The following is a 56,703-nucleotide window of genomic DNA, read 5'->3' as shown; positions in this document are numbered from 1 at the left end:
GCCACCTCGGCGATGTCCGTCGATGTGCCCATGGGCATGCTGCCGAAGCCCACGTACACCGGAGGTGTCCCGGAGCCCAGGAACGCCAGCAAGTCGGGCGTGAGTGGATGAACGTCGGGCAGGATCCACGCGCCGGTCTGGACGACGTCGAGGTCCGGCGTCTCCCGCCACGGGTCCAGGACCGGATCCGTCGCCAGCCACGGCTGGTCGCCGATGACGTAGTCGCGGACGTTGTCGACCGGTGGCAGGCCGATCGACGCACGGTTCGCGTTGAGTGCCGCACCGAACAGCGCGTTGATGCTCTCGGCGTCCAGGTCCCACAGCACCCGGCTGTCGGTCACCCCCAGCGGGAACGGCCTGCCCGGATACGCCAACGGCGCGTGGTGCGGCGACGGCAGGGTCAGCTGCTGGAAGGTCACGGACACGGAGGGGATACCGAGTTTCTCGGCCACCGACCGCGCGCCCGCTGCGGCCGGCATCACGCCGGTGGCCACCAACGCATCGCATCCCTCGGCCGCCGCCGTGAGCACGTCGAACTGGCCGGCGATCAACTCGGCCGCACGCTCGGGCAGGGATGACGGCGGCGGCGCCCCGGTCGTCAACGTGCGCGCCGACCGGCCGACGGGCACCAACGGCGCGCCGACATCGGCCAACCGCCGCTCGAACTCCTCGTCCGGCGGAGCACACACCCGCACCTCCGCGCCGAGCGCCCGCAACCGCACCGCGAGTCCCACCAGCGGTTCGACGTCCCCACGCGACCCGTAGGTAGACAACAGCACACGTACTTCGCGACTCACCTATTTCCCCCCGGTTTCTGGCTCGGCGGACGATTGTGCAGTACGACCAGGGCCTTGCGGCAAGCCCCCCAGTGCGCTATAAGTTGAGAGTGGCGAGGAGAGGGTTACCTCCTTGCCTTTGCTTTTTGCGGCCCGCTGCAGACGGGCCAGCGTCTCGCGAAGTGGCGGCGCGCCGCGTACGAGGGAACTGTCGACCGGTCCTTTGGCCCAACCCTCGGTGTGCTTGCCGTCCTACAGGATGAAGCACGTGGCCGCGTTGTCCCCGAAGGCTCGTTGAGCACCCGTCACTGCGCCCCGGATGCCCTCCTGGTGGAGGAGGGCCCGCCGCGCCTGCCGAAGGTCGCCCTGCCAGAGGTCGCCCTGGCGGTGGTACGCGGCGGGGGACTGCTTTCCACGGACCGCGGGCCGGCTGCCGGTGAGCACGAACGGGCGGAGTGCCTCTCAGCTCGATGCCGCTACTCGCAGGACGGATTGGCTTTGAGTTCGGCCGCGTACTTGTTGACGGTGGCTATCTCGTCGAGCTCGCCGAGGCCGGGCTGGTACGACGTCGAACCGGTCACTGTTCCGAGCACGGTCAGGTGGATGAAACCCACCGGCAGCTTGCGCCCTTTACCGGCATCGACCCATACAACCGAGTACGGCGGCACAATCGACATTCCCGTATCGGCGTACACGATGTTGGATGTGTAAAAGGGGAAGTTCGCACCCCGAAACCTCTTTCCCGTCGAGTCCGTGAAGGAATCGTCGCGCCCGGGGACCCCGTAGGGTTTGCCCTTCTCGATGTGGTCGATCAGCTACTCGGGAAAACGCTGGTCGAGCTTGTGGTTCCCCACCGTGCTGAATTGCAGGCCGAGCTTGTTCAGCACCTCCACCGTCGGCTCGTTGGCCGGCGAGTCCGCCTCGAAGTCCAACCTGAGAAGTTGTCACCGGATGCGAAGAAGATCGAGTTCTTCCGTCCGGCCCGTAGTCTCTTCAGGTGAGCGGCCATGTACCCGACCCCGCCGACCACGACCTGCGCTCCCGAATGGCCCGTCAGGACGTTGTAACCGGCGACCTCCGCAGGCTGAAGGTACCCGTGCAGGTCCGTGATGTTGAGCAGCTGCACCTCGACATGACGGTCGGGGTTGGGCTCGATCGCGTTCGTCGACGCGTACGCGCGTTCGCCGACACCGGCCCACGCGGGAGTCCCGACAACCGCCGAGACAATCGCCCCTCCGCCGATGCGAAGAATACTGCGCCGCGGGATTCCGCCACCGTGGGACATGCTCACCGACTTCCCGTCCGACACGATTGGTGCCAGCGCGAAGTTATCCGCGTAGCGGGAAATACGAATGAATGCCCAGTGGTCACTCGATGCACGACTCGTGATCCGTACCGGATCCTGGTCCCACCGTCGCGCAGACTGCACGCGATCTGGGCAAGGGAGGCGCCGACCCGATGGGGGCCTGCGGCCATAAGGCGTGGACTAGCCGTGGGGTGCGAACAGCAGGTTCCGCGAGCCCTTCGGCCGAGGCGCCGTCGACGGCACGAGCGACCCGTCGGCTTCGGCGATCCAGTGGGAGTCGTAGCCGAGCGGGCTGAACTCGGCGATGAGCGAATCCAGCGGCGCGTCCGGCAGGGCCTCGAGCATCACGGCGGGCCTGTCGCGCTTCAAGACCTGTCGGGCACCTTGGAGGACCGACATTTCGTGGCCCTCGACGTCAATCTTGATGAGGTCGAGCTTCGTGTCGGCGAAGACCTCGTCGAGGGTGACCAGTTTGATGCGCTTCATCTCGGCGTCGGCGGCGGCATGCTCCAGGGACGAGCCGGTCGAGAGGAGATTTGCCGAGAACCGGACGCTGATGTCGGCCCAGCCCGGCTCGCTCGACACACCCGCCTGGTAACGCTTCACGTTCTGGACGTTGTTCGACCGGACGTTCACCGCAAGTCGGGCGTGGACCATGTCCACCGGCTCGAACGCGTGCACCTTCGCTTTAGGGCTGGCGAGCGCCGCGATCATGGAGAAGTAGCCGACGTGCGCTCCGACGTCGGCGATCGTCGTGCTCTTCGCAGCGAGGCGTGACCACGTGGCGAGGCTGCCGGGCTCGTAACCGAACTTACCGTTCCACACGGTGTCGAGGGCGACCGCGTCGTCGTTCACGCAGAACATCACGAACGGCGGGCAGTACGGAGAGTCGATCTCGACGTAGCCCCGATACGGGTGCTTCTTACGGTGGACGCGGATGATCTCACCCGTGGAGACCGGCCGGACAGACGTCGTGTGGGCCAGCGTGCGGGCGTTCGCTTGTTCGAGTTCCGGGAGTCGCATTGCGCCATCGTAGGAGCCGAACATGGCCATGTCGCGTAGTTCATGGATCCAAGTTGATCGCCCGTGTGGATCGTGTGTGCGGCCGACGTGGGAGGCTGCGGGACGAAACCGGTGGTTTGGGCCCACCCACGTCGGACAGCACACCATGTCGACCTGACAGCGGTGGTCGAGGGACGGGCCGGGGGGCGTCGAATCCGGGCCGCCGACACCTGGGGGAGCCGGCGAACATGGCGGCGTGCCGAGGTGCCGTGCGCGGTCGCGGCGGCGGGTCTGCGACGGCCGGCTCGTGGCCTGCGGTCCGGCGACGATGACATGCGGAACGGGCCATGGCGAAAGAACGAGTGACTGGGTGCGTCCGCGGCTGCGGCCCACGGGACGTGCTCCAGGCGATCGGCATGGTGATGGCGCCGTACGACTACAACCGGGACTTCGTCCCTGGCGAGCCCGAGGTCGAGACGGGGTGCGTGGCGGAGGTGCAGCGATGGGCGTGATATGGGCGGCGACGTCACCGGAATCGGGACGGTTTTCCGCAGTGGAGAAACGTTCGGACGTGAGGGATCTGTCGGATCGCCTCACCGAACTGCGTTTCCGTGGGCAGGGGTACCTCGAAGTCTGGTTGCCAAGCGGTGAGTTTCCTCGATTGGCCCTGGGTTTCCGAGGCGATCAGGCGGTCATCCATCTGTTCGATGACACTGAGGTGACGTCTCTCCTCGTCGGCGATGGCACCGTCGCGGCGGATGTCGCGGTCGACATCCCGATCATGGATGACCTGGCAGTGTTCACTGGTGACTTTGTCCTGACTGTCGACCGTGCGTGGGTTCTCGTGCGCAACTTCATCCGGACGGGGGCGCCTCGCGATCTGGGTGAGTGGTGCGAGTTGTAGGTTCGGCGCCGGCCCGCCGCCACTGTGCGGGGCTCGTTCCGTGCACCTTGCCGAAGGTGCGGGCGAAGTACCCGGCGTCCCGGAAGCCCACTTGCCTGCCGATCTCGCCGATCGGCAGTTCGGTCGCGGCAAGCAGACGCCGGGCTTGTACCATCCGTCGCTCGGTGATCCACGCCTGCACCGTACGCCCGGTTTTTCGGCGTACCGTCGAGGTGAGGTGGCCTGGGGAGATGTTGACCGCGGCGGCCACGTCGCGCAGTGACAGCGGTTGCGGATAGCGCTGTTCGATGACCTCGAACACCTCGGCGAGCAGTTGTTCGTGGTTCTCGCGTAGGTCGCCCACGATGTCGGCAGCGAGCCGGGACACCGCGATCAGCAGCAGGGTCAGGTGGGCCGCCACGGCCTCTCGGTAGCCGTCCTGGCGGTGCGTCAGTTCGTCGTGAAGGGCCTGGATCCGGGCGGTCCATTCGGTCCGCTCCGCCTCGGGCACCCGCATCCGCAGGGCGCCGATCGCTCCGCCACGGACGAAGGGAAACAGCAGCGGGTGCGTGCGCCAGGCCAGGTGGGCGCCGGGGACGTCCGGGCCGAGTACGTCGGCGGTGAAGAACACGCCCCAGCCCTGGGCGTGGGCCAGGTCGCCGGCGTGGAAGTGGCCCATCACGTCACCGGGCGCGACGACGAACAGGTCGCCGGCCTCGATCGGCCAGGACCGCCGGCCGGTGCGCAGCAGCCCGCCGGTGGTCTGGAAGTACGCCAGGCCGGGGAAGTCGTGCGCGTGCTCCTCGAATGTGCCGGTGCTCTCCCAGCTGTGGTCCAGCCGCCAGGTCGCCACGGGCAGCTCGCCGGGTGCCGGCCGCATCGAGTAGGTCGCCGGCCGGTCCCGGCTGGGCGCCGTTCGGATGGTCCGCACCGTCGAATCGTCCCATGGGAGCCACAAATCGGTACAGGTCCGCAGCTCAAGTCGCAGTCAGAATGAGGACATGACCGAAAAACTGTCTCAGCCGCATACCGAGCGGGAGTACATCCCAGGCTTGGGAAAGCACTTCCTGACGCCGCTCTATGACGTGGCGCACTGCGTGTTCGGGCTGCACTCCGTCCATCAGGAGATGATCAGGCTGGCCGCCTTACGGGACGGGCATCGAGTGCTGGACGTGGGCTGCGGTACCGGGAACCTGCTGCGGGCGACCGGTCAGCGGCACCGGAACGTGGACCTCGTCGGGCTGGACCCTGACCCGAAGGCGCTGGCCCAGGCCGGGCGCAAGGCCCGGCGGGCCCGCCTCACCGTACGCCTGGACCGCGGGTTCGCACAGGAACTGCCCTATGACGACGCCTCGTTCGACCGAGTCTTCTCCAGCCTGATGCTGCACCACCTGGACAGCACGTCGAAGGACGCGCTGCTGGCCGAAGTGCGCCGGGTGCTGCGGCCCGACGGGCTGCTGGTCCTGGCCGACGCGGTGCTCGACGAGCACGGACACGTCCATGCGCACGGCCGCGGGCCCGAGAAGGTCGGGATGCGCGGCCGGATGCGCGAACAGCTACGCGAAAACGTCGGCGACGCGGTATCGCAGAAGATCGCCGCGGCTGGCTTCACCATGGAATCAACCCGCACCACGGCACTGCGGATCGGTGGAAGCATCCGCATCGAGGTCGCCTGTCCTAACGTGCGCGACGCCTGAACCTCGAACCAAACACTCCCGCAGAGACAAGGCGCTCTTCAAGGCGGGCTGAGGTGACCTTCTGCTTGGCCGGCTCACGCCGGGAGCGGACGCCGAGTCTCCGGAACGCCTTCCGCAGGTGGGGGTCCACGGTGTGCACGCTGAGGTAGAGGTGGCCGCGATCTCGATCGCTCAGGTGACCTGAAGGCTGGGAGCTGTCCGCTCAGTGCGGTTGGCCAGCAGGAACGCGGCACCCACGGCCCACAGAACGAGCGTCGCCAGCGGGGCGAACACATGGGAACCGTCGAAGTAGCTGAGGTCGGCCACGGCGCGGACGGCGGCGCCGGGAGGCAGGAGCGCGGAGACCGCTCGGGCTCCGCTGGGCATCAGGTCGGTGCCGATCGTTGCGCCACTGGTCGAGTTTCCGATGGTCAGGAGCAGCAACGTGGCGAGGGGGACACCCAAAGGTCCGAGATATGTGGCCAGCGTTTTCGTGGTGAACGCTGCGGCGGCCGCCAGCAGGGCCAGTACGAATGCGAGAGGAAGGAACGGTGCGGGGACGGCGCCGAGGACGGGGCCGGCGATGGTGGCGGCGACAAGGCCTGACGCTGCGGAGAAGCCGGTGATGAGGGTGAAGCGGTGCCGCAGATGCATCAGATTGCCCAACCCCATGACGTTCTGGGCGAGGACGAAGCCGGAGAGGGTCACTCCGAAGGCGACGTAGAACCCTGCCAGGCCGCGTGCGTCGTACTGGTCGAGCGGTACGACGTCGGAGACGGTGACGTGCTGGTCTGCGCCGTGTGCGTACGCGGTGACGAGCTTGGTGACCGCAGTCGTCGTCGACAGGCCGTTCGCGCTCGCGACGTCGAGCTTGAGAGCCTTGCCGTGATGTTCCGCGCCGAGCACGGCCACCACATCCCGATGCAGGAGCGCGTCGCGTGCCTCACCAGTGGAGTCGGCTTGCTGGGCGTCGATCGAATTACCCAGCGCCTGCTGGACCTTGTTCGCCAGCAGTGGCCCCGTGACCGCCACGGGTATGCGGTGCGGCTGGGGATCTCGCGTGAGACCGATGTAGCAGCTGACGAAAGCAGAGACGATGACCAGGCCTATGAGGAACGGCTGCAACCAGGCGCGGACGGGTTTGCGGCGCCTGTGATGCGGCGGGGCATGAAGCTGGGGATGCACTCCGGATTTCTCCATGACAGGGGGTGGATCGACGGCCGCATGGCCGTTCGTGGTGACTCCGCGGGATGGTTCAGCGCCGAGCCATGCCCTCGAGCCGTGCGGCGGTGGCGACGGCCCCGGGGGCCATCCGTGGGTCGAAGGTGACGGGGTTGATGTGGTCGGGACAGCCTTCGGCAGGGCCCCGACCCACGTGCGCGGGGGAGACCTGCCCAGCTGCGGCGGGCAGGTCCTGGACGGTCAGCGGCCCTGGAAGTCGATGGCGGGTCGGGGCAGCCCAGCCTTGAAGGCCTTGACCGCCGAGGCGAGACCCGTTGTGACGTCCTCCGTCTCGAAGAGCGGCATGGCGATGTCGAACATGGCCTCGTCCGCGGCTGAGATCCCGCCGACGGCCCAGGCCCGCAGCAGGGCCTTGTGCGCGGCGTAGGCGCGGGTGGGACCCTTGGCCGCCTTGCGGGCGAAGGCCGTCGCCTCGGTCAGCAGGGCGTCGTCGGGAACGACCCGGTTGATCACGCCGGCGTCGGCCATGACCGCGGCCGGTACCTGCTCCGAGGTGAGCGCCCACTCCGCGGCGCGCGCCCGGCCCGCTCGTTCGGCGACCCGGTAGATCCCGCCGAGCAGGGTGACGATGCCGAGGGTCTGCTCGGGGTGGCCGAAGCGGGCCGTCTCGGCGGCGAAGACCACGTCGGCGCGGAGCGCGAGCTCGAGACCGCCGCCGAAGCACAGGCCGTGTACCGCGGCGATGACCGGCAGCGGCAGCCGCTCGAGCTGGTTGAAGACCTGCATGTAGCGCTCGAAGAGGGTCCGCAGTTCCCGTACGTCCGCACCCGGCCAGTCGACGATGTCACCACCGAAGCTGAAGTCCGGGCCTTCGGCGCGCACCAGGACCGCTCGGGCACCGCTGCGGCCGATCGACTCCAGAGCTTCGGAGAGTTCGGTGGCCAACTGCGGACCGATGCGGTTCTGCGGCGGGTTGTTCAGGACCAGCGTGGCGAGGCCGTCGTCGATGGAGTGGGTGAGATGGGGCATGCTTCGTCCTTGAGATCGTGCCGGCGATGCGGCCCGTGGGGTTGTCCGGTCGTCAGGCGAGGTGCTCGCGGAACCATGCGAGGGCGGCGGCGCTCGCCTGGTCGAACTGCGTGGTGTACGGGTCGAAGTGACCGCCCGGGATGAGCTGCAGCCGCTTGGGTTCGAGCGCACGCTCGTAGGCGGCGAGCGCAAGGTCGGTCACAGTCACGGTGTCGTTCAGGGCGACCACCATGAGCAGCGGTGTGGGGGAGACCCGAGTGATCCAGGGCCCGGGCTCGTACATGCGGGCCGCGCGGGTGGAGCGGACCGTGACCTCGTTCTCCCATACGCCGTCGGGCTTGGGCTGCAGGTAGAAGTCGATGGCTTCCTGCGACCGGTAGGAGGCGGGTACGGCAGGGTCACTGCTCACAATGACCTGGGTACGTGGAGCCTCGCCCCGCAACTGCGCCCGCTCGTCCTCGGAGAAGGCCTCCTCCAGCGTCGCGACGGCGTCCGGTGCGATGCGGCGCAGCCCCTGCTCGTAGCCACTGATGGTCGGCACCTGGGAGACCACAGCACGCAGTCGGCGGTCGGTCGCGCCCAGCACGATCGCGTGGCCGCCGGCGTAGCTCGTACCCCACAGTCCGATCCGGCCGGCGTCGACCTCGGACCGGCTCTCCAGGTAGGAGATGGCCCGCCGCCAGTCGGCGATCTGCCTCCAGGGGTCGACGTCCTGCCGCGGCTGGCCGTCGCTGGCCCCGAAGGTGCGGTGGTCGTGCAGCAGAACGACGAACCCGTCCTCGGCGAAAGCCTGCGCGAAGGGCTCAAGGCCGTGCTCCTTGACCCCGGCGTAGCCGTGGGCCATCGTGATCGCCGGATGGGGGCCTGGCCCGTCCGGCAGGAAGAGCCAACCGCGCAACGTGACTCCGCCGTCGGCTTCGAACTCGACAGTCTGACGCTCAACCATGAATAACCTTCCTGAGGAAAACGGGACTCAGCCCTGGTGGAAATGCTCGGGGTCGACCACGCCGCGCAGACGTTCCCGCAACTCCGCCGGTCGTCTTGAGTTCGGCGGTCAGCGGATCCCAGACGTACTGGTCGTCCAGGAAGCCGTGGGCGAACACCAGGGCGAGGTCGCCTTCGCCCTGCCGGCGGAACCGCACATCGGTTGCCCCGATCCGTTCAGTCCTCATCGCGGTGTCACTTTCCGGGGGCAGGCGTCGTCGCGCCCGAGGGGGACCATTCCTTGGTGTCCAGCGGGGACCAGTCGGCCGTCTTCGCGTCCAGGCGCGCCATCCGTCGGCCCTGTCTTGCCAGGAGCAACTCCTGGTCCAGGGGCGTGGTGAAGACGTTGTCGACCAGGGTGTACTCGCCGGCGAGGCGGCCCACGGCCGGTAGTGCGGCGGTGTCGATCCGCCCGCGATCGAGGTAGAGGTCGTCCCTGACGTGGAAGCGCACCACCCGGCCCCACACCACGTGATCGACGCCGTCGTCCCCGACCGGAATGATGCGGTCGACGACGCACTCGAACGAGATCGGCGCCTCCTTGATCCGCGGCGGGCGCACCACTTCGGAAGGCTCCTTGGTCAGCCCCAGCGCCGTGAACTCATCCACGTCCCGGTCGAACTCGAACGCCGAATGGTGCAGGGCATCCGCCTGCGGCAGCGTCGCGAGGTTGGTGACGAATTCGCCCGTGTCACGGATGTTGACGAAAGTGTCCTTCAGGGTCACCCCATCCGCCTTGGGCTGCAGGCTGATCGACACCATGGGCGGCTTCCGCCCGACCGCGGTGAAGAACGAGATGGGCGCGAGGTTGGCGACGCCCTCGTCGGACACCGTGCTGACCCAGGCCACGGCCCGCGGAATGATGCTTCCGATCAGCAGTTTGTATGCGTGAGTGGCGTCGAGCTCCGCAGCGTCGATGATCATTCGAGGCCCTCCATCGATTGAGGCGCGGCGCATGGACAGCGCTGTGTGCCGTACGGCCATGACCGGTGAAGCGGCTCGTCATGGCGGCGCTGGCCGGAGGCCGGGGGCGGTGCTCGGTATCGAGCCCCTATGACATAAGCGTAAGCGCGTTACTTATGTCGTGCAAGGAGGAGTGATCCAGTAGACTTCGTTTTCAAGAGGGACCAAGGAAACAAATGGGAAATGACCGCACCGTGATTGCCTCTAACAGAAGGGGTGTGGGCGGAGTGTCGTCGCCAGGTCGTGAGAGGAGCAGTGGCTTATGAGGATCCTGGTGGTGGGTGCCGGTGCGACCGGCGGTTACTTCGGAGCCCGGCTCGCCCAGGCGGGCCGGGACGTGACCTTCTTGGTACGGGCGGAGCGCGCGGAGCGCTTGGCACGGCGGGGACTGCGGATCATCGGTCTGGGGGAGCAGACAGTCCTCGCTCCCCGCACGGTGCAGGCCGGCGATATCGATGGCCCTTACGACGTGGTCCTGCTCTCCGTCAAAGCCACCGGATTGGAGCCGGCCATTGATGACATGGCAACCGCGGTCGGTCCGAACACGCTGATCGTCCCGTTCCTCAACGGGATGCGCCACATCGACGCCCTGGCCGCACGGTTCGGTGGCGAGACAGTGCTCGGCGGTGTGGCGAAGGTGGTCACCACAGTCGATGACAACGGCGACATCGTCCGGCTGGCCGATCTGCAGAGTCTGCGCTACGGCGCTCGGGACGAGACCCCCCCGGCGCGACTGGAGGACCTGCACCGATCCCTCAGCGACGCCGGGTTCCCGACCGGGCTCTCCGATGACATCGATGGAGAGATGTGGGCCAAGTGGGTCTTCATCGTGGCGGTGAGCGCGGTGACCTGCCTGATGCGGGGATCGGTGGGCGAGGTCGTGGCCGTCCCCGGCGGGACTGCCTTCGCCGAAGGCGTGGTCCAGGAGAGCGCGTCCATCGCCGCTGCCGCCGGCCACCCTGTGCCTGATGCGGACCTTCAGCAGACGCTGGCGACCGTCACGGCAGCCGGCTCTTCACTCACCTCGTCCCTCTACCGCGATGTGACAGGCGGCCGCAGTGCCGAGGTCGAGCACATCTTCGGGGACCTGGTCTCCCGCGCTGAGCGGCTCGGGCTGGACGTTCCGCTGCTGGATCTGACCACGATGCATCTCCGCGTGCACCAGCACCGGATCGAGAGCGCCGGCTCCGCCTGAACGCTCCATACGCGTGGGGGCTGCCCGCCGAAACTCTTCGGTGGGCAGCCCCCACGCTGTTGACATGCCAAAGGGCGCCTACGAAGTGCTCTGGGCGCGCTGCCTGGCGCGGTAGGCCCGCAGATTCGCCGCGTTCCCGCAGACCTTGACGTCGTGCCAGACTCCGCTGTTGTTGCGCGACCGGTCGAAGAACACCGTCCCGCACCGCTCGTTGCGGCACAGCTTCAGTCGCTGCCAGTTGCCGGCCTGCTGGGCCTGGAAGATCTCGATCAGAGCCAGTGCCGCGACCCGCCGCCAACCGGTGCCGCGCGGCTCCGGTCGCACTTCCCCGTTCCCGCCGAGCTGCATCGCGATGGCCGCGGTGTGCAGCGGCGGAAGCGCGTCGTCGCGGCCCTGCCCCGTAGCCCGGCGCAGATCGTCCCGGAAGGCACGAAGCTCCTCCTGGTCGTGCGGCTCGAGTTCGATTCCGGCCACGGCCGCGCCGGTGGCCTCGCTCCACTGCACCAGCGCCCGATCAAGCCAAGCCTGGGCCTCGCCGGGATCCGCCAGCAGGTCCGCGGCGCGGGGCTTGCCGGCGGAGATGGTGTTCATGAGGTCCTGGACGAAGCCGAGCCCGCCCGGTGCCGACTCAGTGCCGTAGCGAACCGTAGCTGGCCAGCCCATTCGGATCACTCCTCGCAGTCGATGCGTATGTGAGCGACATAAGCATACAACTTTTATCTATTTTTGGGAGAGGCTAGTGGGAGTGAGGTCAATATGGGCGGTGCCTTGGGTGCGGCACGATCAAGGCAACCGGGTATCGAAGATCGACGTTACCCTCAGTGACATAAGGAACGCGATGTAGCGTATTTCGATTCGCCCGCGTGCAGTGTCGCTCGCGCGCGCCTTTCGTGCCAGGCGGTGTCCAAAGGCGTGGTGACGGCTTTCCAGCCTGTCGACGCGACGGCGGACTCGGAGGTGGCATGCCGATCCAACCGGGCGGGACTCGCTGGGCACGGAGGCAAGCGTGACGCCGCCAGGCAGGTGTCGCTGACGGGTCCCTCCGGCCTCACCCCGGTTCGGCGAGGTGTTCACAGAACCACTCGGCGGCGGCTTCACTCGTCGGCTTGAAGGCCGCGACGCAGGAGTCGAAGTGGTCACCGTGGAACATCCTCAACCGCTTGGGCTCCAGAGCACGCTCATATGCTGCGAGTGCGAGATCGGTGGGGGTGACGGTGTCGGTTCGCCCCACGACCATCAGCAACGGCGTCGGTGAGACGCGGGTGACCCACGCGTCTGGTTCGTACATCTGCGCTTTGCGTGTGGACCGCAGCGTGATGTGCTTGGGTTCTTCGACGGAGGGCGGCAGCGAGAAATGGGCGTCGGACTCCGCCATGGCCCGGGAATGGTAGGCAGCTTGCACCTCGGGATCGAGGCTGTTGAGGAGCTGATACGCGGGCTGCTTGCCCGCCAGTTGCGCACGTTCGTCGTCGAACAGCTCCTCCTGTGCGTGATCGCGGTAGGCCTCCAGTGTCTCGCCTCGGCGGTGGGGCTCCGGCGGCACCGTTTGGTGGAGACTCACCGGGATCGACACCCACCCTGGGCACTCCAGGTGGTTGATGACGCCTTGCCAGGGCTCGGCGTTGTCCTGGAAACCGTGGATGAACACCAAGTCGCCGGTGATGATGTCCGAGCCCTGTGGCTGCTCGCCCTCGGGCCCGTCCTGCGGCGAGTAAGTCACCGTGCCACCTCCTTCCTCCCGTGCCACCCGTGCCTCCCGTGCGCCGGGGCGCCTGGGCGCCGACCCCCTGTTCTTGGGCCTCGGTGCTCGGCCTGATGGACGACAGCGCTCCATTACCTCCTGACTCTCTTCCGTCAGCGGCCGACCCTGGGTGGCGCCTGCGGCTGCAGCGGGTCCGCCTTCCGTGTATGCTGCCGGCCCGCCCAGGGAACGGAGCCCCTCCCCAACTCGGTCTGATGACCCGAGTGGGGCGTGTTGCGAGCTACTGCATCGAGGCCGGGAGGATGTCGGCTCGGGCTTGACCGGCCGACTTGCCCGTCCGTTTCTGGACATGCAGCGCTGACGCCGGCAGCCGTGTGGAAAATCCCTCTCCCGGCGTCTGCGGCAGCCCGCACGCCGGACCTTCTTCTGGTGGGCAGGTTTGCATAGCGCAGACGGCTGACCGCGACTGACCGCGCTACATATTTCCGGGGACAAGGAATACCTTTCCTTGTCTTCCCTTCTCCTCGGCCTGGGTGACGGCTTCATGGATCTGGTCGAGGGAGTACTTGCGCCCGGGAGACGTTTCCACAATCCCCTCGCGCATAAGGTCCGCGATGTCCAGACTCAACTGCTCTCGTTGCGCATCTGTGAGCCTCGGAAGCCAGTATCCCAACCAGTAGACTTCCAGGGTTCGTCGACCCGCCAGGATGTAGCGCGGGTCGTCGCCGATGCGGATCGGCTCACGGGTGAGGGAGCCGTAGACCAGCATGCGCCCATCCTCGCTGAGTGATTTGAAGATCTGGGTGCCGGTTTCTCCTACCACAGGATCGATGGCGTACTTGACGCCTTCGGGGTCGATCATTCTGCGTACTTGTTCGTCGATCGGCCCTTCGGTGGACACGATGACGACATCCGCACCGAGGCGTTCCAGTTCTGCTGCTGACTCGCGTCTGCGGACGATGTTCACGGTACGGATGCCATCACGCTTGGCCAGTCTGATGATCATGCGTCCCAATTCGGACCCGGCCCCTGACTGGAGCAGCCATTCCCCTTTGGGTACCGCCAGTACATGGCGGACCATAAGGATGGCGGAGGCCGGGTTGATGACGAAGGATGCCACCTGGTCATCGGGTATTTCATCTGGTACGAGGAACAACTCGCTGGCCGGGACGACGGCGTATTCGGCCCAGTTGCCTCCCGGTCCATTGACGACCGATACCCGCTGCCCTTCGGCGACGTCTTTGACGCCTTGCCCCACGGTTTCCACTATGCCGACACCCTCGAACCCGGTCGGCGCCGGGAAATGTGCCTCGACGCCCGCGTAGTATCCCCGCACATACAGGAGATCAGACGGATTTACCGGTGTCTCCAGGATGCGGACCCTCACCTGTCCCTCTCCGGGCACCGGAACAGGCACATCTTCGACGGAAAGGACCTCGGTCGGCTCTCCGTGCTGGGCGAATCGGATCGCTTTCATTCTCGGACTCCTGCACGTGGCGTCACCTATATAGGTGACGAATTGATCATCACATGTATAAGTGATGCCCTGCCACCGATCTTGTTCACCTTCGGCGTTCGGGTGCTGCGGAGTGGCCAGGAACTACACTCGCGGTGCCCGCCCGGGCGAATATTCATCGGCAAACGTTTCCATCTAGTGACGATAACTCTCGTGGCTGTGAGGCGCATGCGGGGTCGTGCAGGCGGTCACCGCAATTGCAGCGGTCGCGACAGTTTCCAGTGCGATAGGGATGTTCGGGAGAATTTCCTGAATTCCGCACGGCATTACTCTGCCGGCGGTCCGAACCGATGGAGATCGCAGTGCGACCACTCGATTACTTCCCGCGGTTGATGAACATTTCCGCAGTGCCTGGCGTAGTGGGCCGGCCACGAGGCCGGTTGCTGGTCAACCTTTGGCAGACCTGGCCGATCCCCAGAGCGCGCCCTGGTTGACCCGGGACGGGTGCAGTTCCAGCATGCCGCGGTAGAGGTCGAGGGTGGTCGTGGTGCGCTCCGCGACCGTCTCGAAGTCGCGGATGTACTGCCGGGTCTCGGCGATGGTCTGCGGGGCGTCGGGGCGATCGGGGCGCTTGTGTCCTGCGACAACCGTCTGCGGGTTCAGCGCGTCGATGGTGTCCAGTGCGTCGAGCCAGGCTCGACGGCCCTCGGCGGGCGATTCGGCGAGGTAGAGGTGGACATCGTTGTAGACGGCGTCACCGGCCACAACCAGCCGGATCGACGGCACGTGCAGGCAGGTGGTGTCGTCGGTATCGGTGTGCCCAAGCTCCACCACGACGAGGTCGTTGCCCTCCAACTCCAGCCGATCGCCGCCCAGCGGCTCGGCCGCGACCAACCTGTCGGGGATCTGGCCCGGGAAGCGCGTGTTCCAGTACGACGCAACGAACTCCGGTGTCATCTGCTTCTGCATCTGGTCCACCGTCGCCGGCGTGGCAAACGCCTGGGCATGCGGGAAACGCTCGAGAAGAGTGCCCAGCCCGAACCAGTGGTCACCATGCCCGTGGGTCACGAAGACCGTTGTGAGGGTCTTACCGCTCGCGGCGACCCAGTCAGCGAGCCCACTGGCCTGCTCGGTGGTCATCAGCGCGTCGACCAGCACCGCGTCGCGCTCGCCTGCGATGAGCGTAGCCGCGATCGGCGACCACATACGTTTGGGAAGGTCGGGCGGCAGGTCCGAGATCTCGGTGGGGATCGACGGGCCTACGTGGACACTCCAGCTCAGGGATGCTCCGGGCATGATCAGTTCCTGGTGGTGTAATTGCCCGTAGGACCGCTATGCGCGGGCAGAGGGGACGCCGGCAAACGTGCCTGGCCAGTACGGAATCAAGTGATTCACAAAGACCACATCTACTCCCTTGCGGAGGCTGCATCAAATGGATGCCGCGAAGGGTACGGGGTGGTCCGACGGTACATAGAGGGGTGATCTGGCGATGGCAGCCTGCGGTTGCCGGCCGACAACCTGTGGCCTGGCCGCGACTCCATGGCGTTCTGCAGGCGCCCCTTCGAGACCGCTGCCTGCCGATGGGGCGCGACGCCAGTTGGCAGACCAGAGACCATGTGGGTCGCAGGCCTGTGCAGTCAAATAGCCACTGCCGGGCGGTAGTTCGGGTGCCCATATGCCGTACGGACCAGGGGTTGTCGTTCGCCCAGTTGAAGCGCTGCTTGTGCGATTGCGGAGTCGGTGTGGCGGCCGGCGAACAGCTACCACTCACGTGACCTCAGGCGAAAACAAGGAGCCGTCGCGACTCCTGCAGGCGGGGACCGGCGGTGACCGCGGACCGCTGCGCGTAGTTCTGCACATTGGAGACGCGCGACGAACGCACTTCTACCGGCGCGAGATCCGAGCCCGGACCGAGCACTGTGGTCTGTGGACGTTCAGGCGGGTGTCCGTCAAAGCGGATCGAGTCCGGTCTCGGGCCGGTTGCATCAGGAAGACACCCTGATGGCGCCCGGGCCCAGGACCGGCTCCACTTCGGAGCCGGCGACCTCGTGCCCGCAGGAGCAGCGCAGCTCGACATGAACGGGGCCGCCGCAGCCGGAGTGCTGCAGCACTACGGGCGCGCCCGCTTCTTCGCCCAGATGGGTGTCGCCGTACTGGAGGAGGGCGGCCAACACCCACTGCAGGTCGTGTGCCTGAGTCGTCAGGTGGTACTCCTGGCGGGCGCGTTGCCCCGTCTCCTGATAACTCCGGCGTTCCAGGAGGCCGGCGTCGACCAGCTGTCGAAGGCGTTCGGTCAGGACACGCCGGGAGACCCCGAGGTGGTCGGCGATCTCGTCGAAGCGGTGAAGCCCGGCAAAGACCTCGCGCAGGATGAGCAGAGTCCATCGCTCGCCGACCAGGGCCAGGGTTGCCGCGACGCTGCAGTTGCCCAGATCAAGTTCTTGCCACTCCATGACGCCAGCATACTCCAGGGTTGCCATCTGGAACTCAGCCTTGACGCCACCTAGGTTCCGGATTAAGACTTAGCGTATCGAGCCGGACCCAAGGGTTCCGTCTGTGTCGTCAGCGGCCTGTTTGACTCGGTGGATCGGCTGTCCACCCCTGACGAGCCGGTCGATCCGTCGCTACGCCTCTCCACCGTGCGTGCACCACCGGCTGAGATCCGGTGCAGGCCGGAACACTTTCTTGTCCACCACCGCTTCAGCCCCACATATGGAGGAAGCATGTCGCACAACCAGGCGATCGTGGATGCCTGCCGACGAGCCTATTCCGGATTCGAGAAGAACGATTCATCCGATCTGGTGACCCTGATGTCACCCGACGTGATCTTCCACTTCCCCACATCTCTGCCCTACGGCGGTACGTTCCGCGGCCGCGAAGGCTTTGTCGCCTTCTACCAGGACCTTTTCGATCATTACTACGAGTATTTCAACTACGACGCGCACGCGGTGCTCGACGCCGGGACGCACGTGGTCGTCCCTGTCACGGCCAGGGCGAAGGCGAAGAACGGCCGCACCATGGAGAACGAACACTGCCTGCTGTTCACCGTCTCCGACGGGCTGATCACGGAGGCGCGGCTGTACGCGGACACCGCCAAGGGGCGCGACGTGATCGAGGGCCTCGAGGTTTTCCCCTCGGCAGCTTCCTGAGTGCTGAATCGGAACGAACAGTGAACGTGGTGCTCTGCGCCGACTATGGCGGGAATCGTTTTCCGGCTCAGCCAGTCGGATTCGTCGAGTACTTGCTCTCGACCAACGGAAAGACATGCGAATGACTCTGGGATACAGCACAGTGGGCAGCGGGGCGACCAAGGTCATCTGGGCGCATTCGTGGCTGGCCGGCCACGAAGGCTATGGCTGCATGATTCCCTTCCTCGACACCGAGCAGTTCACGTGGGTCTTCCCGGACTTCCGCGGGTACGGAAGGTCGAAGGAGTTGGCAGGTGACTTCTCTGTCTCCGAGATGGGGCGAGATCTCATCGATCTCACCGACACCCTGGGATGGGACGAGTTCCATCTCGTCGGGCACTCCATGGGCGGCCAGGCCGCGCAGTGGGTGTCCGGACAGCCGGAAGTCCGGGACCGCCTGAGCAGTCTGGTGTTGCTGTGCGCGGTTCCCAGCCGCGCCTTCCCTCTCGATGCAGACGGCTCGCGGTTCTTCGGGGCGGCCATCGACGACCTCGACGCACGGGCCGCGGTCATCTCCGCAGTGACCGGTGGGCGTCTGGGGACAGGCTTCGTGCGCCACGTGAACGAACTGTCCCGTAAGACCGCCGATCGTGCGGCCATGCGCGCCTACCTCCGGACCTGGACTCAGGACGACGTGTCCGAGCAGGTCAAGGGGTACGAGCGACCCGTGCTTGTACTCACCGGGCGGCACGACTCCGTTCTGACAGCCGCCGTGGCGGAAGAGCAGATCGTTCCGCAGTACACCGACGTGCGCAGTCTTGTCCTCGACGGCGCGGCCCACCTGCCCCCCATGGAAACCCCAGCCCGCACCTTGGCGCTGATCGCGGAACACATCCTCAGACGGCCGTGAAACCGAGCAGTTGATGAGCCGCATCGCCGCCAAGTGGGGCACACGGCCAGGTCGCGCACTGGGTCAGACCAGGTACCACTCCTGCGCCCCGGCACAAGTCCAACGCCACATCGTCTTCGGCGGAACACCGCCACGCACGTCCGAAGGGCCATCCACGTGATCATCAACTCCGACGAGCTGGATGCGCGGTCCGCGTACAAGCTCCTCATCGGGTCGGTCACGCCGCGCGCGATCGGCTGGGTGAGCACTCTGTCGTCGTCCGGCATCGCCAACCTGGCGCCGATCTCGTTCTTCACCGTAGTGAGCCGAAAGCCTCCGATGGTGTCACTGACCATCCAGCCGCGGTCGGACGGGGAGACCCTCAAGGACACCCTCGTCAACATTCGGGACACGGGGGAGTTCGTCACCAACCTGGTCACGCTTCCCCAGGCCCACCATATGCACCGCAGCGCCGCTGAGTTCGACAGCAGTTGCGACGAGTTCGACGAGGTCGGCCTGGTCAAAGAGACCTGCGAAGTCGTACAAGTGCCGCGGGTGAAGGAAGCACCGATTGCCTTCGAGTGCACGCTCGACCGCATCATTCCTGTCGGCGATGTACAGGATCACGTGGTCTGGGGCAAGGTCGTGCGGTTCCACATCAGAGACGACCTGTACACCGAAAACGGTCGGATCGACACCGGTGCCATCCCGACGGTCGGACGGCTCGCCGCTGAGTACACCCTGGCCGACAATGCATTCATCACCCCCCTCACCGAGGACGTACTCCGCGCACGAGCGGGCAGGCGAATGCACCGCATCGACGAACACCCAGACGGATGGTCGGCGGTGGACGGCGCCGACTGGTCCCCGTCCGGGGCCACCAAGGCATAACGAGGCCGCAACGTCTCCGCGCGCGGCCACCTGCCGGCGATCGCACGAGCCACTCCTCGGCAGGCGTGCCCGGTCGGCGGCACAACGCCCTTGTGATCACCAACAGTTCAAACCCGACACCGCACTCCTCGAGGGAGTACCCCATGCCCGTTTTCAACGCTCACATCCCCGCCAACCGCTACTCGCCGGAGCAGAAGCGCGCCCTTGCCGACGCGCTGAACCAGTCCTTGGTGCAGGGACTCGGTATCCCCGAGGGTGACCGTTTCATCATGATCAGCGAACACGGTGACGGCGAACTGTTCCTGGACCCGACTTTCATGGGCATGCAGCGCAGCAGCGACGCCATGATCATCACGGTACTTCTCGGGGCGCACCGTCCTCTGGAGGACAAGCGAGCAGTGGCCGCGGCCATCAACAGGTTGGTGGTCGAGGCGCTCGGCGTCTCGCCCGACGACATCTTCATCGCGCTGATTCCCGTCCCGAACGAGAACTTCTCCTTCGGCAGGGGCGAACTCCAACTTTCCGAAGGTTCGCCTCGCTGGTGAGTTCCGTCTTGCGAGGCGACGCGATGGGCGTGCTGAGGCCTCTCGAGCCGGATTCAGGCGGTGGGCGCACGGGTCCGCTCGTCCAATGCGGGATCGCGCGCACCACCAGGTCCGTAGGCCGATCCAGATGTAGCCGCAGATGTGCGCAGTGTCGGGACCGCACGGCTCCTGCCTGCTCGGCCTGTATTCCCGTTTCCGGCCACGGCACTCGTCTCAAGGTCCGTTGCCGATCTTGATCACGACTGGCGTTCCCGCACCTTCAGGTGGCGTGGAAGGCGTTGGGTTGGTGTGGGCAGCCGGCGTCAGTGTGGCGTGATCGCCGAGAAGTCTTGTACGAAGCGGGTCAAGAGGCGAGCCAGGGCGGCTCGGTCCTCGGCAGTCCACCCGGCCGTGGCTTCGGTGATGATGCCGCGGCGAAATCTCCGCATCCCTGCGAGCACGTCCCGTCCTTCGGAAGTGAGGGCCAGCAACGACCTGCGGCCGTCGTGCTGGTCGGCCTCACGTCGCAGTAGCCCGGCCTCGAGTGCCTGAGAGGCGAGTCGGCTCGACCTGGGCTGATCGACGCCAAGCAGGGCCGCCGCCTCGGTAACGGTCAGTGCCAAGCCCTGCCCCTCGCCCGCTTCGATCGCGTCGAGCAACTCGAAGACCGCGTCGGGCAGCCCGGCGTGAGGGCCGACGTGCTCGCCGCGGCGCTCCGCCAGCCGCGCCAGTGCACGGCGCTGCCGGCTGCGGCGCAAGGCGACCACGGCCGTCTCAATGTCTGCCACGTCCGTATTCGGCTTGCCCACAACAATCCCTCCATGCATAGTTTGAGACAAGTGCATGTAATTCTACATGCGTTCTTGGAGGGTTCGTGGAAGCGCCCAAGCCCATCGGCTACTGGCTCAAGCATCTGCACAACCTGCTGGAGAAGCAGTTCGACGCGACCCTCGCCGACGTCGGTCTCGGACGCCGGCACTGGCAGATCCTCAACACCCTCGCTCGCGGGCACGCCACGCGCGACGTACTCATGGAGGCCCTGGCCCCCTTCTGGACACAGGACGAGCCCGACCTGGACAAGGTCCTGGAGGATGTCGCGGCGCGTGGCTGGACCCGTCCCGGTCTGCCGGTCGAGGCGAACCTCCTCGCGCTCACCGACGAGGGTCGCGCCGTTCACGCGGACATCGCGGCACGTGTTGAGACAACTCGCGCAGCGGTGCTGAAGGGCCTGACCGTCGAGCAGTACACCGAAACCGTACGGATCCTGTCGGTCATGGCAGGCAACATCGAAGCGGATCCCGCCGCCCGGTAGCGCCACGACCGGGATTCGGCGGCGTTCGGCGGTCAGGCCGTGACCTGGACTGCCCGGGCAGCCCCAACGGATGCCGCCACGAACACGATCGCCGCCAACGTCTCCCGGTCGCCGACACGACGGCGGCCGCCACCTTGCGGACGTCGCAGCACCGTCTCTGAAACTACCCGCCTTAACAGCTTCCACAGTTCATCGGGCACCAGGCGTTCGACAAGACCATCCACATCGAGCCCAACGCGTCAGCCAGCTGGGCTGCGAATCGAGTCGTGATCAAGCTGCCTGCTACATAAGCCGGTGGCGGTCGCCTGCGGCGACTCGCGTGAGATCATCCGTCCATGAGCAGCGACCTGGAAGTGAGTGCTCTGGCGATCAATGTCACGATCCCGCAAGCGCTCCGCTGGACGGACACTCGACGCGGTGAAGCGTTCACGCTGACCACACTCAACGTCCGGCTTCTCCCAGACGGTCACCTCGCCGTAAAGGCCTATGGTCGCCCAGTCGGAGGTGGTCGGGGCGCATACGTCTCGTTCCCAGTCCCCGACAGACCCGAACTGGCGGCCCTGGTCGCCGAAGCTGCCAGCCATGCCGGGGGATTGTGGGCCGCGCATCGTGGTCTCGGCTGAACCCAGCTCGACTCGATGGCGGATGGTGGCAGTCCCGGATTTCGCCCTCGCGGCGCGGCCGGGGAGGGTAGATCTTCTTGGGTGACGCGAGTGCAACTGACCGACGCCGAGTGGGAGTTCATCGGGCCTACCTGCCTATCGGAGAGTACGGTCCGTACCCCGAGCGGCTGCGGCAGCAGTTCGAGCGCGTGATTTGGCGGTTCAGGACGGGCGGACAGTGGCGGGAGATGCCGCAGGAGTTCGGTGCCTGGTCGACCGTGCACAACCGTTTTCGGCAGTGGCGTGACGCATGCGGCCTCCCGCCCACCGAGGGTCCAGGCATGCCAGGCCGATCTCGTCGAACCGGTGGATCACATCCCGGACGGTGTCGTCGTCGGCCTGCGCCAACTGCGCAATCACCGGTACCCGGTTGCCGCCGGCCGAAGCCAGCAGCAGCATCATCGTGCGCCGGTAGCGCACCGAACTGGTGCTGCCCCGGCGGACGATCTGCTGCAGCTTCTGCCCCTCCTGGTCGGTCCACCTGCGCACACGGACAAGCTCAGCCACCACACCCCAGCAGTCGGAGCGGACGTCACCGTGCATGCAACCGCCCGGACGACCGCCCCGGCGAACCTTCCCGGTCAGAGGACTAGTGGCAGGGAGTTGACCCCCGCTGGTCACCGCTTCGTGGGTGAGGTCACTCGGGTGAGTCTTCACTCCACTCGCTCTCGAACTCCCGGGCGGAGGTGAGGCCGTTGACAAAGGAGCGGAAGTCCGGCGCGAGGGCCAGTTCCGAGTTGTCGTCCGCATCGAACCAGACAACGGACGGTTCTCCGTGTCGGCCGCAGGTCCGGTAGTCGAGCCCGATCCAGTAGTGCCCGTCACCCGAGACCAGCACCACGGCCGTGGGCAGGCCCCATTCTTCGACCAGGTACGGGCTGTCGAGCATGGACACCGTTCCCTCGCGGTGACCGATGCCCATCACGCTGTCGAACGGGACGTGGTCGGCACTCCATGAGGTCGGTCGGCTTGTGGGGAAGGCATCCCGGCTGTCGCTGACCTGGCCACCGTTCTGTTTGCGGAGCAGGTCCAACAGCGAGTCGGGAAGCGTGACGACCAACAGCCGCTCGGCCTCCCTGACCGCCTGGTCGGTCAGAGGCGGCTGCACCCCGTAGTCGCTGCTGGTGTCCCAGAAGGAGGGCTGACGATCCTCAAAGCATGCCATGACCGGCATCGTAGGAGCCGGGCTCGACAGTTCACCGTCCGGCCTCGGCCGGACGAGGACAATCCTCACGTGGCTGAACGTGTGCGGGTCCGGGACATTAATGACGACGAGATGGCTGCGCTGGAATGATGCGTATGGTCGCGGAACGTGCCACTGAGCTTGTGACGAGACCGCCGACGCTCGGGTACTTGGCTTGGTAGGCGGAGTCGATCGCGTCGTGCGGCCCGTTCTCGTCGAGGGCCTGCAGGAGGACGTCGCGAGCGACATCACCCACCCTGATCCGCCCACGACCGTGTTCTCGTGACGCTTGGTACCAGCCCGACCGGGCTCCTCGGTAGGCACGGAGGTAGAGCTCGCCTCCTACCAGGACCATGCCGACCTCCACGGCCAGGTGGCCGCCGTCTGCGGCGCTGAGGATGAGAGAGCCTGAAGTGGAGAGCACTGACAGCTCCTCAGGCGTCCAGGTGCTCACTGGTTCCGGCCTTCCACCAGGCCCCCGCTCGACTGCTCGGCCGTCCAGGAGGTCAGGATGCGCAGAGCATCGTGCGACGGGCTGCCAGTCTCGGCGGTGAGGACCATGAGCCGTTGCCCCGAGCCGTCCGGGCTGCTCCATGTGTCACAGTCAAGCGTGAGATCACCGACCAGCCGATGCTGGTAGTGCTTGGTGCCATAGCTGGCCGTGTTGACGCGATGCTCGGCCCACCACGTGCGGAAGTCGGCGTCGTGGACGGACAGTTCGGCGACAAGGCGGACTAGCTCAGGGTCGTCGGGGTCTGCGGCTGCCTCCATGCGCAGAGCGGCGACGGCATCGCGGGCGTCATGGTCCCACTGCCGATGCATGCTTCGTATGACCGGGTCCGTGAACAGCAGGCTCACATAGTTGCGTCGCTGGGCCGGAATACGCGAGAAGTCGATGTACAGAGCCGTGGCGGCAAAGTTCCAGGCCAGGATGTCCATTCGTTTGCCCAGAACGATGGCGGGGGTTGCCGTGAGCTGGTCGAGCAGGCGTCGCATGGCGGGCCGCACGCGCTGCGCGGTCCGCCGCCGACGCGGCTGGGCGTCGGCCTTGCCGGCGAGCTCGTACAGGTATTTCTGTTGGTCGTCATCCAGACGCAGAGCACGGGCGAGGGTGGCGAGCACCGATGCGGACGCTCGGACACGGCCCTGCTCCAACCGCGTGTAGTAGTCGACGCTGATCGCCGCGAGCTGGGCGACCTCCTCTCGGCGCAGTCCCGTGACCTTGCGGGGAGAGTCCGTCGCGGGCAGCCCGAACTCGTCTGGCGCCAGTTGCGCTCGGCGAGCCTTCAGGAAAGCTCCGAGCTCGCGGGGGTCGGGTGCCGAATTCATGCTCCTCATTGTCACCCGAGCAGCACAGGAGTGAGGGGGGCAGGTCTTTTCCCAGGCAGGAACTCGCCGCTTTTGCGCGCCTGGGAGTGCGCCGACCGTGGAGATGTACCCGGCACAGTGCCGGGCCCGGACAGCCCACCGCTGCGGTGTGGCCCTGCCGGGACAACACAGACGGAGAACCCCGTGGCGAAGACCAATGTCACCTTCGACAGCGCCGGCATCCCGCTCGCCGGTCACCTCTACCTCCCCGACACCCCGGAACAGGGCCCACGACCGGCGATCGTCGTCGGCCACCCCGGCAGCAGTGTGAAGGAGCAGACCGCCGGCCTGTACGCGCAGCGTCTGGCTGAAAGGGGCTTCGTCGCGCTCGCTTTCGACGCGGCCTACCAGGGTGAGAGCGGCGGCGAGCCCCGCGGTCTGGAGGATCCCGCCCACCGCGTCGAGGACCTCAAGGCCGCCGTCTCCTTCCTCACCGTCCGTAGCGAAGTTGATACGGAACGCATCGGCGCGCTGGGCATCTGCGCCTCAGGTGGCTATGTGCTCCCCGCCACCGCGAGCGATCACCGCATCAAGGCCGTCGGCATGGTCAGCGCTGCCGACATCGCCCGCCAGTTCCGCCTGGGTGCCGACGGGACACAGGACCCTGCCGTCTTCCAGGGCATGCTGGATGCTGCGGCCCAGGCCCGCACCACCGAGGCCAGGGACCAGAAGCCGCCGACCCTCACTCTCTTCCCCGACACCGCTGAACAGGCCCGCGTGCTGGGCGGAGAGCACGGCGCCGAGGGCTTCGAGTACTACCGCACTCCGCGTGCCCAGCACCCCCGCTCGGCGAGCTTCTTCACCTGGAGCAGCATCGACAAGATGGCGACATTCGACGCGTTCGCTTCGGTCCCGCTGATCGGGCAACGGCCGCTGCTCATGATCGTCGGGACCCGCGCCGTCACATCGTGGATGAGTGTCGAAGCGTTCCAGCGCGCCATAGGGCCCAAGGAGATCCACTGGATCGACGGCGCCAGCCATGTCGACCTCTACGACAAGAAGGAGTACGTGGACCCCGCTGTGGACGTACTTGCCGACTTCTTCGCCAAGCACCTGGGGCAAGCGGTCTAGAGGGCCGATGAAGATCCTGGAGAGGGAGCCCGGCTGTCAGGTGTGGGGGCGGGCGAGGTTGATCGGTCCGGACACTGGCGCGCTCCACCGGGACGCCATGCGCCACGACCGTTCCACGGTGTGAGGGTCAAGGTGGGGCACGTGATCGGGTCCCACCCAAAGACCAGTACCAGGCGGCTATACACCACACGTATACATCGCGTGTATAGTGCCGTGGCGTGACCACCATCACCGCGTCCCGCCGCGACGCCCCCGTCATCGTCCTCATCGCAACCACGGCGTTCGGGCTGCTGCTCGGCGGGGCAACGTACGGCCTGCACGGTACGACACCTCTGTTGGATCGGGCGACCAACTCGGTGTCCACCTGGATCATCTGGACCGCGGTGGCCGGCGCGCTGATCCGGGCCCGGCCACTCGCCGTCTGGGGCGGGGCCTTGATGATGGTCGGAACCTGCGTCGGCTACTACGCGGCGTCCGCGCTCGGGGACACATTCGGCACCGGAGGGCTCGGAACCGCCGCCGTATGGTCGGTGGCGGGGCTGGCCGGAGGGCCGCTGCTGGGGTGGGCCGGGTGGACCGTACGGCGTGGCCGGGGAGCGGCGCGAGCAGTCGCCGGGGCGGCCATCGCGATGGTGGTGCTGGGGGAGGGGCTCTGGCTGGGACTGGCGCTCCACTACTGGGGAGAGGCGACCGTCTTCCTGGCCATCGGAGCGCTGCTCACCGCTCTCCTTACCGTTTACCTGGCGCGTGCCGGAGCGCAGCGCTACTGGCTGTGCGCGCTGCTTGCTCCTGTGGCAGGTCTCGCTTTCTACCTTGCTGAGCGCGGCATCCTCGACGGCTTGCTCGGTTCGGTGTAGTTCCGTCCAACTCCGAAGTGCCGGACGTGCCGCCACTTTCACGGCTCCGTGGAGCCGAGCGCTGATCGGCGCATCGCCGCGCGCTGTCCCAGCCGCGAGGGACCAGGCCGGCGAACCACGCATCGGGCGGTGACGCTGTGCCGAACGGGCAGGGCCGCCCCCGAAGTCGCCGCACTCATGGCGCACGCTCCTGTTGCGACGGATGGTCGGCGCGATGGTGCTGCCGGGGAGACCCGGACTGTCAGGGAAATCCGAACTGTCCCGAGGGGCAGCCGTGGAGATGTGGTCCCGAATACAGTGGATCACCAACACTCAGGCTTCTGCACCATGTGGCACGGCTGGCACACTGCTCCCCGTGCCCAAGGACCTTCGGATCGGGCTGCTCGGGGCAGCCGCCATCGCGCCGAGCGCGCTGATCAAGCCGGCGCGGCAGACGCCGCGCGTCACCGTGACCGCCGTCGCGGCACGCGACCGGACGCGCGCGGAGGCGTTCGCCCGCAAGCACGGCGTTCCTGTCGTCCACGCCGACTATGACGCCCTGCTCGCCGATCCGCAGGTGGACGCTGTTTACGTGCCTCTGCCCAATGGTCTGCACGCCGAATGGACACTGAAAGCTCTTCAGGCCGGCAAGCATGTGCTGTGTGAGAAGCCGTTCACCGCGAACCGCGCCGAAGCCGAGCGCGTCGCGGACGCCGCCGACGCCGCCTTCGCGCGCAGCGGCTTGGTGGTGATGGAGGCATTCCACTACCGCCACCACGCGCTTGCCGAACGGATGCGCGAGGTCGTGACCGGCGGGGAGCTGGGAGAGCTGCACCGCGTCGAAGCCGATGTCTGCTTCCCTCTGCCACGGTTCAGCGACATCCGGTACAACTACGCGCTTGCGGGCGGAGCGACGATGGACGCAGGCTGCTACGCCGTGCATGTCGCCCGGCTGCTCGGGAACGGTGAGCCAGCGGTTACTTCGGCACGGATGCTGACACTGCGCAAGGACACGCGCATCGACCGCGCCATGAGTGCCGAGCTCGCCTTCCCCGGCGGGGTGACCGGGCGCATTCGCGCGTCAATGTGGTCGCGCCGTGTGTTGTCGATCCGGGCCCGCGCGGTCGGGACGGACGGCGAGATGAACGTGACCAACTTCCTGATGCCCCAGCTCTACCACCAGTTGACGATCCGTACGTCGCGCGGTGCGGAAGGGCACGTTGTACGGCGAGAACGCGTACCTCGGAATCCGTCGAGCTACGCCTGCCAACTGGAGGCGTTCGCCTCCGCGGTCCTCGATGGCGGACCGGTCATTACGCCTGCCAGGGACGCTGTGGCGAACATGAGCGTCCTCGACAGCATCTACCGCGCCTGCGGGCTACCGCTGCGCGGCGAGATGAAAGACGAAGCCGCGGCTTAAGACGCCATCTCATTTGGCGTATTGGGTAGCCTCCTGGCGCGGGAATCGTGGAGCGGCTGGTTCCGGACGAGTTGTGGGAGCTGTTCCAGCGGGTGGTGCCGAAAGCGCCTACCCGACCGCAGGGAGGCGGCCGGCGCCGACACGGTGACCGGGAGGTGCTGGCTGCGATCGCGTTCGTGGCCACGTCGGGCTGCACGTGGCAGTAACTGCCGTCCGCCTCGTTCGGGCCGTCGGGAGCGACGGCTCACCGGTGCTTCGCCGAGTGGACGAAGGCCAGGGTCTGGGCCAAGTTTCACCGTCTGGTCCTCGACGGGCTCGGCGCCCGCGGTGAGCTGGACTGGTCCCGCTGCGCGATCGACTCGGTGAACACGCGGTCCCTGAAAAGGGGGACCTGACAGGCCCGAATCCTGGCGACCGGGGCAAGTACGGCTCGAAGATCCACTTGATCACCGAGCGCGCTCTGCGCTCGTAGCGGCGGTGCAGTCGGCGGCATCCGGCAAGCCAGAACATCGTGCGTTCCACGGTCCAACGGTGCCGGCCCAGGCGGGTCGAGGACTCGATGCCCTTGCGGGCAATGCGATGTGTGATGCCCCGCTGGGCGGCCGTGACGTGCGGCCGCCTCATCGATCACCGCTCTGACCTGCTGCTGAGCTGTCGGCAGTTGTCGACGTTGGTCATCGTTGAGCGCCCTTCCACGGCCCCAGGACGGCCCAGGAGGGCGCTCATGTGTTGGGAGGTTACACCGCCTTGTAAGGGCGGAGGGTGGGACGAACCGCACGGTCCAGCGCCCTGCCGCCGCCAGGCCCGTCGAGAGGTGGCTTTGCGTCTCCAGTAGGGCCAGCACATCCTCCAGTGGATCCATGAGCACCTCCTCTGGACGATGGCTGAAGAAGTCTGGACGACGAGTTATACAGCGTCCAGCGGTGCGGTCCTACGGTGAGTGGCGTACGTGACGTTGCACCTCAGGGAAGACTGCCCGTGGACGCCGAATCCCGACTCACCACCCCCTTCCACTCCCACGCCACGGCCGCCGAGGTGATCGACGGTGTGGACCTCACCGGACGCCGCGCCGTGGTCACCGGCGGCGCCTCTGGTATCGGTACCGAAACGGTCCGTGCCCTCGCCCTCGTCGGCGCGGAGGTCACCGTGGCCACTCGTCGTCCGGAGACCGCCGAGCCGCTGGTCCGTGAACTCGCCGCAGCCCCTGGTGCCGGATCCGTGCGGGCCGAGGCGCTCGACCTGGCGGACATCGACTCCGCCCTGGCCTTCGCGCGGGCGTGGCGCGGCCCGCTGGACATCCTCGTGGCCAACGCCGGGATCATGGCGCTTCCCACGCGACAGGTCAGCGCAGAGGGCTGGGAGCTGCAGCTCGCCACCTCGTGGACGGCACCGTCGCCGAGTGCAACTGGGTCGGCGACCGGGACCGGGCCAGGGCCTCGCGCCCGACCGTGCTCAATTCACAAACACGCAAGGCCCCTGCTCGCGTAGGTGACGTAATTGCGACACTGCTATTCGTGGACTATCTCGCGGCCTGGATAATACATTTAAAGCGTCTCGCCATGATCGAGAGGCAGTTGCAACCGGCACGCCAAACACCTCTAGCTAGTGAATGGAAATTCGTGAGCGTAGACAGGATTTTTCTGATCGCGTGCGTAGTTATGTCAACTGTGCTGGCCGTGAGGAGGATGCGGCGGCGGACCCGACAATATAGGGCGCTTGTTGCGAAGCGGCAATCGGCCGTGCGACGGGATGAGACGTAGGCCTAGCGCATAGAGGCTGAAGCTGAAGTGCGCGCGGCTGTGCTGTTCGCAGTCCAGACTGACCCCGACGGCTTTCACATTTTCCTCCTTCATGTATCTTCCCGTTTACGTGTAATTCTCTCTGTCAAACTTAGGAGCCTTGCGTGAACCTCGACTTCAGTGGCCATCCACTCTTCTCCTGGTATGTCATTCTACTTCTGCTCAGCGGTGTGGTCATGCTTGCGATGGCCGCGGTGAAGGTGGAGAGCCAAAGCGTCGGCTGGCGTATCTTCAACGCTCTATTGGGTCTGGGGTTCGCGGGTTACGGAATCTATTTGGGGTTCATATTCCAGGGTGGGACGTACATCGTCTTCTTCAAAGTTTTCATCGTTCCGGCACTCGTGATCATCAATTTCATCCGTTCCACGAGTGGGCGCCGCAAGGCCGCTGCGGCTGGTGGCCAGACCGTCGGACGGCACCGCTAAGTGATGTCTCCTCGATGATCACAGAGGATCGCAACTTCATGATCGCTATGGCCTGTGCCTGTTCCGCAGCCGAGGTCCTCCACCGCGCCTATCCGAGCGCGACTTCTAAATTGTCAGAATGCCGCTGGGGCGCCGGACTGCCGGATCCCTCTTCGCGCGCTGCGGCGTGTCCGACCAGCCCGCTCCGGAATGCTGATGGAGACATCTGCTCGTGCGCGCAGCACTCAACGCGGCGGGCCAGTTCGACATCCTGTCCGAGTAGTGCCGGCCCCCTGGTCATGCTTGGTCGCACAGCGCGTTGAGCCGCTCTGCGATCCGGTCCACTCGTGACTCGTCCTCGCTGCGCAGTCCGTACACGCCGGTGAGCTCCACCAGACTCCCGTCGAACAGGATGGCCATCGGGCACTCCAACAGGCCGGGCCCGGGGAAGCTCTGCACCACAACCAGGTCGTCCCACGGCACGAACCGCGTGCGCCATAGCCCATGGCTGCGAATACCTTCGGGGGAGACCCGGACCCGCATCGCGACCGCCCGCCAGGTCAGCGATGCCCACGCCACCGCCAAGGCCCCATAAAGCCAGGGCCTTATCACCCCTGGCGAACCCACGACCCCGCCCAAGCCCGTCAAGGCCAGCGGCTGAAACGACAGCGCCGCGAGCGCACTTGTCCACGGAATCCTGATGGTTTCCTGCACATCCCCCATGTACCGCCGCAGACAACGCCCTGCAACAGTTGCGACGTCACCTCTAACAGGGCTCTAACAGGACACCGTAGTCGGCGCAGCGACTTTGACCGGGAGTTTCAATGACCCGGTCAAGCGCCCCAGCCTGGGCTTGGAGCACTAGTTTGGAAGACGGCGTATGCGGCCCCTTGCTTACCTGCCAAGACTCCGACCCGGGACAAAGAGCAACTGGGCCCGTCGTTTCCCGTGGCTCCCCGCTGTGTCCTTTCGGAACGGGCACCCAGCGGGCACGGCGCCCCCCTCGATGCGAACTATGTGCACGACGGTCGTTGAGGGTCGCTTGGCTGTTCAGCAGGGTCGGCAGGGTTCTTAGCCGGTTGCCTCTGGTCTGCCAGTACGCCGAGCACGTAGGGCATGTCGTCCCTGTCCGCGCCGATCAGCACGCGCGCCCCGGGCGCCGGTCCGCCCAGGGCCTCGCACTCGGCAACGACCGCGAACGGCCCCTGATCCACCCCGTCCGACTTACGCTGGAAGCCGTTGAACCGCACCCGCAGCGGGTCGTCCCTGTACGGTGTCCGCACCCGGATCAGCCGCAACGGCCCGGGGAACGGCTGGACTCCGAAGGTGCCGGTACCAAGGGCCGGTCCGGGGGGCACAGCGGCGAGTCCCTGCGGGCCCGCCCGGAGCCACCCGATCGACAGCGCCTTCCACGGACCCGGTCCGTACACGACACCCGGGAAGCGGTGCTCGTCCACCGGCACAACCGGCTCTATCCGCTCCACCTCCGGCAAGCTGTGCCGCGCCCACCGGTAGGCCCAGCGGGCCATGCCCACCGCCCCCACCGCACCCACGGCACCCGCGGTCCACGCCACCGTGCGGACTGAGTGTGAGTGCGTCGCGAACAGCGCGCCAAGGGCCCCACCCAGCCCTGCCAGGGTGAAGGTCACCCCCGGCGCCGTCGTCTGCCACGGCCAGCTCAACCGGGACGCGCCCCCGCGCACGATCCGCCACAGCCCCGCCCACAGGGCGGCCACGCCCAGCCCGGCGAGGACCGCGCCGAATGCGGCTGGCGGCGTGAACTCCCAACCCGGGTAGTGCGCTGCACGGATCGTCCGCTCGTGACCGCCGGCCGACACCTTCAGAAGCCGCAACGAGTCACGCCACCAGTACAGGGTCGCCTCTCCATGCCCACTGGCGGCCTCGACGACGTCCTGGTCTTCGCTGTCGACGTCCAGCGATAGATCCAGCGTGCGCCCGCCGGACCGGCCGAACTCGAACTGGTAGCGGGCCCCGCTCTTCTTGTTCAGCTTCAGCATCACGTCGTCCACCGTGACGTGCTCCGCCCGCAGGCAGAAGGGCTCCTGGTACCGGTCCCCGCACACCTTCAGACTGCCCGTGTCCCGCCCTTCGGCATCGTGTATCTCCAGGCGTCGGAAGGCGAGGTCGGCTGCGCCTGCGCGCTCCGCGATCTGTGCCATCTGCCAGGCCAACCCGAGCAGCACGACGGCCACCACAACCCGAACCGTCCCCCACACCAGGTCATGCACTCGCCCGTGCACAAGCCACACCCCCTTGCCCCCCGGACGCCCCTCGCGCCAGTGCGTAAGATCGCAAGTCTGCCACCAGGGCGAGAGGGCGGTGATGCGCTTGCCGACCCCGTGGTCCTGCGGCCACCAGCTGTTCGTCTGTCTTCATACACCGATGCTCACTGGTGGCCGTACGCATGCCCCAGGGCACCCCAGCCAGTAAGGTCACGATCTACGGCTGGAGCATGAGAACCCCTAACGGACTGATCAACAGTGTGGTTTCCGTCCCGACGCCTCCCGCCGCAACTGGCCCTCGACAGCCAAGACCGGTGCGGCAGGGCCTGGAACGTGTCTGGTGGAACGCCGAAAAACTTGCGTCGTCTCGGCTGAGATTGCCTCCGTGATGGCCTTCGGTGGGGGCCTGGGCAGCGCTTCGCCCAAGCCGTGAGTGGGGGCCCTTGCTGCCTTCGTCTGAGCCCCTCACGCGGTCATCCAGGGAATCCAACCACGCTGTCTGATCTGGGCTTTTGTGACAGCCGACCCTAAGATCGGCGGACAAAGAAAGGGGGTCGGATGGACAGGAACATCCGCACCGTAGACGACGTGCTCAACCTCCTGGACAGCTTGCTCGCACCGGAGGCCGACCGCTGGACGGCTGACGCGGCCGCCTGGTGGGACAGCTTCTATGCAGACCGCTCCAAGCCGGTGCCGTTCTTTGTGGCGAAGCCGGACGAGAACCTGGTCTCCTACCTCGAACGTGAGCTGATCCCCGTCGGTCGCGCCCTCGACTTGGGGTGTGGCCCGGGCCGCAACGCGCTTCACCTCGCCTCATGGGACTTCGAGGTGGATGCCGTAGACCTCTCCCCAGCGGCCATCGCCTGGGCTGAGGACCGCTCCCGTGAGGCGGGGACCGAGGTCCGGTTCCACTGCGGCGACGCGTTCAACCTTGTCGGCACCGAACTCACAGGCCCGTACGACCTGATCTACGACTCCGGCTGCTTCCACCATCTGCCGCCGCATCGTCGCATCAGCTACCTCGCCCTTCTCGACAGGGCTCTTGCTCCCGGCGGCTATTTGGCCCTTACCTGTTTCGCTGCCGGCGAGATGGGTTCCGAACTCGACGACGCCGACTACTACCGCACGTCTCGCCTCCACGGCGGCCTCGCCTACACCCCGGAGTCGCTGCGCTGGATCTTCTCCGATCTGGCGGAGGTCGAACTCCGCCGCATGCACCACGAGCCGCCCGAGTCCCCGCGCTTTGGCGAATCCTTCCTGTGGACGGCTCTCTTCCGACGGTGATGCAGGCACGGCCGTCAGTGGCCATCAACACCCGGCAACAGGGGCGCTGAGCGCGCCCACGGCGCATGCGCCAACTCACCCCGACCCTCGCGAGATCAATTGTGTTGGCGCTCGGGCCGATATGAACACACTCAGCCGGTAGGTGGTCGGCTGGGCCAGTCGCCCGCAGAACGTGTCCAAGCGAGTCGTCGACCAGTCGATCCACTTCGCTGTGGCCCGCAGCCGATGGAGATGGGTACGCCGTTCCGACTCGTCCTGAGTCTCGAAGACGACTTCCCAGTGGCCGGCGTGAGGGGCGAGACCAGCCGCCACTTGTTGCCTCTCGTTCCGTTGCTCGTGTCTGCTTTTCCGCTGTCGCGCCGCCGGCCCAGGATCTGCTGTCCTGCCGCACTGCAGCAAGTTCAATTCGACCTGGCCCGTGTGGAGAGCCGGTCTACGTCACGCCTGCAGTGGGTTGGTTCTGACGCCTGGGAGGGGCAGGTCCTGCCCTATGCGTCGGCGTCGTTGGTGAGTTGTTCTTCCAGGGAGAGCAGCTCGGCGAGGCTCAATTGCCGAGGCTTCCAGTCGGATGCGGCGGCGTGGGTGAGAAAGCGCTCGTCGAGGGCGAGGGGTACGTCTCGACGTAGTAGGCCAGTCCGGAGTACCAGAACCAGGTTCCGTCGGTTTGCAGCGTGAGCATGCAGAAAGCCGTGCCGTCGTCGCGCAGCATGTCGTGGCCCATCGTGCCTGTTGCGGCCAGAACGGAGCCGGAGCGCAGGTAGGTGGCCACTTCCGTTTCGTGGGCGCGTGGCTCCAGCCCTGCGGCCTCATGGATGCTTGGGTTATCAGGGGCGTCTGTGCGGAGTTCGCGGAAGTCGCCCACGAATCTGTGGACACACCGTTGCGCGGTCTGCCGACGGCGATGCGCGGCATAGTCCGTCAGGACGGGGGCGGGGAAAGATGCAGTCATCGGTGGGTTGGGGCCGGTGATGGTCTGTACGCCGAAAGCCGCAGGCTGAGTGGGGCGGGGGAGGGCGTCTCGGGCCGCAGCGATCAGGTCGGCGGGTGGGTCAAGGCCGGCCTGCAGCGCGGCAGTGCAGGTGGTTGCGTCGCGGATGCTGAAGGCCGGGACCTGTCGGCGCAGCAGGCGCAGGGCGTGGACTTTGCCATGAGTTTCGGTGATGGATCGGACTTCGGCGTGCAGGGCATCGACCGGTTCGGGCAGCTGCTGCCCTTTCACACGGCTGCGGTAATCGCTCTCCCAGGCGCCGGTCACGGCATCCACCACCGGGATCTCGTGGAGGCTGCCGTCCTCTTTGTCCACGAAGTAGGGACCGTTGCCTGCCAGGGCGTGCCGTGAGTCCTGTGTGCGCAGGTACTCCTCGGACTGCCAGGAGATCATCCAGCCCAGCGGGTGCTCACTGGCGTCGGTCACTGCCACACGGACGCTGTCGCCGTATACCGCCAGCTCCCTGCGGTACTTGCGTTCCAACTGCGCTTCGACCAGCCGCATGGCGAACTCACGCTCGATCATCCTGACAGCATCGGCCGCCCCGTCGGATATCGCGAAGGATTTTTCGTTCGCACACCAACGACCGAACTCATCTGATCCACCGCCGATTTGGATGGCTCCGCACGCCGTGCTCGCCAGGAGCGCACCCGTCGGCCCGCACCGCGGAGTGCGTCTGCACGCGCAGTGCGCCCGTGGCTGTTGGCTCCCGAGCGGAGGGGTGGGCAGCTCCGCCGCTGTGCAGGGCTGCGTCGAGGGACGGAGCCGGCTAGGAATGGGTGCGTGGTCACGCGCCACGTCGCGCTGTCCAGCGGTAGCCGGTCATTCCCTCGGGTCCCAGGAGCCAAGTGCGTGGGTGAGGTTGTCCTCTACTTTGCGCAGGAGCGTGGTCAGGGTGTTGCGCTCCGCGTCGGTGAGGCCGGCAACGGTGGTCTGTTCCAACTCCTCCCAAGCGGCCTCGACCTGGCGGCGGAGGGCCTGGCTGGCGGTGGTGGCTTCGACGGTCATCACGCGCCGGTCGGTGGGGGAGGGGTGGCGGCGGACGAAGCCCCCTTGCTCCAGGCGCTTGACCATGCGGGTGATGGTGGAGGGTTCGGCGTCCAGGAGGCGGGCCAGCTCCGCCTGGGTCTGCGGTCCGTGGTCCCACAGGTGCATCATCAACAGCTCCTGGCCGGTGTAGAGGCCAGTTGGCCGCAGCAGGTGGGCGGCCGCTGCCCGGTGGAGGCGGGTGGTGCGGAAGACGGCGTGGCTGAGGGGGCCACTGCGCGCCGTCGCGGGAAGTGTGCCGCTGGGCGGAGGAGTCACGTCACGGGAAGGCGACCGGCGTGCCGTGGGCGGCGGGGCGGGCTCGTCGGCCACGGGTGACTCCTTCGTCCCTGACGCAGATTAGAGGCGCGATGCGTCCATCCATCTTACTTGCCCAGGCAACCAAAGCCGCCATTGCCTGTCGGGGCGTGTTGAAACCGTGATCCATGCCACAGGTGACGCGAGGAATGGCCTGTGCTCGCGACTTTGTTGCTCGAGCAATGAATGGGTGATGTCGGCCGTGCCTGCATCCCTAGCCCGACCCATGGAGGAGTCAGTCAATGTCCACTGCTTTCGACTCGTTCGATCTGGCAGGCGCCAAGCTTGCGAACCGGATCGCGATGGCCCCGATGACGCGGAGCCGCGCCTACGGCCCTGGCGCGACCCCGACCCCTGAGATGGCCGTGTACTACGGACAGCGTGCATCAGCCGGGCTGATCGTCACCGAGGGGATCCAGCCGAGTGTGGTCGGGCAGGGCTACCCGGACACCCCGGGCCTGCACAGCCAGGCCCAGGTCGCCGCATGGCGGCCGGTGACCCAGGCGGTCCACGACCGCGGCGGAGTGATCTTCGCCCAGCTCATGCACACCGGGCGTGTCGGCCACCCCAGCCTGCTTCCCGACGGCCTGGTGCCGGTTGGTGCGTCGGCCGTGGCCGCCGCGGGGCAGGTCTTCACGTCCGAGGGTCCGAAGGACTTCGTGGTGCCCAGGGAACTGAGCGAGGAGGAGATCGCGGAGACGATCGCCGACTTCGTCACTGCGGCCCGGAACGCGATCGCCGCCGGATTCGACGGGGTGGAGATCCACGGCGCGAACGGCTACTTGATCCACCAGTTCCTCTCCGTCAACGCCAACCAGCGCACCGACAGCTGGGGAGGCTCGATCGAGGGCCGCATCCGCCTCGCTGTCGAGATCGCCACGGCCGTGGCCGACGCCATCGGCGGTGAACGGCTCGGCTTCCGCATCTCTCCCGGGAATCCCTACAACGACATCTCCGAGGAGAACGTCGCCGAGGTCTACGAGACTTTGGTGGCACGGTTGGCGCCGCTGGGCCTGGCCTACCTGCACCTTCTGGAAGGTTCGGACCGAGGTCTGACCCGGCGGCTACGGCAGGCGTGGCCCTCGGCGTTCGTCCTGAACCCCTTCACCCACCCGCAGGTCACCGGCCACGACGCTCTGGTCCTCGTCGAGGAGGGGCTGGCGGACCTGATCGCCTTCGGCGCGCTGTTCCTGGCCAACCCCGACCTGCCCCGCCGCCTTGCCGAGGGCGGCCCGTTCAACACCCCGGATGCGGCCACCTTCTACGGTGGCGACGAGCGCGGCTACACCGACTACCCCGCCCTCGACTGATCCCTTCGCCGGCACAGGCGAGCCCAGATGTCCCGGCGGTGCCTGGCAATGGCGCCGGCCGGGGCCCGGATACCCTGCTGGCCCACATCGCCGAAACCCGGACCGGGCAGACCTGGCCGACCCTGCGCCGCGAACTGGACCGCATCAAGCTCGGCACCTTCGCCGGCCCCGCCGGCACCTTCCAGCAGCGCACCGAGATCACCAAGCCTCAACGCGACCTGCTCGATGCCCTCAAGCTCGCCCCACCGCCACGGATTTACCAGCACACCCCGCCAGCCGCTGACCGGCACGAACCAACGGCCGTAGATACGCGCCGTCCCACCAGCCGACGGCGCGTCTCCGCAGGTCAACCCCCAACTCCGCGGACCATCCGGGTACATCACCTGCGGAACCTCGGCTTCAGGGTCTTCTCAATGAAGCCCGTGACCGAGGCGAAGGTTCGTTCCGCCGCCCGCTTGGACCGGACGAAAATCATCACATCGTCCGCAGATACCGGAGCTCCGTGACCGCTCATGCGTGCGCCGCATCGGGCGGAAGTCATAGGAACACGGCTCGAGGTAAGCTCGGAGCGGAGCGCGGTACCGGTCTTTCGAACCGGCCCGTTTCTCCGCCGCGCCCTCCGAACCGGGCGTACAAGTCGTCCCTGCAGCGGGCTCTCCACAGGCATACGGTGTGGGCTTGCTACGCGTTCAGCATCTCCGCGTTCTCGGCGTGGGATGCCGTGATCCCCGGTATCGGTGGCGTGTCACCGCATCGAGTCAGGACGGCAGGGAACCACGCCTGCAGCCGAGATCTTGTCCTTGCCACAGGAACGCTCCGTGAACCACTTCCAGTTCGCCTTTGGGTGCTTGGCCCGGAGCCACCGCATTACCCGCCACCACGTGTAGGTGAGGTAGTGCAGGGTCCGTTTCACCGCCGCGTGCTGAAAGTAGTGGCGACGCCCGAAGGATCGGATTGTTCGCCATCAGGACTCGCACGAGGGCAAGGTTGAGCCGGTTGCGTCGAGTCAGCACCTTAACCTTCTGGTTGACCGCACAGAGGTTGGCCTTGGACATGAAGGTGTAGGCGCGCGGGGTCATTGCCTCCCGTGGCCTTCGCTGGCTACGGAAGTCGAGGAAGCCAAAACCCTTGTCCACGTGGGTGGTGTGCGTCTTCTCCAGTGCGAGCATCAGCCCCCGACTCTCCAGGAGTTGAGCCGTCCTGGCCCGCGCACGCCCGGAGCAGGCCGCTCGCAGGCCGGATCGCGGTGCCTGAAAGTAGTCAGTCCGGAGCCTCCAGTGCGTGTTGACGGTTCCAAATCTACTCCTACGGGTGATTTCCCCGCGAGCCACCCGTGGCTAGGGGCCTGGTTGGGCACTCCGCCTGTACAACGAGGTGATGATGGTTCTCGTGTCCATGGCTGAGCCGGCTGCCTCGCGCCCTCCTCTGCGCAGGTGTGGATGGCTGCGCGCCGCGCGGAAGCGGCGTAGAGGCGCGCCCCGGGTACTTGGGGCGCGTGGTGAGCACGGATGACGAATTCCGTGCTGCTGAAGCTGCGTGACCTGCGCGACTCCCTTCCCACGCAACCGAACGGGCGCTTGACGGACCTCTGCGCGCTGGGCTGCCTGGCGATGGTGCCGCTGGCGCTTCTCGCGCACCAACTGCTCCCGCCCAAGTACTTCTTCGACAGCATCACCCTGCAGAGCATCGCGACAGGGCAGTACGCGCCGCTGAACGACACCAGCTTCCTGAACGTGGGCCAGCTCTACAGGGCACTGGGATTGGCCCGCTCCGTGTTCGCTGCCGGCGTGTTCGGCCTGGTCCTGGCGATGCTGGGACTGTGGGCGTCGCTGCGGCGTGCCCGCGGACGGCTCACCCTCGGCGCTGTCTTCCTCGTGGTGGTCTACGTCGGATTGGCCAGCGTCTACCTCAGCCAGTTTTCCAAGGACGTGTGGGTGTTGCCGGTCATGCTCGTCGTCCTGCTCGCTCCGGGCGGCTGGCGCGGCGACCTGCTGGTCGTCGTCGCCGGCTTGCTCTACGCCGTGTTCCTCCGGCAGTACTGGTTCCTCGTCCTTGGGCTTTGGCTGGCACTTCGGCTGCTGATGAGGTGGCGAACCGACCGGCGCTTGGTGCTGCTCACGGTGGTGGTTTTTACGGTGGTTGCCACGACCGTGGCCCCGCTGATGTTCGGTGCGCCCCTGCAGTCCGAGCGGACCACGGTCAACCTGGACAGATCCGGCTCGGCGGACGCGGTCACCGCGATCGCCCCGGTGTCTCTCGGCTCCGGGCCCGTGGCCGACAGCGCAGAGAACCTTGTCACGCTCGCACAGTTCGTGGTGCCGACGCCCCTGGCTGCCCAAGCCTCCCCTCTCTACCTGGGCTACCTGGTGCTCATCGCGTGCATCTGGCTGTGCTTTGGCATCGCCGTCCTCGGCCCGCGGGACAGCCTGCTCTGCCGGCATGCACACGCGCCCCCTGACGACCGAGCGATCCGTTGCGCGATGCTGGCGATCGCGTTTCTGACCACGCAAAGCTACTTCGAGCCTGATTACGGCTCCTATCTCAAGCACCTGTCGCCGGTTCTGCCGCTGGTGATCACAGCGGCGTTGGGATGGACGGGATCGCCCTTACTCCGACCATCCCGGCCCGGACCGCTCTGGAGCGGGCGGACACCGTCCGCTGTCCGCCCCAGGGCCGCCGGCCTACAGGGAGGACTCACCCGTCGCAGCGAGCGAGCGGCGAGGGCCGATTAGAGGCCCTGGCGTGGGTGCGACTGATTCGTGGCGATGGCGATCGAGAGCGTCGCTGTGAGATGTGAGAGGACAACCGTGACTTTGATCGACTACATGCGCAGCTTCGTCCGGGGCTGGGCCGTCCTGCTTGTGGGGCTGCTGCTCGGCGCCGGGGTCGGGGCAGGGGTGGCGAAGGCAAGCTCTCCGGAGTACACGGCCACCACCCAGCTGTTCATCAGCAGCAGCGGAGCGGCCGCCGACGTCACCGCAGCCGCGGCCGGCAACACGTTGTCGCTTGCCCGGGCCACGGCTTACGTGGAACTGCTGACCTCGCAGGAGTTCGCCGTGCGGCTGACCAAGTCGCTGGGCCTGGACCTGAGCCCGCATCAGGTCTCGAAGGAGATCGTCCCCTCGGTGGTGGCGAGCACCCCGATCATCAACGTCACTGTCACGGACGCGTCGCCCCAGCGGGCGCTGCGCATCGCCCAGGGTATCGACCAGCAGTTCAACGCACTGGTGCGGCAGGTGGAGGGGGTCACCTCCATCAGCCACGCCCCGGTCAGGATCACGGTCACCGAGACTCCTACGCTCCCTACCCGCCCGTCCTCGCCCAATCTGCCGCTCGACTTGGAGGTTGGTGCACTGGTCGGCCTGGTGGTGGCCATGATCGTCGCGGTGATGCGGGACCGCCTCGACAAGCGGGTGCGCAATGATGTGGCCGCGGCCATGGCTGCGGGGGCCCCCGTGCTGGGCCTGATCCCGAAGGACGCAAGAGCGGCGCGCCGCCCACTCAGCGCGGTGGCGCATTCCCGGTTCGCCGAGGCGGTGCAGGTGGTGGCCAGCAACCTGCGCTTCGTGATGGTCGAGGCCGAGCCCGGCGCGCTGCTGGTCACCAGCCCCAACCCGGGGGAGGGGACGACGACCACCGCGCTCAGCGTGGCCCGCGCACTGGCCGAGTCCGGACGCCGGGTGCTCGTCGTGGACGCCAACCTGCGCTCACCCAGTGTGGCCCCCCTCCTCCGGCTGGCCGAGGACCGTGGACTGGCCCAGGTCCTCGCCGGCCAGATGCCGGTCGAGCAGGCGCTGCAGAGCGCTGATGGCCGCTTTGCCGTCCTGGGCGCCGGTACCCCGCCGCGCAACCCCACCCAGCTGCTGTCTGGGCCGGTCATGGCCACGTTGCTCGCCGAGCTGGTGAACCAGTACGAGGTCGTCGTCCTCGACTCCCCGGCACTGTTGCGGGGCGCCGACACCGCTAATCTGGCGGGGCTCGCCGGCGGAGTACTGCTGTGCACGCGCTGGGAGGCGACCACCTCGCCGCAGATCACCCGCAGCCGGGAGCTGCTGGATCGTGCCCACGCTCGGATCCTCGGCGTCGTCACGACTTTCACACCCCCGGGCCGAGGCCCGTACGGCGCCGGGGCCGACGGGAGCACCGCCGCCGAGCCGGCCCACGCCCTGCCCGCCGCGCGCCAGGAAACTGGTTTCGGCGACCGCATGGAGGGCGGCAGGCGCAGCGGTCGGTCGACCGCCACGACCGGGAACCGCACCTAGTCTCATTCGTGCCACTGAAAGATCCGGCGAACAGGCGGCGAAGCACAGCGAGGCCGCCCCCTTCTCGGACGGAGTTGAGGGACCTTGGTAGTTCAGGAAAGCGACCGCAACGGCACAGGGCGGCCCCTGGCCGCGTTGACCCGCACACGTGCCCTCCTGGGGAGCGGGCTCGTCCTGGTAGTCCTCACCGCCGTGGTGGCGGTCCTCGTCGTCCGCGGCGCCGAGGCCAGTCCGCCAGCTTCCTCGCCGGGAGGGGCAACGGAATTCGGCTTCAACGCCGGCCTCCGGGACAGCCACTCGAGCAGTGATGTCGCACGGTTCAAGGCCAATGTGGACGACCTGGTCGCGAACGGCCAGACCTGGGTTCGCATCGGGATTGCCAGCTGGGTGGTCTCCACCGGTGGGAGCGTCGACGGAATCACGTGGTCCAATCAGGGGCTGGCCGCCTACGACCAGGCCCTGTCATACGCCCGTTCTAAGGGTCTGCACGTTTTTCTGGTGACCAGCGGCGCCCCCGACTGGGCGCAGAACTTCACTTTCGCGGACTACGTGAAGGTGTCGAGGGACTACTGGACCTTCCTGGCTCAGCGTTACCGGGACGACGTAGACGTCTGGCAGGTGTTCAACGAGGCCGACGGGAGCGACTTCCGCCAGTTCAAGCCGTTGCATGCGAATGGGCTGTCCTCCTCCTACCTGCAGCAGATGAAGACGCTCATCGAGACCGCGGGCGCCGTGATCCACCGGGCTAACCCGCGTGTCAAGGTCACCACTAACGCGAGCGGCTACCCCATGAACGACGCGCAACAAGCCGAATGGTTCCGCTACTTCGACGTTCTGGCACCGGTACTCGACATGGTGACCGTCGACGTCTACCCGGGCACGGACAGCGGTGAGATCGACAAACTCGGTGCCCGCATCGCCACTTTGAGGACGCACTACAGCAAACCGGTCAGTATCGGGGAAATCGGTATTTCGACCTGCCGGAGCTGCAGCTCCGAGACGGATCAGCGCACCTACATGCCACGGGTCATCGCCTCGCTCAAGAAGGGGGCACCGGTGGTGATCTTGTACTACGCGCTGCAGGACACGGCCGACGACGGAGGCCGGGAGGCTGGCTCCCACGGGATCATCTACGACGACGGAACTCATAAGCCCGCCTATGACGCCATCATGAAGGCGATGCGCTGACGACCGCTCTCCAGACCGGACCGGCCGTCACTGGAATCTATGGCGGCTCCATCACCCGACGTGGCACGCGTGGCGGGCGGTGACGGTGGGTGGAAGGACAAACACCGCACCGCTGCCGGGGCGTCGCCGCCCCGGCAGGGCTGCTACGCCGAGAACATGTGCGTCAGGGGAGTGCGGATCAGCGACATCATCTGCCACAACCCTGAATCAGCGATGCGCGACCAGCACATGTGCACCCAACTCCTCGCCCACCGTCGGGCGTTGATCACCGACACCGACAGGCTCAGCGACTTCAAGAGGGGCGAGTGGTGCGAGACGATCGCCCACACGGTGGACAGTTCGTGGGGGCGGCGCCCACGACTACGAGGTCGTACATGGCAGATGCTCATTTCTCTGTGGTCACGCGAGTGAGGGAAGCGCTGTTGTCGTCCCCGCTGCCGTCGTGCGGTGACCCGGACGGGCGTGGTTCGGGGCGCGGGGACCGTCGGGGCAGCGGGAGCTTGGAACGTTCGCCACGAATCGGCAGGCTGAGGCCTTTCACGACACCGCGGCGGAGACAGCCCGCGGCCATGGCGAGGAAGGGCAGGGGGTCGTCCGCGGCAAACCAGGCCGCCTCGATACCGGGTACGCGGCCCTCGCTTCCCGCACGTCGACGGCGCTGCGCCGACAGGGACGCCAGCAACGACAGCAGCCAGTAGTGCTCGACGACGAAGAGCCGGCCGGGCGCGGCGACGGACGGCGGCACTGGCCGGCCGGTCAGGTCCAGATGAAGGGCGCGTACGACATCCAGGCCCTGGGCGTCGGTGAACAGCCGGAACTGGGCGCCGGGGCGGGGGTTGAAGTCCAGCAGGTGGTACCTGCCCGTCAGCGGTTCGAGGCGGAAATCCAGGTCGAAGATGCCCCGGTAGCCAAGAGCGGCGATCAGACGGCCGGCGGTCCGCTCCACCTCCGGGTTGGGCAGCCACCGGCCCATGGCCGTCAGGCCGGCGCCGACCGGCCAGGCATGTTCCTTGCGACCCGACCCGCCGACAAGGCAGGCGCCCGTTCCCGCGGCATAGCCGTGGAAGAACCAGTCGCCTGACGGGCTTTCGGGCAGATAGCTCTGCAGCAGCAGCCTGCTGCCGGCCCGCTCGAGGTGCCCGTACAGCTCCCCGGCCTGCTGCGGCGACCTCACCAGCAGAGCGCTGCGCAGCCCCGACGCCTGGGGCAATAGCCAGGGACGGCTCCACTTGGCGATCACCGGTAGACCCAGATCCCGGGCGACGGAGGTGGCATGGCAGGCGCTGTCCGGGACAACGGTGACCGGATGCGGAATCTCCAGGGACGCGCAGATCTTCGCCAGTTCCGCCTTGTCCGCGACGCTTTCGGGCAGCGCGGGCGGTTGGCCGGGCAGCAGATAGCGGCCGGCGAGGGGTTCGGCGAGCCGGGCCGCTGCGATGGCACTGAGGTCGTCCATGGGGATGAGGACTGCGGGGCGTCCGATCTCGTCGGCGATCTGACGCAGCGTCCGCAGTACTGATGGCAGGCTCGCATCCTCAGGCGCGCGGTGGGCACGGTGCAGGTGGCGGGAGAAGGCGACCGGGCTGTGCAGCGACTCGACCACGGCGTGGACCTCGATACCGGCACGCCCAAGCGATCTGATGGCGCCAAGAGTGCCGTGATGGAAGGGATTGGGGTCCAGCCGGAGCAGCAGCGCCGGTACTCGGGTGTCGAAGGCGGGCATTTTCGGGGTTTGCTCCTTCAGCCGATGGTCTGATTGAGGGGAACGTCCACACCAATGGGCCACTGGAAGAATTCCGATCGGCTGGTCAGGGATATTTTGATTTGTCGCCGTATCAGGTGGCTGTCGCGCATCCACGCCGGCTGATGAGTTCACATGCCTCGTCCACACCGACGGCTCGCCGTCGGCAGTATCGGAGTAGTCGCCGTCTGTCTTCTGGCTTCCGGGGCGACCGCGCTCGAGCCGTCCTCCGACGCGGGCGGGCCGTCTCCCGCGATGGGCCCCTATCTGAACTACAGCTCCGACGGGGTTGGCCTTATGACCGAGTTTCAGCAGTGGCTGGGCGGCGCGGACGTAAAGGTCGGGCACACCTATCTGCCCGGCGACCGCTGGTCGAACATCGAGGGCAAGCCGTACTTCCTGGAGGCCTGGGCACAGTGGCCCCGCGAGCGCCCCGACCGGGTGTTCGTCCTCAACGTATCCATGCTGGAGCGCAACGAGGATCACCTCTCCGCCCAGGAGGTGCGCGGGCTGCTGGCTCAGGGAGCGGAGGGCGCGTTCGACCACCACTTCCGCGTGATCTGCCGACACCCCGGCACGGGCCTGTGCGCCCTCGAGCACGGCCGTCTGGACGGCAACCCGGCCGTAGCCGAACTGCTCGGTCTCATGAGCGGTCATGGGGAACTCACTTCTCTGGTACGTCGGATCGGGCGAGCGGCGACGCGTTCATAGACCGCCCTCAGCCGCTCGGCACTGCGGGCGACGTCGTAGTGGTGCACGGCGGGCGGCACGGTCAGCCGCCCCATTCCTTCGGCGTGCAGCCGCCGCAGCGCATCGGCGATGCCGTCCGCCCCGCCGGCGATGCGCCGCGCGCCGGGCGCCGCATCGGGGAGCAGGTCGTCGATGGCGGGACAGGCGACATGCAGCACGGGGAGCCCGGCTGCCAGGCCTTCGATCACGGCGAGGCCGAACGTCTCCTCCGGGCAGGGCGAGACAAGCACGTCCATGGCGGACAGGAGCGCGGGCAGGTCGGGGCCGCGACTGTGGTCGTCGTTGCTGGGCGCGGTCACCTCGTGGTGGCAGCTGGGCGGAGCCGCTGCCCGGCCGTAGGCCGGCAGACCGACCCGTGGACCGGTGCCCGACCGGTGCATCGCATCGACGCCGCCTGCGCGCGCCATGGCAGCCGGACTCGTGCTCGTCCCATGGGCTGCAAGACTGCTCCCGCGAGAGGTGGCCGGGAACCCGGCGCGCTCACCCAGCAGCAGCACTCGGTCCCGCACCCCCAACCGGGCCACCAGCGTCTCCAGCGCTTCCCGCTCCGGACCACCCCCGACCAGCAGCAGGCGCACCTGGGGCAGCTGTGCGACCGCCCGCACCAGCTCGTCGAACCGCTTGCCGCGAACGAGCCGGCCGACGCCCCCCACGGTGAACGCGCCCTCGGGCAGGTCGAGTTGCGCTCGAACCACGCGACGGGTCTCGGGTGAGTACCGGAAGGCCGTGGCGTCGATGCCATTGGGGACGACTTCGATGCGGGGCGCCGGCACACCCCAGCGCTGGAGGCGGTCGGCGACCGTCGGTGACACGGCGACGGTGGTCACGCCGAGTCGTTCGGTGGCCAGGTACAAGGCGCGGACCCCGGCGCTCAGGCGGCGGCCTTCGATGTACGCGTCGCCGAGGGAGTGTTCGGTGGCCACGACGGTCCGCACCCCGGCGAGCCTAGCCGCGATCCGCCCGTACACGCAGGCGCGGTACAGGTGCGTGTGCACCACGTCGTACTGCCCGCGGCGGATCAGCGCCACGAGCTTCGGCAGCGCCTTGAAGTCCCGGTTCCCCTTCATGCTCAGGCACGTCACCGGCGTGCCGTCGGCCCGGATCCCGTCCGCGACCGGCCCGGAGACGGTCAACGCGATCACCTCCGACTCCACGCCGTGAGAGGCCAGGTGCCGCAGCAGCAACCGCAGCTGTTGCTCGGCGCCGCCGACGCCGAGGCCGGTGATGATGTGCAGCACCCTCATCGAGCGGCCACCTTCGTGGACCGCCACCGCTGGAGAACGAGTTTGGCCCGCAGACGAAGCGCGGTGTCCTGCGCGCCGATGTACGTACGTGGCAAGGCGTGTGGCCCGGCGAGACGCCCAGGGGCGATGGCGCAGGCATAGCCGTACCCCGCGGCCCGCACGGCCTCGACCGCACGGGCGTCGACGTGCCCGTACGGGTAACAGAAACCGTCGGGTGCCGCACCTGTGATCGTCTCGATGAGCTTGCGGCTGTCGGCGGTCTCGCGACGCAGTTGCTCGTCATCGGCCGTGACGAGGTTGGTGTGAAACAGTCCGTGCGAGCCGATCTCCATGCCCTCGTCGGCGACCGCACGGATGCCGTCCTGCGTCAGCAGCGGCTTGCGCGGCCCGAGCGGATCCCAGTCGTTCTGCCCTCCGAGTCTGCCGGGCAGGACGAACACCGTGGCCGTGAACCCGTACCGGCGCAACAGCGGCATTGCCGAGTCGAGGAAGTCGGCGTAGCCGTCGTCGAAGGTCAGGCCGACCAGACCCGTGGCACGCCCCTCGCACTGAGCGGCGAGCAGCCGCCCGACGCTCACACCTGTCAGGCCGCGTGCGCGAAGCCAGCCGAGCTGGCGGTCGAGCCGGTGCGGCGAGACGGTGATGCGGTACGGGTCGTCGGTGCATGCGCTGACCGAGTGGTACATGAGCACCCAGGACGTGGCTTCAAAGGCCGGGCGAGCGGCGCGATGGGACGGAGCGAACGGGGGAGCAGCGGTCATGACGGAGCCTTCGTTCGATGAGCAGGAGCAGACGCGGCACTTCCGGTGCGCGCAGGATGAGGGCCGCGGTGGGGAAGACGAGTGCGACCGTGAGGCAGCCGGCCAGGGTGGTCACGACAACCCCGCCCGGGACGACGACCGTCATTCCCCATGCGGCGGCGGTCGCGATCGCGGCGGCCCCGACGAGCCTGACCAGCCCCCAGGCGAGGCCGTTGACACCGATGGACATCGAGTGCCCAAGCCGTGCAGTAGCGTGACGGCGACGGCGCCGCTGGGTGCGGAGTCCACGCAGCAGCACCATGGCCGTCACGGTGATCCCGGCGGCATTGGCGGCGGCGATGCCGTGGACGCCCCAGAAGGGCAGGGTGAACGCTCCGCCGACGACCGTGGTGGCGAGCCCGAGGCCCATGGCCCATGCCGGGAACCAGCTGGGCCGCGCCGCACTGAAGTAGGCCCGGCCCAGCACGCTGACGAGGCTGTGACCGAGCAGCCCGATTGCGTACACCCGCATCACGGAGGCCGTCGCCGCGGTGTCCCCGGCGTCGAAGGCACCCCGCTGGAAAAGGATCTCGACGATCCCTGGCGCACAGGCGAAGACGACGGCCGCGCCGACCAGCACGACCATCGCGGCGAACATGAGATCGCTCTCGATGCGCTGGCGGGCCCGCTCGTGGTCGCCGTCGGCAAGGGCCCGCGCTACCACCGGGAAAGTGACCGTGCAGGCCATCAGCGACAGCATCATCGGCATCTGCGCGACTTTCTGCGCGTAATTGAGGTGCGAGATCGCGCCTGGCGGCAAAGCGGACCCGAGGAAGCGCTCGACCAGGACCTGCGACTGACGGGTCAGCGCGAAGAACGTGACGGGCGCGAGCAGACCGGCGTTCAGCACCACGGCCCCGGACCGCGCGGGCCTGCCTGGACGTTCCCGTCCGAACGCCCTGCGCAGTGGCAGGGTCCGTACGAACGAGGGCAGCTGTACGAGAACCATGGCAAGGCCGCCGAACGCGACCCCGGCCGCGGCGGCCCGTACACCCCATCGGCCGTGCAGCCCGATCATCGTGACGATGATCCCGACGTTGTACGCCACATAGATCGCGGCCGGCGGCCAGAACCGGTGGTGGGCGCGCAGCGCAGCGCTGAAGTAGCCGACGATCCCGAAGGTGAACACGGTCGTTGCCGTCAGACGGGTGCAGTCGACCGCGAGTCCCCGCTCGGCGAGCCCCGGCGCGAGCAGGCCCACCAGCAGCGGCGCTCCGAGCCACAGAAGCCCGCCCACCGCGGCGAGCGCCGCGGCCAGCCGGGGCAGGGTCGCCCCGAGCAAATCCCTGACGGGATCGTCGTGCCCGGTGCCCCGGCGCGCGAGAGCGAGACTGAACGCGGGCACCAGGACGAGCGCCATGGCGTCGTCGATGAGCAGCGTCGCCGCGAACTCAGGCACCGTCCATGCGACCAGGAAGGCGTCGGTCGCCCCGTCGGCCCCGTACAGGTGCGCGATGGTCTGGTCCCGGACCAGTCCCAGCAGGGCCCCCGCCACGGTGAGCAGCGCGGTCAGAGCGGCGGCTCTGGCCAGGAACCCGCCGATGCCGGGCGTCAGCCGGACGGTGGACTCAGTGACGGCAGTCCCACCACCGGTTGCCAGGTCCTCGTCCGCGGCGGCTTGGACGCCGGCGGCGCTCCGGCCACCGCTGTGGGCCCTGGCGACACCCTCGACCTCCGCTGCGGCCGTGACCGGCTCGGCGGCGGGTAGCCCATCGCTCCGCCCCTGCGCGGAGCCACCGGAAAACCCTTTGGCTCCGGCGTGCCCGGTCACACCCGCAGCCCGAGTCTCGGCCGGCTGACACGGAGCGGGCTCGTCCGTGACGGTCTCCGCAGCAGGGGCGGAGGTGTGCTCCGCTTCGGGCCCGGACGGGCGGCTGCGCAAGGGCGCTCCCAGGTCGGACCCTGCGTTCTCGGAGCTCCCGGAGCCGCGTCGCATCGCGTCGGCAGTGGTCATCGTGCTAGGACCCCACTCTCGAACGCATAGGCAGGAGCGGGGAATCCAGCTCTGCGGACCCGTTGGACTTCGGCAGGGCGCGACTCACCGAGCCGCGGACGGTTGCTGCGTCCACCAGAGCCCACCACGCGGCAACGCCCAGCACGAGAGCTGTCAGCACCGCGAACGCCCGCCGCACCCTGGCGAGAAACAGAACCGCCCTGCACGCCGACACGGTGGCGATCCATGCGCCACGGCTGAAGGAGAGAACCAGCGGCGGCATCAGCACGGCAGCGGCCCCGAGAGCGGTGCACGGCTGCCGACGTGAGGCATGCGGGGCAAGGACCAGAGCGACGGCGCCGACAAATCCGTACGCCTTACCGCGCACCACACCGCCGGCACCAACGACACCACGTCGGCCAAGGTCATGGAACCGGGGCCGATGGGCGGCGCCGAGATCAGCGCGAGGACGGCCAGGAGAGGCACGATGCGCAGCGCCCGGTCTACACCCTCGGGGAAGGGTCCGTACCGCGCGGCGGGGAGGGAGGCGACCACCGTCAACTCCCTCCGAGGCGGAACAGAGAGCTCGCGGTGCGCAGCATGATGCATACGTCCTGCCACAGCGACCATGTGTCGATGTAGTGGTTGTCGAAGCGGGCCCGGTCCTCGATGGAGGTGTCTCCGCGTAGGCCGTGGATCTGCGCGAATCCGGTGATCCCGACGGGCATGCGGTGCCTGGCGGCGTACCCCGGATGGAGTTCGCTGAATTGGGCGACGAAATAAGGCCGTTCGGGCCGCGGCCCGACCAGGCTCATGTCGCCGCGCAGCACGTTCCACAACTGCGGCAGTTCGTCCAGCGAGCTGCGCCGCAGGAACCGTCCGACGGAACTCATGAGGTCGTCTCCGGCAACGCTCCATCGGGTGGCGGACTCGATGGCATTGGAGGGCCGCAGCGAGCGGAACTTCAGCAGTGTGAAGGGGCGTCCGTCACGACCGACGCGCTCCTGGTGGAAGAGGACGCCGGGACCGTCGCTGATCCGTACGGCGGCGGCGCACAGCAGCAGTACGGGACTGAGGACGAGCAGCGCGACCGCGGAGACGAGCATGTCGATGCCACGTTTCGCGGCCCGGCTCACGCTCCGCCTGGGGGCAGGAAGGATTCGTCGGCATGCGTGGCCCCACACGTGGTCCTCCATGCCGGCACCGGCGTGCCGGTCCAGGGCCCATACCGCGCACCCGTACGCGCCGAAGAGCCATACCTGCTCGGGATCCGGCGCTTCGGTGAAGACGGCGGCTCGCACGGTGTTCTGAATGACGGCCCGGTGGATGTCCTGCGGGGTCTCGAGCACGGGCAGCGGGCACTCCTTCGGTGCGTCATGGCGCTGACCCCGCACCAGTCCCACGGGCCGCATCCCGTACTCGCGCCGGGCGATCAGCGTCGCGGCGACGCGCTCCGCGAGCGGTCCGGTGCCGACGACCAGTGTGGACTGCGGACGCCTGGTCCCCGCTCTGGCTCGTGCGCCGTGTACGGCGGCCCGCCCCGCACAGGCCAGCACTGCCTGACAGGCGACGGCCGCGAGGAGTGCCGTACTGCCCAGCGCGTGCGCGGGCCGTACGGCAGCAAACACGGCGGCGGCAGCACACCACGCGAGGGCGACTCGGCCGAGCAGCGTGGGCAGTTCGCTCAGAGCGCGAGGCCGCAGGCCCGGGCGATACAGCCCGGCCCGGGCGTTGAGCAGCACCGTTCCCCCCACCAGGGCAACGAGGACGGGCGCAGGCAGGTCGACGGGGACGGTGACCGCGACCGCAACTGCGGCGAGCTCCACAGCCATCAGGGGTGCAGCGACGCGGCCGAGGGAGGGCGCGGGCCTTCTACGACGTCGCCGCGTGCGGCGGGCATCGTGGGCTCCACTGCGCGGCGGCGCGATCGGCAGCTGAGACGTGGGTTGCTCAACGGGGTCGACGGTCTGGGACGCGTCGGCGTGGTTGGTGGTCATCGGGTGATGCGCTCCCTGCACTCTGCTTGTGACAGGCCGAGTAGTTCGCGGTACACGTTGGTTACGGCCTCTGCTGTGTGCCGCACGTCGTACGTGGCGCGAGTGTGGTCCTGTGCCTGCCGGCCCAGGGTCGCGCGCAGTTGTCCGTCGCCCAGCAGCCGGACGAGCGCCCTGGCCAGCGCGTCGGGCTCCTCTCTCGGGACCAGGCAGTAGGTGTCGTGTCCCGGCGGCAGGCTCTCGCGTGCCCCGTCGGTGTCGGTGACGACGACCGGCCGTCCGCAGGCCATGGCCTCCAGCGGCGTCAGCGCCATGCCCTCCCAGCGAGACGGCAGCACGACGAGGTCGGCCGCGCAGTACCAGGGCGCGGTGTCCGCCGCATGGCCGGCGAAGAGCACGGAGGGCCCGGCCGCCGTGCGCAGCGCCGAGTCATCGGGCCCTTCGCCGACGAGCACGAGGCGGGCGTCCGGGAATCGTTCGGTGACAGTGGCCCAGGCGCGCAGCAGCACGTCCTGGCCCTTCTGCCGGCACAGCCGCCCGGCGCACACAACCAGCGGAGTGTCGGCCGGCAGATCGCGTACGACGGGCAGTGCCGCCCGTGCTTCCATGGCCGAACCGGGCCGGTGGTGGGTGAGGTCGACACCGTTGCGTACGAGGGTCCAGTGGGCGGTGATCCCGGCCCGCTCCCCGGTACGGCGTTCCGCGTCGCTGACACAGACCACCCGGTCGGACCAGCGAGCGGCGTGCCGCTCCCAGAGCTTGGCGAGCGCGGCGACGGTTCCCTCAACTGCCTCGAAGGACCAGGCGTGCGGCTGGAAGACAGTAGGGATCCGGCCGCGCACGGCAAGCCGTCCGGCGAGCCCCGCCTTGGCACTGTGAGCGTGCACGAGGTCGGGTCGGACGCGCCGCACCACTTCCCGGACATGGGCGATCTCCCTGACCAGCAACGGTCCCGGGGCGCGTACCGCGTGCCAGGGGTGAACGCGGGCCCCGTGCCGGGCCGCCGCCGTGGCGAGCGGCCCGTCGGGCGGGCAGGCCACCGTGACCCGCAGGCCGGCCAGAACCTGGGCGCGCGCCAACTGTTCGACGACCCGGCCGACCCCGCCGTGTGTCGGCTGAGACAGGTGCAGGACCGTCAGGCCGCCGGCGCCCGGCTGCCCATGGACGTGGTCAAGCAGGGGCGCGCTCAATGTCGTGCATCGTTCTGGGCGAAGGGCGCGCCGACCATGCAGTCCTCGCCTCGGGTACCGGAACGGAAGGACGGTTCAGTTCCGCCGGCGGTCGCCGAGTGCCGGACGTGTCCGCACCTCGTCAGGTGCCTCAGGTGCGTGCACCGCCGTTGATGAGTCCTCTGATCGCTCAGCGTCAGACCGACAGTAACCGTCTTCGTGTTCTCGTCGGCGGGCCGCGTATCGAGGATCTTGCGGTGCAGCTCGGACGGATACGGATTGGACATTTCATCCTCCCGGAAGATCGGTTGGTGGTCTCGGGCCCGGAGATCTGTCTTGAGGAGTGAGGAAGTGACTGGCATTCCCTGGCCTTAGGCCGGGCGGTGTCTTACATTCCGCCGCACGGTTACATGGGTCGGAGTGCGCGCAGCCCGTCGTCGCCTTGTCGCTCAAGGGCGTGGGGGCTCATGGCATGGCTGTCATCGGTTCGCTTCTTCTCGGCCCGAGGACCTCGGTCGACCCCAGAGCATTACGAAGACTGGATCACTGATGGGAGCCCGGTTCGTCCAACATCGCTGGACGATCCGTCCGACGAGGCTGGACGGTATGGTGCCTGATCAATCACCCGCAAGGCGACTCGCTCATGCCAAGCACGGCCGTGTAGCGACATAACGGGCGAAGTGGCTGATGGGGCGCGCACAGTGGACATTTCGGCATAGGAAACCCACAGCGAAAACTCACTCGGACGGGCCTATTCGCGCCTTCACGCACGGGATTCATCTGGCACGACATCTCGCACTCACGTGGTACTGCGCGTGCATGGCAACCTCGTCGGATATATTCAAAGGCGGGGAGAACCATGGGTGTCCACGCTCGATGTGCAAGACATGATGCAAATCCAATTAGTGGACGGGCGAGGGAATTTCTCGTCATGTGGAGGGCGGCAAGGATGAACACCACCTCGGCAGACTCTGCTGAGACCGAGACTCTTGAAAGTCCGGACGCCGAACTGCGGGACAGACGTCGTGCAGTGTGCTTGACGAATCGTCACCCCCTCCATCTGGTGGCGGACGGTTGATAGCGGATCGTCCCCGCCAGGCGCTGTCGTACGGAGGAGCGCTCATCTCCGGGCTTCATCAGGCATGCTTGATCGAGGAGTTGCCGACCTGCGCCGGATCGGACATGACACTCCCGGCCTCTCGTCCATCCAGTGCCGGAAACGGAACGGTGGCACCGCGAGCCGTTCCGGGTACCGCGTCGGCCTCCCACTTGGTCCTCAGTGGCAGGTGTTGGAGACCGTACGGGTTGGCGTCCCCGGCCTGCTCGGCGAGTGTCCAGCGCTTCTTGCGCGGCAGGTCCGAGAACAGTCCGAACACGACGCCCGCGCCAGGCGCCACCCGCCCCTCCATTGATCAGTCCCGTTGAGACAGCAAGCGCAGCGGAACCGACCAATGAAGGCAGGGATCAGTTCGGCGAGGGACAGCAAGACCACGATCTACAACCGGAGTGCTGGAGCCTGTCCGATGGGTCGTGCTGCGGGTGTTGAGTCGAGGGTCAGTGCAGGTCTACCTGGAACGCGTGACGGTGGTCGGCGGGGCAGGTGAAGAGGCGCAGGTCTCCCCACCGGCCCACGACAACCCCTGTCTCGTCGTCGCTGGCCACGGTGAACAGGAGTGTCATGGTCGTGCCGCAGTCACTGCAGGCAAAGACTGTGGGGTGGGTCAGGTGCCATGTCGGCCAGCCGCCGAGTTTCCAGCCGGCGAGGCGGGTGATGACGTCACCGCCGTCGCCGGTCTCGCGGACCAGGTCCTCAAGCCGCGGACGGAGTTCTGCCGGCAGTTCCTCACGGAAAGGGAAGTCGGTGACGCGCTCAGCGGTGATGGCGCATGCTTGCGGCAGGTAGCCGTCCTTCTCGTACCGCGAGGGCGGTGGCGGAGTTCTCAATGGGGTGATCACGTCAGCGGCCCGACGCCAGCGCACCTCGAGTACAGGGCTGACGTCGGCCTGCTGGGCTGGAGGATCCCAGTGTTCATTGGGACACCAAAGGATTTGCAAGAGGTCGATGTCGGCGGGCCACCAGGGTCCCGGCGCGTCGCGACGGAAGATCTGTGCGACCGGCACCATGGCCGTGGCAGGCATGCCGGCAGAGCTGTTCACGTCGGGCAAGGAGCATTCGGGCCACGGTTCGTCGCTCGGCCACAGCAGTGGCCCGCCGATAGAGCTGTTCTGGCAGTCGGGCTCTGCCCGCTCGGGATGGAGTATGACTGCTTCGCGCGCGTGGGGAGCGAGTTCGGGAAGCACGGCGAGTATCGCTTCGACCGTTGGTCTCGGAGTGCGGGTCATTGTGCCTTCCGGTCAGCTGGTCGGAGATCGCTCGCAGGGTATAGGTGACCTGTGACAGCCGTTCCCGATCGCGGGTCATGGGCGGAGCCACAGCCGGATCGCGGCACCGTGACAGTGCTGTGAAAGACGTGGGGTCAGGCCACCACGGACACCCGTCTCAGGGCAACTCCGCGATGTTGGTGGCGATCGCGGCCAGCAGAGTCTTCTCGTGGGCGGTGGAGCTGTCCGCAGCCCAGCAGACGTAGCCGTCGGGACGGATGAGCAGGGCGGCAGCGCCCAGATCGTCGGTGCACGAGGCCTGGACGAGGTCGACTCGTGGCGGGAGTCGGAGGTCGGCCGGGACGGTTTCGGCGAGGTCGAGCAGCACGGCGTGCCCTGATCCGAACAGCGTCGACAGCCGGGTGGGGCCGGCTTCGGTGATCAGGTCGGCGTCTGGCATGCGCTGTCCGTTGAGCGGGTGATCGCCGGACAGTGGGTAGCGCAGCGACAGGCCGGACATCAGTCCTGCGATGTGGCGGTTGCTGTCGGGCAGGCGCAGCAGGTCGATGAAGATGTCGCGCAGGGCGGCCAGGTCCTCGCTCGGGTTCGGATCGGCCAGGACCCGTTGCGCCGACGTGTGATGCAGGACCTGGGCTCCGACGGGGTGACGTTCGGTGTGGTAGCTGTCGAGGAGGCCGCTTGGCGCCCGGCCCTGGACAGTTGCGGCCAGTTTCCAGCCGAGGTTGAAAGCATCCTGTATGCCGAGGTTGAGGCCCTGGCCGCCCAGTGGCGGGTGGATGTGTGCGGCGTCCCCGGCGAACAGGACGCGGCCCGCGCGGTAGTGCTCCAGTTGTCGAGTGGCATCGGTGAACCGCGAAGCGTTGTCCACGGTGCCGAGGGTGGTCTCATGTCCGTACACGGCCCGCAGTGCGGTGGCGATCTCCTCGTGAACGATCGGGGTGTCGCGGTCGGTGTCACCTTGTTCCGTCTGCCCGAAGGTGAACCGGTACCGGTCGCCACCGAGCGGTGCCAACATGGCCCAGTAGCCGCCCCCTTGACGGGTCAGGGTGCTCATGTGCCCCATCTGCTGCGGCACGAGCGATGACACGGTGGACAGACGGATGTCGGCCAACACGGCCTGATGGGTCCCGGGCCTGCCGGGAAACGCCAGCCCGAGTAGTTTCCGCACCGAACTGTGGCCGCCGTCGCACGCCGCCAGGTACCGCGCCCGCACCTGGAGGCCGTCCGCGGTCACGACCACACCGTCGTCGTCCGACTCGACCCCTGAGACGGCAGTGCCGCGCAGAACCCGCACGCCGGCGGCGGTCGCCCGCTCTTCGAGTACTTCCTCGATCTCCCACTGAGGGACCGCGATCGGGTAAGGGTGCTTGGTTTGCCAGGGCGTGCAGTCCAAGGGCACGGGCAGGGCCGCGAAGTGCCCGCCGGCCGCATCACGCAGCACGGCCCGGTGCAGCAGCGGTTCCAAGGCCCCGCGCAACTCCAGCAACTCAGCGGTACGGGGCTGGATTGCACCCCCCTTCACCTGCTCGATGGGCCGGGGCAGCTTCTCCAGTACCAGGGTCTCGACCCCTGCCAGGGCCAGTTCGCACGCGAGCATCAGTCCCGTCGGGCCGGCGCCCACGATGGCGACCTCAGTTTCGATATCAGCCAACACCTTCGTCTCCTCTCTTTCCTCGCCTCGGAGTAAATGTATACCAGGTGCAGAAATGCTCTCGGGGGAGCTTTCTGTTACGGTGTGCGTCGTGGACGGCGAGCCAGGGCTACGGGAACGAAAGAAGCGGCGGACCCACGCGGCGATCTCTGATGCGGCGATCGCGCTGTTCCTTGAGCACGGCTTCAACCAGGTCTCCGTGGCTCAGGTGGCCGAGGCGGCCGAAGTGTCCAAACGCACGCTCTTCGCCTATTTCCCGACCAAGGAAGATCTCGTGGTGCATCGCCTCGCCGACCACGAGACCGAAGCCGCACGCGTCGTGCGGGCCCGCCCCGCCGGCACCGCCCCGCTGACCGCGCTGCGCGAGCACCTCCTCAAGGGGCTGCGTGAGCGGGACCCGATCACCGGGCTCAACGACCATCCCCAGGTGCTCAAGCTCACGCGGATGATCCTCGACGCGCCCTCACTGGTGACCCGGATGGAACGGTTCAAGACGGGCGCCGAACGAGCACTGGCCCAGGCGTTGCATGAAACGGCGGATACTCCGGAGCTCACGGCCCGGCTTGCAGCCGTCCAAATCGTGGCGGTCCAGTGGGCGTTGGCACAGGACAACGCCCAACGCCTGGCGTACGGGGAGCCTGCCGACGGACGCTATGCGGCAGCGGTGGCTGACGCGGAACTTGCGTTCACGCTGCTGGAGAACGGATTGCGGCAACTGGCGCCTAAGAGGTCGCGCGGATAGGCGCGGTTGGGGACACCGGCAACAGAACGGGCACAGGTCCCGGTGATCATGGAGTTGCGACGCTCTGTGATCACTG

53 protein-coding genes and 7 pseudogenes (1 of these 60 only partly in view) are annotated in these 56,703 nt (G+C 67.5%); 26 read left to right on the top strand and 34 right to left on the bottom strand.

Going from position 1 to position 56,703, the window contains the following annotated elements; genetic code table 11:
* The 3 genes from ABZ904_RS22445 to ABZ904_RS22435 form a co-directional block, all read right to left on the bottom strand.
* Positions 1-779, bottom strand: partial view of a glycosyltransferase gene (locus ABZ904_RS22445; protein ID WP_361825292.1) — the 5' portion only. Its footprint begins 451 nt before the window's first position; only the first 779 of its 1,230 coding nucleotides appear in the window; its start codon is at positions 777-779; its stop codon lies beyond the left edge, outside the window.
* 473 nt (positions 780-1,252) lie between these two features.
* Positions 1,253-1,471 (bottom strand): hypothetical protein, encoded by a 219-nt coding sequence (locus tag ABZ904_RS22440; protein ID WP_360997002.1) that lies wholly within the window; start codon positions 1,469-1,471, stop codon positions 1,253-1,255.
* Positions 1,472-2,262: 791 nt separating this feature from the next.
* Positions 2,263-3,105 (bottom strand): FkbM family methyltransferase, encoded by an 843-nt coding sequence (locus ABZ904_RS22435; RefSeq protein ID WP_361825241.1) that lies wholly within the window; start codon positions 3,103-3,105, stop codon positions 2,263-2,265.
* A gap of 326 nt (positions 3,106-3,431) precedes the next feature.
* On the opposite strand from ABZ904_RS22435, the gene ABZ904_RS22430 reads away from it, so the two are divergent.
* Positions 3,432-3,596, top strand: a complete 165-nt coding sequence (locus ABZ904_RS22430; RefSeq protein WP_361825239.1) for a hypothetical protein — start codon at positions 3,432-3,434, stop codon at positions 3,594-3,596.
* Positions 3,587-3,988: a hypothetical protein gene (locus ABZ904_RS22425; RefSeq protein ID WP_359407824.1), complete on the top strand. Its 402-nt coding sequence runs from the start codon at positions 3,587-3,589 to the stop codon at positions 3,986-3,988. The genes ABZ904_RS22430 and ABZ904_RS22425 overlap by 10 nt, the downstream gene beginning before the upstream one ends.
* Here ABZ904_RS22425 and ABZ904_RS22420 read toward each other — a convergent pair.
* Positions 3,939-4,898, bottom strand: a complete 960-nt coding sequence (locus ABZ904_RS22420) for an AraC family transcriptional regulator (RefSeq protein ID WP_361825237.1) — start codon at positions 4,896-4,898, stop codon at positions 3,939-3,941. The two genes, ABZ904_RS22425 and ABZ904_RS22420, sit on opposite strands and share 50 nt — an antisense overlap.
* A 70-nt stretch (positions 4,899-4,968) precedes the next feature.
* Between ABZ904_RS22420 and ABZ904_RS22415 the strand changes: the two genes are divergently transcribed.
* Positions 4,969-5,664, top strand: a complete 696-nt coding sequence (locus tag ABZ904_RS22415; RefSeq protein ID WP_361825235.1) for a class I SAM-dependent methyltransferase — start codon at positions 4,969-4,971, stop codon at positions 5,662-5,664.
* Between the two features lie 171 nt (positions 5,665-5,835).
* Here the strand turns inward: ABZ904_RS22415 and ABZ904_RS22410 are convergent, their stop codons facing one another.
* The 4 genes from ABZ904_RS22410 to ABZ904_RS22395 form a co-directional block, all read right to left on the bottom strand.
* A complete protein-coding gene (locus ABZ904_RS22410; protein ID WP_361825233.1) occupies positions 5,836-6,828 on the bottom strand; it encodes a hypothetical protein in 993 nt (330 codons plus the stop codon).
* Between the two features lie 237 nt (positions 6,829-7,065).
* A complete protein-coding gene (locus tag ABZ904_RS22405; RefSeq protein ID WP_361825231.1) occupies positions 7,066-7,854 on the bottom strand; it encodes an enoyl-CoA hydratase/isomerase family protein in 789 nt (262 codons plus the stop codon).
* 52 nt (positions 7,855-7,906) lie between these two features.
* Positions 7,907-8,800 (bottom strand): alpha/beta hydrolase, encoded by an 894-nt coding sequence (locus tag ABZ904_RS22400; protein ID WP_360997016.1) that lies wholly within the window; start codon positions 8,798-8,800, stop codon positions 7,907-7,909.
* A 233-nt stretch (positions 8,801-9,033) separates the two neighbouring features.
* Positions 9,034-9,762, bottom strand: coding sequence for a flavin reductase family protein (locus ABZ904_RS22395; RefSeq protein WP_359407806.1), 729 nt, complete (start codon positions 9,760-9,762; stop codon positions 9,034-9,036).
* A gap of 301 nt (positions 9,763-10,063) precedes the next feature.
* Between ABZ904_RS22395 and ABZ904_RS22390 the strand changes: the two genes are divergently transcribed.
* Positions 10,064-10,996, top strand: a complete 933-nt coding sequence (locus tag ABZ904_RS22390; protein WP_359407803.1) for a ketopantoate reductase family protein — start codon at positions 10,064-10,066, stop codon at positions 10,994-10,996.
* Positions 10,997-11,074: 78 nt separating this feature from the next.
* On the opposite strand, the gene ABZ904_RS22385 is transcribed toward ABZ904_RS22390, so the two are convergent.
* The 5 genes from ABZ904_RS22385 to ABZ904_RS22365 form a co-directional block, all read right to left on the bottom strand.
* Complete coding sequence (locus tag ABZ904_RS22385; protein WP_359407800.1) at positions 11,075-11,659, bottom strand: CGNR zinc finger domain-containing protein; 585 nt, start codon at positions 11,657-11,659, stop codon at positions 11,075-11,077.
* A 385-nt stretch (positions 11,660-12,044) separates the two neighbouring features.
* Entirely contained in the window at positions 12,045-12,716 is a 672-nt protein-coding gene (locus ABZ904_RS22380) for an alpha/beta hydrolase (RefSeq protein WP_360997023.1), read from the bottom strand.
* A gap of 457 nt (positions 12,717-13,173) precedes the next feature.
* Positions 13,174-14,175, bottom strand: a complete 1,002-nt coding sequence (locus ABZ904_RS22375; RefSeq protein ID WP_359407795.1) for a zinc-dependent alcohol dehydrogenase family protein — start codon at positions 14,173-14,175, stop codon at positions 13,174-13,176.
* Between the two features lie 426 nt (positions 14,176-14,601).
* Complete coding sequence (locus ABZ904_RS22370; protein ID WP_360997027.1) at positions 14,602-15,450, bottom strand: MBL fold metallo-hydrolase; 849 nt, start codon at positions 15,448-15,450, stop codon at positions 14,602-14,604.
* Between the two features lie 689 nt (positions 15,451-16,139).
* Positions 16,140-16,607: a helix-turn-helix domain-containing protein gene (locus ABZ904_RS22365; protein ID WP_359407789.1), complete on the bottom strand. Its 468-nt coding sequence runs from the start codon at positions 16,605-16,607 to the stop codon at positions 16,140-16,142.
* 270 nt (positions 16,608-16,877) lie between these two features.
* Between ABZ904_RS22365 and ABZ904_RS22360 the strand changes: the two genes are divergently transcribed.
* The 4 genes from ABZ904_RS22360 (at position 16,878) to ABZ904_RS22345 (ending at position 19,607) form a co-directional block, all read left to right on the top strand.
* A complete protein-coding gene (locus ABZ904_RS22360; protein WP_359407787.1) occupies positions 16,878-17,303 on the top strand; it encodes a nuclear transport factor 2 family protein in 426 nt (141 codons plus the stop codon).
* A gap of 121 nt (positions 17,304-17,424) precedes the next feature.
* On the top strand, positions 17,425-18,192 hold the full coding sequence (locus tag ABZ904_RS22355; protein ID WP_359407784.1) for an alpha/beta hydrolase: 768 nt from the start codon (positions 17,425-17,427) through the stop codon (positions 18,190-18,192).
* 156 nt (positions 18,193-18,348) lie between these two features.
* A complete protein-coding gene (locus ABZ904_RS22350) occupies positions 18,349-19,062 on the top strand; it encodes a flavin reductase family protein (RefSeq protein ID WP_359407781.1) in 714 nt (237 codons plus the stop codon).
* Positions 19,063-19,205: 143 nt separating this feature from the next.
* On the top strand, positions 19,206-19,607 hold the full coding sequence (locus tag ABZ904_RS22345; protein ID WP_359407778.1) for a tautomerase family protein: 402 nt from the start codon (positions 19,206-19,208) through the stop codon (positions 19,605-19,607).
* A gap of 302 nt (positions 19,608-19,909) precedes the next feature.
* Here ABZ904_RS22345 and ABZ904_RS22340 read toward each other — a convergent pair whose 3' ends face one another.
* Entirely contained in the window at positions 19,910-20,374 is a 465-nt protein-coding gene (locus ABZ904_RS22340) for a MarR family winged helix-turn-helix transcriptional regulator (protein WP_360997030.1), read from the bottom strand.
* Positions 20,375-20,460: 86 nt separating this feature from the next.
* Here ABZ904_RS22340 and ABZ904_RS22335 point away from each other — a divergent pair, with 86 nt between their 5' ends.
* A complete protein-coding gene (locus ABZ904_RS22335; protein ID WP_360997032.1) occupies positions 20,461-20,898 on the top strand; it encodes a MarR family winged helix-turn-helix transcriptional regulator in 438 nt (145 codons plus the stop codon).
* A gap of 68 nt (positions 20,899-20,966) precedes the next feature.
* Here ABZ904_RS22335 and ABZ904_RS22330 read toward each other — a convergent pair.
* Positions 20,967-21,122: pseudogene (locus ABZ904_RS22330) on the bottom strand (IS5/IS1182 family transposase); the annotation flags it as partial.
* A 111-nt stretch (positions 21,123-21,233) separates the two neighbouring features.
* On the opposite strand from ABZ904_RS22330, the gene ABZ904_RS22325 reads away from it, so the two are divergent.
* The gene (locus tag ABZ904_RS22325; protein ID WP_359407769.1) at positions 21,234-21,521 is read left to right on the top strand and encodes a hypothetical protein; all 288 of its coding nucleotides are present in this window, start codon (positions 21,234-21,236) and stop codon (positions 21,519-21,521) included.
* A gap of 81 nt (positions 21,522-21,602) precedes the next feature.
* A pseudogene (locus ABZ904_RS22320) lies at positions 21,603-21,811 on the top strand (transposase); the annotation flags it as partial.
* A gap of 1 nt (position 21,812) precedes the next feature.
* Here the strand turns inward: ABZ904_RS22320 and ABZ904_RS22315 are convergent.
* The 4 genes and pseudogenes from ABZ904_RS22315 to ABZ904_RS22300 all read right to left on the bottom strand — a co-directional run.
* Positions 21,813-22,067: pseudogene (locus ABZ904_RS22315) on the bottom strand (helix-turn-helix domain-containing protein); the annotation flags it as partial.
* Positions 22,068-22,197: 130 nt separating this feature from the next.
* Complete coding sequence (locus ABZ904_RS22310; RefSeq protein ID WP_359407766.1) at positions 22,198-22,725, bottom strand: SMI1/KNR4 family protein; 528 nt, start codon at positions 22,723-22,725, stop codon at positions 22,198-22,200.
* A 97-nt stretch (positions 22,726-22,822) separates the two neighbouring features.
* A complete protein-coding gene (locus ABZ904_RS22305; protein ID WP_359407845.1) occupies positions 22,823-23,110 on the bottom strand; it encodes a DUF2255 family protein in 288 nt (95 codons plus the stop codon).
* Between the two features lie 83 nt (positions 23,111-23,193).
* Positions 23,194-24,072, bottom strand: coding sequence for a helix-turn-helix transcriptional regulator (locus tag ABZ904_RS22300; RefSeq protein ID WP_360997039.1), 879 nt, complete (start codon positions 24,070-24,072; stop codon positions 23,194-23,196).
* Between the two features lie 183 nt (positions 24,073-24,255).
* Here ABZ904_RS22300 and ABZ904_RS22295 point away from each other — a divergent pair, with 183 nt between their 5' ends.
* From ABZ904_RS22295 to ABZ904_RS22280, 4 genes and pseudogenes are all read left to right on the top strand, one after another.
* Positions 24,256-25,182 carry an alpha/beta hydrolase gene (locus ABZ904_RS22295; protein ID WP_361825224.1) on the top strand — a complete coding sequence of 309 codons (927 nt, stop codon included), beginning with the start codon at positions 24,256-24,258 and terminating at the stop codon, positions 25,180-25,182.
* A gap of 218 nt (positions 25,183-25,400) precedes the next feature.
* Entirely contained in the window at positions 25,401-26,039 is a 639-nt protein-coding gene (locus tag ABZ904_RS22290) for a DUF6518 family protein (RefSeq protein WP_361825222.1), read from the top strand.
* Between the two features lie 355 nt (positions 26,040-26,394).
* Positions 26,395-27,438 (top strand): Gfo/Idh/MocA family oxidoreductase, encoded by a 1,044-nt coding sequence (locus ABZ904_RS22285; protein ID WP_361825220.1) that lies wholly within the window; start codon positions 26,395-26,397, stop codon positions 27,436-27,438.
* A gap of 44 nt (positions 27,439-27,482) precedes the next feature.
* Positions 27,483-27,895 (top strand): annotated as a pseudogene (locus tag ABZ904_RS22280) (transposase); the annotation flags it as partial.
* Here the strand turns inward: ABZ904_RS22280 and ABZ904_RS22275 are convergent.
* Positions 27,895-28,032 (bottom strand): annotated as a pseudogene (locus ABZ904_RS22275) (IS5/IS1182 family transposase); the annotation flags it as partial. The pseudogenes ABZ904_RS22280 and ABZ904_RS22275 overlap by 1 nt on opposite strands.
* Positions 28,033-28,485: 453 nt before the next feature.
* On the opposite strand from ABZ904_RS22275, the pseudogene ABZ904_RS22270 reads away from it, so the two are divergent.
* Positions 28,486-28,821, top strand: a pseudogene (locus ABZ904_RS22270) (SDR family NAD(P)-dependent oxidoreductase); the annotation flags it as partial.
* A gap of 520 nt (positions 28,822-29,341) precedes the next feature.
* Positions 29,342-29,662, top strand: a complete 321-nt coding sequence (locus ABZ904_RS22265; RefSeq protein WP_361825218.1) for a hypothetical protein — start codon at positions 29,342-29,344, stop codon at positions 29,660-29,662.
* Positions 29,663-29,938: 276 nt separating this feature from the next.
* Here the strand turns inward: ABZ904_RS22265 and ABZ904_RS22260 are convergent, their stop codons facing one another.
* Both ABZ904_RS22260 and ABZ904_RS22255 read right to left on the bottom strand, forming a co-directional pair.
* Entirely contained in the window at positions 29,939-30,220 is a 282-nt protein-coding gene (locus tag ABZ904_RS22260) for a PH domain-containing protein (RefSeq protein WP_361825216.1), read from the bottom strand.
* 434 nt (positions 30,221-30,654) lie between these two features.
* Positions 30,655-31,857: a hypothetical protein gene (locus ABZ904_RS22255; RefSeq protein WP_361825214.1), complete on the bottom strand. Its 1,203-nt coding sequence runs from the start codon at positions 31,855-31,857 to the stop codon at positions 30,655-30,657.
* Between the two features lie 585 nt (positions 31,858-32,442).
* Here ABZ904_RS22255 and ABZ904_RS22250 point away from each other — a divergent pair.
* A complete protein-coding gene (locus ABZ904_RS22250) occupies positions 32,443-33,168 on the top strand; it encodes a class I SAM-dependent methyltransferase (protein ID WP_360997053.1) in 726 nt (241 codons plus the stop codon).
* 544 nt (positions 33,169-33,712) lie between these two features.
* On the opposite strand, the gene ABZ904_RS22245 is transcribed toward ABZ904_RS22250, so the two are convergent.
* Both ABZ904_RS22245 and ABZ904_RS22240 read right to left on the bottom strand, forming a co-directional pair.
* Entirely contained in the window at positions 33,713-34,681 is a 969-nt protein-coding gene (locus ABZ904_RS22245; RefSeq protein WP_361825211.1) for a YrhB domain-containing protein, read from the bottom strand.
* Between the two features lie 297 nt (positions 34,682-34,978).
* Entirely contained in the window at positions 34,979-35,515 is a 537-nt protein-coding gene (locus ABZ904_RS22240; RefSeq protein ID WP_361825209.1) for a MarR family winged helix-turn-helix transcriptional regulator, read from the bottom strand.
* A gap of 227 nt (positions 35,516-35,742) precedes the next feature.
* Here ABZ904_RS22240 and ABZ904_RS22235 point away from each other — a divergent pair, with 227 nt between their 5' ends.
* Complete coding sequence (locus ABZ904_RS22235; RefSeq protein WP_361825207.1) at positions 35,743-36,810, top strand: alkene reductase; 1,068 nt, start codon at positions 35,743-35,745, stop codon at positions 36,808-36,810.
* 38 nt (positions 36,811-36,848) lie between these two features.
* Positions 36,849-37,316, top strand: a complete 468-nt coding sequence (locus tag ABZ904_RS22230) for a hypothetical protein (protein ID WP_361825205.1) — start codon at positions 36,849-36,851, stop codon at positions 37,314-37,316.
* A gap of 239 nt (positions 37,317-37,555) precedes the next feature.
* Here ABZ904_RS22230 and ABZ904_RS22225 read toward each other — a convergent pair whose 3' ends face one another.
* A complete protein-coding gene (locus tag ABZ904_RS22225) occupies positions 37,556-37,723 on the bottom strand; it encodes a hypothetical protein (protein WP_361825203.1) in 168 nt (55 codons plus the stop codon).
* Between the two features lie 595 nt (positions 37,724-38,318).
* Between ABZ904_RS22225 and ABZ904_RS22220 the strand changes: the two genes are divergently transcribed.
* From ABZ904_RS22220 to ABZ904_RS22205, 4 genes are all read left to right on the top strand, one after another.
* Positions 38,319-39,542: a hypothetical protein gene (locus ABZ904_RS22220; protein WP_361825202.1), complete on the top strand. Its 1,224-nt coding sequence runs from the start codon at positions 38,319-38,321 to the stop codon at positions 39,540-39,542.
* Between the two features lie 75 nt (positions 39,543-39,617).
* Entirely contained in the window at positions 39,618-41,072 is a 1,455-nt protein-coding gene (locus tag ABZ904_RS22215; RefSeq protein ID WP_361825200.1) for a Wzz/FepE/Etk N-terminal domain-containing protein, read from the top strand.
* A gap of 135 nt (positions 41,073-41,207) precedes the next feature.
* Positions 41,208-42,260, top strand: a complete 1,053-nt coding sequence (locus ABZ904_RS22210; RefSeq protein ID WP_361825198.1) for a cellulase family glycosylhydrolase — start codon at positions 41,208-41,210, stop codon at positions 42,258-42,260.
* Positions 42,261-42,299: 39 nt separating this feature from the next.
* Positions 42,300-42,671 carry a hypothetical protein gene (locus ABZ904_RS22205; protein WP_361825197.1) on the top strand — a complete coding sequence of 124 codons (372 nt, stop codon included), beginning with the start codon at positions 42,300-42,302 and terminating at the stop codon, positions 42,669-42,671.
* Here the strand turns inward: ABZ904_RS22205 and ABZ904_RS22200 are convergent.
* Positions 42,646-43,983 (bottom strand): ATP-grasp domain-containing protein, encoded by a 1,338-nt coding sequence (locus ABZ904_RS22200; protein ID WP_361825195.1) that lies wholly within the window; start codon positions 43,981-43,983, stop codon positions 42,646-42,648. The genes ABZ904_RS22205 and ABZ904_RS22200 overlap by 26 nt on opposite strands.
* Positions 43,984-44,136: 153 nt before the next feature.
* Here ABZ904_RS22200 and ABZ904_RS22195 point away from each other — a divergent pair, with 153 nt between their 5' ends.
* Positions 44,137-44,712, top strand: coding sequence for a hypothetical protein (locus ABZ904_RS22195; protein WP_359398577.1), 576 nt, complete (start codon positions 44,137-44,139; stop codon positions 44,710-44,712).
* On the opposite strand, the gene ABZ904_RS22190 is transcribed toward ABZ904_RS22195, so the two are convergent.
* From ABZ904_RS22190 to ABZ904_RS22155, 8 genes and pseudogenes are all read right to left on the bottom strand, one after another.
* Complete coding sequence (locus tag ABZ904_RS22190; RefSeq protein WP_360997072.1) at positions 44,655-45,995, bottom strand: glycosyltransferase; 1,341 nt, start codon at positions 45,993-45,995, stop codon at positions 44,655-44,657. The genes ABZ904_RS22195 and ABZ904_RS22190 overlap by 58 nt on opposite strands.
* Positions 45,992-46,681 (bottom strand): polysaccharide deacetylase family protein, encoded by a 690-nt coding sequence (locus ABZ904_RS22185; protein ID WP_360997127.1) that lies wholly within the window; start codon positions 46,679-46,681, stop codon positions 45,992-45,994. The genes ABZ904_RS22190 and ABZ904_RS22185 overlap by 4 nt, the downstream gene beginning before the upstream one ends.
* A gap of 19 nt (positions 46,682-46,700) precedes the next feature.
* Complete coding sequence (locus ABZ904_RS22180; protein ID WP_361825193.1) at positions 46,701-48,566, bottom strand: lipid II flippase MurJ; 1,866 nt, start codon at positions 48,564-48,566, stop codon at positions 46,701-46,703.
* A 719-nt stretch (positions 48,567-49,285) separates the two neighbouring features.
* Positions 49,286-50,725 carry an exopolysaccharide biosynthesis polyprenyl glycosylphosphotransferase gene (locus tag ABZ904_RS22175; RefSeq protein WP_361825191.1) on the bottom strand — a complete coding sequence of 480 codons (1,440 nt, stop codon included), beginning with the start codon at positions 50,723-50,725 and terminating at the stop codon, positions 49,286-49,288.
* A complete protein-coding gene (locus tag ABZ904_RS22170; protein WP_361825189.1) occupies positions 50,722-51,912 on the bottom strand; it encodes a glycosyltransferase family 4 protein in 1,191 nt (396 codons plus the stop codon). The genes ABZ904_RS22175 and ABZ904_RS22170 overlap by 4 nt, the downstream gene beginning before the upstream one ends.
* A gap of 1,229 nt (positions 51,913-53,141) precedes the next feature.
* Positions 53,142-53,300: pseudogene (locus ABZ904_RS22165) on the bottom strand (IS701 family transposase); the annotation flags it as partial.
* Between the two features lie 145 nt (positions 53,301-53,445).
* The gene (locus tag ABZ904_RS22160) at positions 53,446-54,192 is read right to left on the bottom strand and encodes a hypothetical protein (RefSeq protein WP_361825187.1); all 747 of its coding nucleotides are present in this window, start codon (positions 54,190-54,192) and stop codon (positions 53,446-53,448) included.
* A gap of 199 nt (positions 54,193-54,391) precedes the next feature.
* Entirely contained in the window at positions 54,392-55,888 is a 1,497-nt protein-coding gene (locus tag ABZ904_RS22155) for an FAD-dependent monooxygenase (protein ID WP_361825185.1), read from the bottom strand.
* A 52-nt stretch (positions 55,889-55,940) separates the two neighbouring features.
* Here ABZ904_RS22155 and ABZ904_RS22150 point away from each other — a divergent pair, with 52 nt between their 5' ends.
* Positions 55,941-56,627 carry a TetR/AcrR family transcriptional regulator gene (locus ABZ904_RS22150; RefSeq protein ID WP_361825183.1) on the top strand — a complete coding sequence of 229 codons (687 nt, stop codon included), beginning with the start codon at positions 55,941-55,943 and terminating at the stop codon, positions 56,625-56,627.
* Positions 56,628-56,703: the final 76 nt, after the last annotated feature.

Origin of the sequence: Streptomyces sp. NPDC046900, from assembly GCF_040644975.1 — a bacterium.
Taxonomy (GTDB): Bacteria; Actinomycetota; Actinomycetes; order Streptomycetales; family Streptomycetaceae; genus Streptomyces.
This window is presented reverse-complemented; position numbering and strand designations above follow the sequence as displayed.

Excerpts from the sequence above, each read along its gene's own strand:
- ABZ904_RS22435 (WP_361825241.1), bottom strand. The coding sequence starts at position 3,105 with ATGCGACTCCCGGAACTCGAACAAGCGAACGCCCGCACGCTGGCCCAC.
- ABZ904_RS22430 (WP_361825239.1), top strand. The coding sequence starts at position 3,432 with ATGGCGAAAGAACGAGTGACTGGGTGCGTCCGCGGCTGCGGCCCACGG.
- ABZ904_RS22425 (WP_359407824.1), top strand. The coding sequence starts at position 3,587 with ATGGGCGTGATATGGGCGGCGACGTCACCGGAATCGGGACGGTTTTCC.
- ABZ904_RS22415 (WP_361825235.1), top strand. The coding sequence starts at position 4,969 with ATGACCGAAAAACTGTCTCAGCCGCATACCGAGCGGGAGTACATCCCA.
- ABZ904_RS22405 (WP_361825231.1), bottom strand. The coding sequence starts at position 7,854 with ATGCCCCATCTCACCCACTCCATCGACGACGGCCTCGCCACGCTGGTC.
- ABZ904_RS22400 (WP_360997016.1), bottom strand. The coding sequence starts at position 8,800 with ATGGTTGAGCGTCAGACTGTCGAGTTCGAAGCCGACGGCGGAGTCACG.
- ABZ904_RS22395 (WP_359407806.1), bottom strand. The coding sequence starts at position 9,762 with ATGATCATCGACGCTGCGGAGCTCGACGCCACTCACGCATACAAACTG.
- ABZ904_RS22390 (WP_359407803.1), top strand. The coding sequence starts at position 10,064 with ATGAGGATCCTGGTGGTGGGTGCCGGTGCGACCGGCGGTTACTTCGGA.
- ABZ904_RS22385 (WP_359407800.1), bottom strand. The coding sequence starts at position 11,659 with ATGGGCTGGCCAGCTACGGTTCGCTACGGCACTGAGTCGGCACCGGGC.
- ABZ904_RS22375 (WP_359407795.1), bottom strand. The coding sequence starts at position 14,175 with ATGAAAGCGATCCGATTCGCCCAGCACGGAGAGCCGACCGAGGTCCTT.
- ABZ904_RS22370 (WP_360997027.1), bottom strand. The coding sequence starts at position 15,450 with ATGCCCGGAGCATCCCTGAGCTGGAGTGTCCACGTAGGCCCGTCGATC.
- ABZ904_RS22365 (WP_359407789.1), bottom strand. The coding sequence starts at position 16,607 with ATGGAGTGGCAAGAACTTGATCTGGGCAACTGCAGCGTCGCGGCAACC.
- ABZ904_RS22360 (WP_359407787.1), top strand. The coding sequence starts at position 16,878 with ATGTCGCACAACCAGGCGATCGTGGATGCCTGCCGACGAGCCTATTCC.
- ABZ904_RS22355 (WP_359407784.1), top strand. The coding sequence starts at position 17,425 with ATGACTCTGGGATACAGCACAGTGGGCAGCGGGGCGACCAAGGTCATC.
- ABZ904_RS22345 (WP_359407778.1), top strand. The coding sequence starts at position 19,206 with ATGCCCGTTTTCAACGCTCACATCCCCGCCAACCGCTACTCGCCGGAG.
- ABZ904_RS22325 (WP_359407769.1), top strand. The coding sequence starts at position 21,234 with ATGAGCAGCGACCTGGAAGTGAGTGCTCTGGCGATCAATGTCACGATC.
- ABZ904_RS22310 (WP_359407766.1), bottom strand. The coding sequence starts at position 22,725 with ATGGCATGCTTTGAGGATCGTCAGCCCTCCTTCTGGGACACCAGCAGC.
- ABZ904_RS22300 (WP_360997039.1), bottom strand. The coding sequence starts at position 24,072 with ATGAATTCGGCACCCGACCCCCGCGAGCTCGGAGCTTTCCTGAAGGCT.
- ABZ904_RS22250 (WP_360997053.1), top strand. The coding sequence starts at position 32,443 with ATGGACAGGAACATCCGCACCGTAGACGACGTGCTCAACCTCCTGGAC.
- ABZ904_RS22245 (WP_361825211.1), bottom strand. The coding sequence starts at position 34,681 with ATGATCGAGCGTGAGTTCGCCATGCGGCTGGTCGAAGCGCAGTTGGAA.
- ABZ904_RS22235 (WP_361825207.1), top strand. The coding sequence starts at position 35,743 with ATGTCCACTGCTTTCGACTCGTTCGATCTGGCAGGCGCCAAGCTTGCG.
- ABZ904_RS22220 (WP_361825202.1), top strand. The coding sequence starts at position 38,319 with ATGACGAATTCCGTGCTGCTGAAGCTGCGTGACCTGCGCGACTCCCTT.
- ABZ904_RS22205 (WP_361825197.1), top strand. The coding sequence starts at position 42,300 with ATGGCGGCTCCATCACCCGACGTGGCACGCGTGGCGGGCGGTGACGGT.
- ABZ904_RS22200 (WP_361825195.1), bottom strand. The coding sequence starts at position 43,983 with ATGCCCGCCTTCGACACCCGAGTACCGGCGCTGCTGCTCCGGCTGGAC.
- ABZ904_RS22195 (WP_359398577.1), top strand. The coding sequence starts at position 44,137 with ATGCCTCGTCCACACCGACGGCTCGCCGTCGGCAGTATCGGAGTAGTC.
- ABZ904_RS22190 (WP_360997072.1), bottom strand. The coding sequence starts at position 45,995 with ATGAGGGTGCTGCACATCATCACCGGCCTCGGCGTCGGCGGCGCCGAG.
- ABZ904_RS22185 (WP_360997127.1), bottom strand. The coding sequence starts at position 46,681 with ATGTACCACTCGGTCAGCGCATGCACCGACGACCCGTACCGCATCACC.
- ABZ904_RS22175 (WP_361825191.1), bottom strand. The coding sequence starts at position 50,725 with ATGACCACCAACCACGCCGACGCGTCCCAGACCGTCGACCCCGTTGAG.
- ABZ904_RS22150 (WP_361825183.1), top strand. The coding sequence starts at position 55,941 with ATGCTCTCGGGGGAGCTTTCTGTTACGGTGTGCGTCGTGGACGGCGAG.